General features: G+C 49.3%; 60 protein-coding genes, 1 other RNA gene and 3 other annotated features (2 of these 64 cut by a window edge). Of the genes, 57 read left to right on the top strand and 4 right to left on the bottom strand.

The features are described 5' to 3' along the window. The 12 genes from mreC to pheA all read left to right on the top strand — a co-directional run. A protein-coding gene (gene mreC, locus Q0785_RS12995) for a rod shape-determining protein MreC (RefSeq protein WP_223638216.1) crosses the window boundary here: on the top strand, nt 1–260 show its 3' portion. 625 nt of this gene lie to the left of the window's left edge; only the last 260 of its 885 coding nucleotides appear in the window; the start codon falls outside the window, past its left edge; its stop codon occupies nt 258–260. Beyond that, entirely contained in the window at nt 257–787 is a 531-nt protein-coding gene (mreD, locus tag Q0785_RS12990) for a rod shape-determining protein MreD (protein WP_223638214.1), read from the top strand. The genes mreC and mreD overlap by 4 nt, the downstream gene beginning before the upstream one ends. Further along, a complete protein-coding gene (gene minC / locus Q0785_RS12985) occupies nt 787–1,476 on the top strand; it encodes a septum site-determining protein MinC (RefSeq protein ID WP_223638200.1) in 690 nt (229 codons plus the stop codon). Before mreD ends, minC begins: the two co-directional genes overlap by 1 nt. A gap of 1 nt (nt 1,477) precedes the next feature. Then, entirely contained in the window at nt 1,478–2,278 is an 801-nt protein-coding gene (gene minD, locus Q0785_RS12980; protein WP_223638198.1) for a septum site-determining protein MinD, read from the top strand. 59 nt (nt 2,279–2,337) lie between these two features. After that, nucleotides 2,338–3,276, top strand: a complete 939-nt coding sequence (locus Q0785_RS12975; RefSeq protein ID WP_298830391.1) for a nuclease-related domain-containing protein — start codon at nt 2,338–2,340, stop codon at nt 3,274–3,276. Between the two features lie 220 nt (nt 3,277–3,496). Continuing rightward, nucleotides 3,497–3,578 (top strand) — a sequence feature (ribosomal protein L21 leader region). Between the two features lie 14 nt (nt 3,579–3,592). Next, nucleotides 3,593–3,901, top strand: a complete 309-nt coding sequence (rplU, locus tag Q0785_RS12970; RefSeq protein ID WP_223638192.1) for a 50S ribosomal protein L21 — start codon at nt 3,593–3,595, stop codon at nt 3,899–3,901. Nucleotides 3,902–3,903: 2 nt separating this feature from the next. Beyond that, the gene (locus Q0785_RS12965; protein WP_146557531.1) at nt 3,904–4,233 is read left to right on the top strand and encodes a ribosomal-processing cysteine protease Prp; all 330 of its coding nucleotides are present in this window, start codon (nt 3,904–3,906) and stop codon (nt 4,231–4,233) included. A 13-nt stretch (nt 4,234–4,246) separates the two neighbouring features. Then, the gene (rpmA, locus tag Q0785_RS12960) at nt 4,247–4,537 is read left to right on the top strand and encodes a 50S ribosomal protein L27 (RefSeq protein WP_006828764.1); all 291 of its coding nucleotides are present in this window, start codon (nt 4,247–4,249) and stop codon (nt 4,535–4,537) included. A gap of 146 nt (nt 4,538–4,683) precedes the next feature. Beyond that, nucleotides 4,684–5,199: a Spo0B domain-containing protein gene (locus tag Q0785_RS12955; RefSeq protein ID WP_298830385.1), complete on the top strand. Its 516-nt coding sequence runs from the start codon at nt 4,684–4,686 to the stop codon at nt 5,197–5,199. A gap of 1 nt (nt 5,200) precedes the next feature. Continuing rightward, the gene (obgE, locus tag Q0785_RS12950) at nt 5,201–6,490 is read left to right on the top strand and encodes a GTPase ObgE (protein ID WP_223638186.1); all 1,290 of its coding nucleotides are present in this window, start codon (nt 5,201–5,203) and stop codon (nt 6,488–6,490) included. A 16-nt stretch (nt 6,491–6,506) separates the two neighbouring features. Further along, on the top strand, nt 6,507–6,959 hold the full coding sequence (locus Q0785_RS12945) for an ACT domain-containing protein (protein ID WP_263298639.1): 453 nt from the start codon (nt 6,507–6,509) through the stop codon (nt 6,957–6,959). Nucleotides 6,960–6,974: 15 nt separating this feature from the next. Continuing rightward, nucleotides 6,975–7,838, top strand: coding sequence for a prephenate dehydratase (gene pheA, locus Q0785_RS12940; protein WP_298830382.1), 864 nt, complete (start codon nt 6,975–6,977; stop codon nt 7,836–7,838). Between the two features lie 375 nt (nt 7,839–8,213). On the opposite strand, the gene Q0785_RS12935 is transcribed toward pheA, so the two are convergent. Beyond that, nucleotides 8,214–8,747, bottom strand: a complete 534-nt coding sequence (locus Q0785_RS12935) for a transcription repressor NadR (protein ID WP_298830380.1) — start codon at nt 8,745–8,747, stop codon at nt 8,214–8,216. Between the two features lie 125 nt (nt 8,748–8,872). On the opposite strand from Q0785_RS12935, the gene ruvA reads away from it, so the two are divergent. The 14 genes from ruvA (at nt 8,873) to dtd (ending at nt 24,495) form a co-directional block, all read left to right on the top strand. Continuing rightward, a complete protein-coding gene (gene ruvA, locus Q0785_RS12930; protein WP_223638177.1) occupies nt 8,873–9,469 on the top strand; it encodes a Holliday junction branch migration protein RuvA in 597 nt (198 codons plus the stop codon). An 18-nt stretch (nt 9,470–9,487) separates the two neighbouring features. Next, complete coding sequence (gene ruvB / locus Q0785_RS12925; protein ID WP_298830376.1) at nt 9,488–10,486, top strand: Holliday junction branch migration DNA helicase RuvB; 999 nt, start codon at nt 9,488–9,490, stop codon at nt 10,484–10,486. Beyond that, nucleotides 10,483–11,565 carry a tRNA preQ1(34) S-adenosylmethionine ribosyltransferase-isomerase QueA gene (gene queA, locus Q0785_RS12920; RefSeq protein ID WP_298830374.1) on the top strand — a complete coding sequence of 361 codons (1,083 nt, stop codon included), beginning with the start codon at nt 10,483–10,485 and terminating at the stop codon, nt 11,563–11,565. The genes ruvB and queA overlap by 4 nt, the downstream gene beginning before the upstream one ends. Further along, on the top strand, nt 11,562–12,704 hold the full coding sequence (gene tgt / locus Q0785_RS12915) for a tRNA guanosine(34) transglycosylase Tgt (protein ID WP_223638168.1): 1,143 nt from the start codon (nt 11,562–11,564) through the stop codon (nt 12,702–12,704). The genes queA and tgt overlap by 4 nt, the downstream gene beginning before the upstream one ends. Nucleotides 12,705–12,746: 42 nt before the next feature. Continuing rightward, nucleotides 12,747–13,022, top strand: coding sequence for a preprotein translocase subunit YajC (gene yajC / locus Q0785_RS12910; protein WP_223638151.1), 276 nt, complete (start codon nt 12,747–12,749; stop codon nt 13,020–13,022). 119 nt (nt 13,023–13,141) lie between these two features. Beyond that, nucleotides 13,142–13,453, top strand: a complete 312-nt coding sequence (locus Q0785_RS12905; protein ID WP_298830372.1) for a post-transcriptional regulator — start codon at nt 13,142–13,144, stop codon at nt 13,451–13,453. Between the two features lie 492 nt (nt 13,454–13,945). Continuing rightward, nucleotides 13,946–16,219, top strand: a complete 2,274-nt coding sequence (gene secDF, locus Q0785_RS12900) for a protein translocase subunit SecDF (protein WP_298830370.1) — start codon at nt 13,946–13,948, stop codon at nt 16,217–16,219. Between the two features lie 79 nt (nt 16,220–16,298). Beyond that, nucleotides 16,299–16,652, top strand: a complete 354-nt coding sequence (locus Q0785_RS12895) for a lipopolysaccharide assembly protein LapA domain-containing protein (protein WP_223638145.1) — start codon at nt 16,299–16,301, stop codon at nt 16,650–16,652. Between the two features lie 83 nt (nt 16,653–16,735). After that, a complete protein-coding gene (gene recJ / locus Q0785_RS12890; protein WP_298830368.1) occupies nt 16,736–19,078 on the top strand; it encodes a single-stranded-DNA-specific exonuclease RecJ in 2,343 nt (780 codons plus the stop codon). Continuing rightward, nucleotides 19,069–19,581, top strand: coding sequence for an adenine phosphoribosyltransferase (locus Q0785_RS12885; RefSeq protein ID WP_223638143.1), 513 nt, complete (start codon nt 19,069–19,071; stop codon nt 19,579–19,581). The genes recJ and Q0785_RS12885 overlap by 10 nt, the downstream gene beginning before the upstream one ends. 91 nt (nt 19,582–19,672) lie before the next feature. Next, nucleotides 19,673–21,226, top strand: coding sequence for a glycosyl hydrolase family 28-related protein (locus tag Q0785_RS12880; RefSeq protein WP_298830365.1), 1,554 nt, complete (start codon nt 19,673–19,675; stop codon nt 21,224–21,226). Nucleotides 21,227–21,247: 21 nt separating this feature from the next. Further along, entirely contained in the window at nt 21,248–21,772 is a 525-nt protein-coding gene (locus Q0785_RS12875) for a type 1 glutamine amidotransferase domain-containing protein (RefSeq protein WP_298830363.1), read from the top strand. 80 nt (nt 21,773–21,852) lie between these two features. Then, nucleotides 21,853–24,045, top strand: coding sequence for a bifunctional (p)ppGpp synthetase/guanosine-3',5'-bis(diphosphate) 3'-pyrophosphohydrolase (locus Q0785_RS12870; protein ID WP_298830361.1), 2,193 nt, complete (start codon nt 21,853–21,855; stop codon nt 24,043–24,045). A 9-nt stretch (nt 24,046–24,054) separates the two neighbouring features. After that, nucleotides 24,055–24,495: a D-aminoacyl-tRNA deacylase gene (dtd, locus tag Q0785_RS12865; protein WP_298830359.1), complete on the top strand. Its 441-nt coding sequence runs from the start codon at nt 24,055–24,057 to the stop codon at nt 24,493–24,495. A 214-nt stretch (nt 24,496–24,709) separates the two neighbouring features. On the opposite strand, the gene Q0785_RS12860 is transcribed toward dtd, so the two are convergent. After that, complete coding sequence (locus Q0785_RS12860; protein ID WP_298830357.1) at nt 24,710–26,281, bottom strand: SH3 domain-containing protein; 1,572 nt, start codon at nt 26,279–26,281, stop codon at nt 24,710–24,712. A gap of 240 nt (nt 26,282–26,521) precedes the next feature. Next, nucleotides 26,522–26,761, top strand: a binding site (T-box leader). 52 nt (nt 26,762–26,813) lie between these two features. Here Q0785_RS12860 and hisS point away from each other — a divergent pair. From hisS to Q0785_RS12840, 4 genes are all read left to right on the top strand, one after another. Further along, nucleotides 26,814–28,097: a histidine--tRNA ligase gene (gene hisS / locus Q0785_RS12855; protein WP_298830355.1), complete on the top strand. Its 1,284-nt coding sequence runs from the start codon at nt 26,814–26,816 to the stop codon at nt 28,095–28,097. A gap of 2 nt (nt 28,098–28,099) precedes the next feature. Further along, a complete protein-coding gene (gene aspS, locus Q0785_RS12850; protein ID WP_298830353.1) occupies nt 28,100–29,884 on the top strand; it encodes an aspartate--tRNA ligase in 1,785 nt (594 codons plus the stop codon). A 44-nt stretch (nt 29,885–29,928) separates the two neighbouring features. Beyond that, nucleotides 29,929–30,111: non-coding RNA, 6S RNA (gene ssrS / locus Q0785_RS12845), on the top strand. Nucleotides 30,112–30,212: 101 nt separating this feature from the next. Continuing rightward, a complete protein-coding gene (locus Q0785_RS12840) occupies nt 30,213–30,977 on the top strand; it encodes a tRNA threonylcarbamoyladenosine dehydratase (protein WP_223638130.1) in 765 nt (254 codons plus the stop codon). Between the two features lie 581 nt (nt 30,978–31,558). Here the strand turns inward: Q0785_RS12840 and Q0785_RS12835 are convergent. Next, a complete protein-coding gene (locus Q0785_RS12835; RefSeq protein WP_298830350.1) occupies nt 31,559–32,848 on the bottom strand; it encodes a replication-associated recombination protein A in 1,290 nt (429 codons plus the stop codon). A gap of 385 nt (nt 32,849–33,233) precedes the next feature. Between Q0785_RS12835 and Q0785_RS12830 the strand changes: the two genes are divergently transcribed. The 15 genes from Q0785_RS12830 (at nt 33,234) to mtnN (ending at nt 48,149) form a co-directional block, all read left to right on the top strand. Then, nucleotides 33,234–33,650, top strand: coding sequence for an Rrf2 family transcriptional regulator (locus Q0785_RS12830; protein ID WP_223638501.1), 417 nt, complete (start codon nt 33,234–33,236; stop codon nt 33,648–33,650). 15 nt (nt 33,651–33,665) lie between these two features. Continuing rightward, nucleotides 33,666–34,799, top strand: coding sequence for a cysteine desulfurase family protein (locus tag Q0785_RS12825; protein WP_298830346.1), 1,134 nt, complete (start codon nt 33,666–33,668; stop codon nt 34,797–34,799). Nucleotides 34,800–34,813: 14 nt separating this feature from the next. Then, complete coding sequence (gene mnmA / locus Q0785_RS12820; RefSeq protein ID WP_298830344.1) at nt 34,814–35,932, top strand: tRNA 2-thiouridine(34) synthase MnmA; 1,119 nt, start codon at nt 34,814–34,816, stop codon at nt 35,930–35,932. A 14-nt stretch (nt 35,933–35,946) separates the two neighbouring features. Further along, nucleotides 35,947–36,606: a tetratricopeptide repeat protein gene (locus Q0785_RS12815; protein WP_298830342.1), complete on the top strand. Its 660-nt coding sequence runs from the start codon at nt 35,947–35,949 to the stop codon at nt 36,604–36,606. A 24-nt stretch (nt 36,607–36,630) separates the two neighbouring features. Next, nucleotides 36,631–39,048, top strand: coding sequence for an ATP-dependent RecD-like DNA helicase (locus Q0785_RS12810; RefSeq protein WP_298830340.1), 2,418 nt, complete (start codon nt 36,631–36,633; stop codon nt 39,046–39,048). 304 nt (nt 39,049–39,352) lie between these two features. After that, nucleotides 39,353–39,562, top strand: a binding site (T-box leader). Nucleotides 39,563–39,603: 41 nt separating this feature from the next. Beyond that, a complete protein-coding gene (alaS, locus tag Q0785_RS12805) occupies nt 39,604–42,228 on the top strand; it encodes an alanine--tRNA ligase (protein WP_298830338.1) in 2,625 nt (874 codons plus the stop codon). Nucleotides 42,229–42,317: 89 nt separating this feature from the next. Continuing rightward, nucleotides 42,318–42,584 carry an IreB family regulatory phosphoprotein gene (locus tag Q0785_RS12800; protein WP_223638110.1) on the top strand — a complete coding sequence of 89 codons (267 nt, stop codon included), beginning with the start codon at nt 42,318–42,320 and terminating at the stop codon, nt 42,582–42,584. A gap of 7 nt (nt 42,585–42,591) precedes the next feature. Next, nucleotides 42,592–43,008: a Holliday junction resolvase RuvX gene (ruvX, locus tag Q0785_RS12795; RefSeq protein WP_298830552.1), complete on the top strand. Its 417-nt coding sequence runs from the start codon at nt 42,592–42,594 to the stop codon at nt 43,006–43,008. Nucleotides 43,009–43,021: 13 nt separating this feature from the next. Next, the gene (locus tag Q0785_RS12790) at nt 43,022–43,330 is read left to right on the top strand and encodes a DUF1292 domain-containing protein (RefSeq protein ID WP_223638108.1); all 309 of its coding nucleotides are present in this window, start codon (nt 43,022–43,024) and stop codon (nt 43,328–43,330) included. A gap of 124 nt (nt 43,331–43,454) precedes the next feature. Then, nucleotides 43,455–44,579: an endolytic transglycosylase MltG gene (gene mltG / locus Q0785_RS12785; protein ID WP_298830333.1), complete on the top strand. Its 1,125-nt coding sequence runs from the start codon at nt 43,455–43,457 to the stop codon at nt 44,577–44,579. A gap of 91 nt (nt 44,580–44,670) precedes the next feature. After that, on the top strand, nt 44,671–45,276 hold the full coding sequence (locus tag Q0785_RS12780; RefSeq protein WP_298830331.1) for an O-methyltransferase: 606 nt from the start codon (nt 44,671–44,673) through the stop codon (nt 45,274–45,276). Nucleotides 45,277–45,291: 15 nt separating this feature from the next. Then, nucleotides 45,292–45,936, top strand: a complete 645-nt coding sequence (gene udk / locus Q0785_RS12775) for a uridine kinase (RefSeq protein ID WP_298830550.1) — start codon at nt 45,292–45,294, stop codon at nt 45,934–45,936. 80 nt (nt 45,937–46,016) lie between these two features. Further along, nucleotides 46,017–46,493 carry a transcription elongation factor GreA gene (greA, locus tag Q0785_RS12770; RefSeq protein WP_215098774.1) on the top strand — a complete coding sequence of 159 codons (477 nt, stop codon included), beginning with the start codon at nt 46,017–46,019 and terminating at the stop codon, nt 46,491–46,493. A 132-nt stretch (nt 46,494–46,625) separates the two neighbouring features. Then, a complete protein-coding gene (locus Q0785_RS12765; protein ID WP_298830327.1) occupies nt 46,626–47,366 on the top strand; it encodes a DUF1510 family protein in 741 nt (246 codons plus the stop codon). A 78-nt stretch (nt 47,367–47,444) separates the two neighbouring features. Next, entirely contained in the window at nt 47,445–48,149 is a 705-nt protein-coding gene (gene mtnN, locus Q0785_RS12760; protein WP_298830325.1) for a 5'-methylthioadenosine/S-adenosylhomocysteine nucleosidase, read from the top strand. A gap of 65 nt (nt 48,150–48,214) precedes the next feature. On the opposite strand, the gene pssA is transcribed toward mtnN, so the two are convergent. After that, nucleotides 48,215–48,754: a CDP-diacylglycerol--serine O-phosphatidyltransferase gene (pssA, locus tag Q0785_RS12755; RefSeq protein WP_223638090.1), complete on the bottom strand. Its 540-nt coding sequence runs from the start codon at nt 48,752–48,754 to the stop codon at nt 48,215–48,217. Between the two features lie 95 nt (nt 48,755–48,849). Between pssA and Q0785_RS12750 the strand changes: the two genes are divergently transcribed. The 12 genes from Q0785_RS12750 to Q0785_RS12695 form a co-directional block, all read left to right on the top strand. Then, the gene (locus Q0785_RS12750; protein WP_298830322.1) at nt 48,850–49,623 is read left to right on the top strand and encodes a phosphatidylserine decarboxylase; all 774 of its coding nucleotides are present in this window, start codon (nt 48,850–48,852) and stop codon (nt 49,621–49,623) included. A 38-nt stretch (nt 49,624–49,661) separates the two neighbouring features. Next, nucleotides 49,662–50,183 carry a YqeG family HAD IIIA-type phosphatase gene (locus Q0785_RS12745; RefSeq protein WP_223638075.1) on the top strand — a complete coding sequence of 174 codons (522 nt, stop codon included), beginning with the start codon at nt 49,662–49,664 and terminating at the stop codon, nt 50,181–50,183. Continuing rightward, a complete protein-coding gene (gene yqeH / locus Q0785_RS12740) occupies nt 50,180–51,283 on the top strand; it encodes a ribosome biogenesis GTPase YqeH (RefSeq protein ID WP_223638073.1) in 1,104 nt (367 codons plus the stop codon). The genes Q0785_RS12745 and yqeH overlap by 4 nt, the downstream gene beginning before the upstream one ends. An 11-nt stretch (nt 51,284–51,294) precedes the next feature. Next, a complete protein-coding gene (gene aroE / locus Q0785_RS12735; RefSeq protein ID WP_298830318.1) occupies nt 51,295–52,122 on the top strand; it encodes a shikimate dehydrogenase in 828 nt (275 codons plus the stop codon). Continuing rightward, entirely contained in the window at nt 52,109–52,408 is a 300-nt protein-coding gene (gene yhbY / locus Q0785_RS12730; protein WP_298830316.1) for a ribosome assembly RNA-binding protein YhbY, read from the top strand. The genes aroE and yhbY overlap by 14 nt, the downstream gene beginning before the upstream one ends. Continuing rightward, nucleotides 52,405–52,992, top strand: coding sequence for a nicotinate-nucleotide adenylyltransferase (locus Q0785_RS12725; RefSeq protein WP_298830314.1), 588 nt, complete (start codon nt 52,405–52,407; stop codon nt 52,990–52,992). The genes yhbY and Q0785_RS12725 overlap by 4 nt, the downstream gene beginning before the upstream one ends. Then, complete coding sequence (yqeK, locus tag Q0785_RS12720; protein ID WP_298830312.1) at nt 52,961–53,536, top strand: bis(5'-nucleosyl)-tetraphosphatase (symmetrical) YqeK; 576 nt, start codon at nt 52,961–52,963, stop codon at nt 53,534–53,536. Before Q0785_RS12725 ends, yqeK begins: the two co-directional genes overlap by 32 nt. Then, the gene (rsfS, locus tag Q0785_RS12715; protein WP_223638063.1) at nt 53,533–53,871 is read left to right on the top strand and encodes a ribosome silencing factor; all 339 of its coding nucleotides are present in this window, start codon (nt 53,533–53,535) and stop codon (nt 53,869–53,871) included. Before yqeK ends, rsfS begins: the two co-directional genes overlap by 4 nt. Then, nucleotides 53,868–54,590, top strand: coding sequence for a class I SAM-dependent methyltransferase (locus Q0785_RS12710; protein ID WP_298830310.1), 723 nt, complete (start codon nt 53,868–53,870; stop codon nt 54,588–54,590). The genes rsfS and Q0785_RS12710 overlap by 4 nt, the downstream gene beginning before the upstream one ends. Nucleotides 54,591–54,765: 175 nt before the next feature. Further along, nucleotides 54,766–55,356 carry a helix-hairpin-helix domain-containing protein gene (locus tag Q0785_RS12705; protein ID WP_298830308.1) on the top strand — a complete coding sequence of 197 codons (591 nt, stop codon included), beginning with the start codon at nt 54,766–54,768 and terminating at the stop codon, nt 55,354–55,356. 81 nt (nt 55,357–55,437) lie between these two features. Beyond that, nucleotides 55,438–56,010, top strand: a complete 573-nt coding sequence (locus tag Q0785_RS12700) for a ComE operon protein 2 (RefSeq protein ID WP_223638053.1) — start codon at nt 55,438–55,440, stop codon at nt 56,008–56,010. 104 nt (nt 56,011–56,114) lie between these two features. Beyond that, nucleotides 56,115–57,671: the 5' portion of a DNA internalization-related competence protein ComEC/Rec2 gene (locus Q0785_RS12695; protein ID WP_298830306.1), read on the top strand. 612 nt of this gene lie beyond the right edge of the window; the window shows 1,557 of its 2,169 coding nt (coding positions 1–1,557); its start codon is at nt 56,115–56,117; its stop codon lies beyond the right edge, outside the window.

Here is a 57,671-nt window from a genome sequence, read left to right as displayed (position 1 = left end):
TTTTGAAACGGATTGACGCCGATATCGAGCTGAAAGAAGGCGAACAGGTCATCTCCAGCGGACTGGGCGGCATTTTCCCGAAAGGCATCCTGATCGGCACCATCACCGAAATCACCATCGATGAATTCGGTCTGACGAAGCTTGCCTATGTCAAACCGGCAGCTGACTTTTCCTTGTTGGACCACGTCATCATCGCAGACCGGGTCATGCCGGAAGTGGACGGTGAAGACAATGGCGTGACAGGAGACGATGAATCATGATCCGTTTCCTCATCCCGTTGATCTGTCTCGTCCTGTTTTTCATGGAACCAGTTTTCGGCCTTTTTTCACCGCTCAATATAGGTGGCGAACTGAATTACATCGTGCCGCGTTTCCTCATTATGTTCCTGATTTTCCTGACGCTTTATTATGACCTGAAGCATGCCATGTTCTATGGATTATTTTTCGGGCTCTTGTATGATGTCTTTTACATTGATATTATTGGATTATATTCTTTCTTGTATCCAGCCATTTGTCTGGCGGCAGCATTCGTCTTCAAACGGATTCCCCGGAATCTGTTGACGTCGACGCTGCTGACACTCGCATTATTGGCGATATTCGAATTTGTGCTTTACCAGTTTTTCCTGCTTATTTCATTGACGGGAATGCCGCTCGGCACATTTTTATCGACGCGGCTTTGGCCGACGATGGTCGCCAATTCCATTTTTCTGGTGATGCTTGGCTGGGTGTTCAAGTCGGTGATGGTCACGCAATTATCGGAGCGTGACAATAAGATAGGGTTATATTAATGAAAGCGCAGGTGACACATTTTTTGAAGAATCTCGTTACGATTAAAGGGAAAAATAAAGGGCTTGTGCTGTATCTCGATGACCAATGTGCCTACACGGATCTATTGGCCGAGTTGAAGGCGAAGGTGTCGGATCCTGCGCTGGACAGTGATACCGAAGTGACGGTGCATCTGAATAATCGCTATTGCACCGACAGCCAGATCCAGGAGTTGAGCGAAGTCGTCGGCACCAATCCTCATCTGAAAGTGGTCGCGACGACGAGCGACATCCTGACAGTCGAAAAAAGCGATCAGCTGATCCGCGAAAGCCAGTCGGAAACGTATGTCGGCATCGTGCGCTCCGGACAGGTCATCAAAGCTGAAGGCGACTTGGTCGTCATCGGCGACGTCAACCCGAACGGCCGCGTGGAAGCAGGCGGCAGCGTTTACGTGCTGGGCCGGCTGAAAGGTGCGGCGCATGCCGGAACCAAAGGCAACCGCGACGCAGTCATCGCAGCATCCTGGCTGGAAGCGACGCAATTGAAGATCGACAACGAATTGGAAACCATGACAGACGAATTGTCCAGTCTTTCGGAACAGCCGGAAATGGAATGTGCTTATTTACATACAAACGGCACCATCATCATTGACCGTTTGCAGGAATTGCGGTTTATCCGTCCGCAAATTTCAACGTTTAAAGGAGGAAGCTAGTGTGGGAGAAGCTATCGTAATTACATCAGGCAAGGGAGGCGTCGGTAAAACGACGACAACCGCCAACCTCGGCACTGCATTGGCTCTTCAAGGGAAAAAAGTATGCTTGATCGACACCGATATCGGATTGCGCAACCTCGACGTCATCCTGGGGTTGGAGAACCGCATCATCTATGATTTGATCGACGTATTGGAAGGCCGCTGCAAAGTGCATCAGGCACTCGTCAAAGACAAGCGCTTTGAAGACATGCTGTACCTTTTGCCGGCTGCACAAACGGCCGATAAAAACGACGTCAATCCGGAACAGATGAAGGAACTCGTGACGGAACTGAAGAAAGACTATGATTTCGTCATCATCGACTGCCCGGCCGGAATTGAGCAGGGCTACAAAAATGCCGTCGCTGGAGCAGATCATGCGATCGTCGTGACGACACCGGAAATTTCGGCTGTCCGTGACGCGGACCGCATCATCGGTTTGCTTGAATTGGAAGAGAACATCGACGCCCCGCGTTTGATCATCAACCGAATCCGTCCGCATTTGATGAAAGCGGGAGAAGCGCTGGACATCAATGAAATCACGACCCACTTGTCGATCGATCTGCTGGGCATCATCGCAGACGACGAACGTGTCATCTCGAGCTCGAACAAAGGCGAACCGATCGTCATGGATCCATCCAACACCGCTGCACTGGGCTACCGCAATATCGCGCGCCGCCTGCTTGGTGAATCGGTTCCACTGATGAGCATGGAAAAAGCACCGCCAAGTTTGTTCACTAAAATCAAAGCTGTTTTCACGAAATAAGAATTTTTAGCCTCCGCTGTCGAAGCGGGGGCTTTTTTAAAACTTTGGGGAGGTGTTGTATGAACGATTTCTTATTGGCAGGGATGATTGCAGCGGAACGCTTGCCGGCAGCACATGAAGCGAAGTCAGCCGTTTTATCGGAATTAAAGAATTCACTGGCGGGTGCCAGCGGCGAGCAGCGCACGGCCGCTTTATTGAAACGGGAATTGGATTTGCCGGGGGACACGGCATTTTTGCATGATGTACATATCCCGTATAAAGATGGAACAGCGCAAATCGATCTGCTGCTGGTTCATGCGGAAGTTGTCTGCGTGCTGGAAGTGAAGAATATGGTCGGGGAGTTTTATTTCGACTCGGTGAATTTCCAGTTTCACCGAATCGTCGACGGCCGCAGGGAAGGGATGCGCAATCCGGAAGCGCAGCTGCACCGGGCAGTTCGTGCGGTCAGCGGCTTTCTCGGCGTCCCGGTGCATGGCGTCATCGTCCTCGCGAGCCGCTCCGGAAAAGTGGTGGAAGCGCCCAAGCAGTATCCGGTCCTCTCACTCGACTACTTGCCGTTTCATCTTGAGCAGTTGGCGAAGGGCTCGAAACTTTTCGAATCGGCGGTGCTCGCTGCCAAACTAGAAAACTTGCCGGCGCGCAATTCGAGCCGCCACTGGCTCGAGCGCCATAACATCACCTTCGATTCATTGCGCCACGGTGTGAGCTGTCCAACTTGCCGCTGCTGTCCGTTGGTGTGGCAGGAGCGCAAATGGAATTGCGGCGTCTGCGGATTTACTTCGCGGGATGCGCATGAAGTCGCGCTCCAGGAATATGCCGTGCTGTTCGGTTGCGAACTCGACACAAAGCTTGCTTACCGTTTGCTCGGGGTGGAAGATAAATACATCCTGTACCGGTTGTTGGAGAAGACGGCTCCGCGGAGCGAAAAGCGCGGAAAGCGCCGGATTGTCGAGAACCGGGAGCTGCTGCATGCGTATTTCGGCCGCGTTTATCGCTGACCGCACCTCAAATGGGCTTAACCGCACCTCGCGAGTCGATAACCGCACCTCAAACACGAAAGACCGCACCTCGCACCACGAGTACCGCACCTCACGAGCCAAACACCGCACCTCACAATAAATCCATCAGCTGCCAGCAAGCAATTTCCCGAAACCTTACATTTTCTATTGACGCCACGGGTTCTCCCGTGGTATTATTCTAATGTTATGTTTGTAGCGTACCGTGCTGCAACCGCTCGAATCAGGTTGCTTTAAGAATTCGCTCCGGCGAGTCACCTGAATAGGCGAGTCTTAATCTAAGAGGAGGTGCAAGGATATGTACGCGATTATTGAAACTGGTGGAAAACAAATCAAAGTTGAAGCAGGCCAAGAGATCTACGTTGAGAAATTGAACGGAGAAGCTGGGGATGTCATCACATTTGACAAAGTTCTATTTGTAGGTGGAGAAAATACTAAAGTGGGTGTTCCTTTTGTTGAAGGAGCTACTGTTACGGCTAAAGTTGTAAAAAACGGCAAACAGAAAAAAATCACAGTATTCACATACAAAGCTAAAAAGAACTATCACAAAAAACAAGGTCACCGTCAGCCATACACTAAATTGACTGTCGATGCGATCAACCTGTAAGAATGATACGAGTAACTGTAAAAGAAACCTCAAAACGCATTTCGTCATTTGAAATGTCAGGCCATGCGGATTATGCTGAACACGGGCAAGACCTCGTATGTGCTGGAGCGTCCGCTGTCTCATTTGGAGCGGTGAACGCCATCATGGAGCTGACGGGAATCGAACCTGACATTCAGCAGGCAAACAGTGGCTTTTTAAAAGTCGGTTTTCCGGAGAACCTGGATGAGAAGACGGACGAGCAGGTTCAACTGCTTGTGCGCGCAATGATTGTTTCATTGAAAACGATTGAACAAGACTATGAAGAATATATTAAAATAACCTTCACAGCTTAGGAGGTGGGACAGAATGTTAAGATTAGATCTTCAGTTTTTTGCATCCAAAAAAGGTGTAGGTTCAACGAGAAACGGACGTGACTCTGAATCTAAACGCCTTGGCGCAAAACGTGCAGACGGCCAAGAAGTTACTGGTGGTTCAATTTTATACCGTCAACGCGGGACTAAAATTTATCCAGGTGAGAACGTTGGACGCGGCGGAGACGATACACTTTTCTCTAAAATCGACGGAGTTGTACGTTTCGAACGTTACGGACGCGATAAGAAAAAAGTTAGCGTATATCCAGTTGCACAAGAAGCTTAATACAAAACGAAAAGGGCTGCTTTCGCAGTCCTTTTTCTTTTGAAATTTATAAGCGCGGATCCGAGAACAGGCTCTACGCATTATTTTAGGAATTTACTCCAAACTCTTGGTATACTGGAATAAGAAGCTGAACCGGGACGTGACTTATGGAAAAGACAATTACAGTGGCACAATCGCTTCGGCATGCGCGCCATGATTTTTTAAATGAATTGCAATTGATCAAAATGAATTTGGACCTTGGCCGTCTCCAGGAGGCACAGGCAATTATTCGTTCGCATGCCGAAGCGGCTATGCATGCCAGCCGGCTGGCTGATATCGGGCTGCCGCTGACAGAAGAATGGCTGTTGACTGCAAATTGGCGCTTTCCCGGATTTAATTTTCGAGTGGAGTGCCCGGCGTTGAAAGCACCTGTGCATTTGGATGCAGACTTTCGGCGTTTTCTGGAGGCTTTCGTTGAATCCGCCAAAGAACGCCTGTCACCATATCAGGCTTTTTACGGCGTGATTTCATTGACATCCAGTGCGGCATCTTTTGAAATGGAAATTAGTTGTCCGGGAAATTGGCTGGATTTGGACGTTTTGGAAACACCGGGATTTATGGTACGAAAAGAGTGCAGCGAAGACAGCACAATGATAGCTGTTCGTGCACAGATGGAGGGATAATATGTTTGTCGATCACGTAAAAGTTTATGTTAGAGGTGGCGACGGCGGGGATGGCATGGTTGCATTCCGCCGCGAAAAATATGTACCGGACGGCGGACCTGCCGGCGGTGACGGCGGTAAAGGCGGAAATATCATCTTTATCGTTGAAGAAGGATTACGGACGCTGATGGATTTCCGCTACAAGCGGATCTTTAAAGCAGAACGCGGAACACACGGAATGAGCGCCAATAAACACGGTGCCAAAGCTGAAGATACATTCATCAAAGTTCCACCGGGCACAGTCGTAAAAGACGTCGAAACTGGCGAAACGATTGCCGATTTGGTGGAGCATGGCCAAACAGCGATCATCGCTAAAGGCGGACGCGGAGGCCGAGGAAACTCACGTTTTGCGACGCCTGCAAACCCGGCACCGGAGCTGTCTGAAAAAGGCGAACCGGGCTTTGAACGCAATGTCATTTTAGAATTGAAAGTGTTGGCGGATGCCGGACTTGTCGGATTCCCAAGTGTCGGAAAATCGACATTGTTATCAGTCGTTTCCGCTGCTAAACCAAAAATCGCTGAATACCATTTCACGACGATCGTTCCGAATCTTGGGATGGTTGAAACGGAAGATGACCGCAGCTTCGTCATGGCCGATCTTCCAGGATTGATCCAAGGCGCCCACGAAGGGATCGGCCTTGGCCATCAATTCCTACGCCATATCGAACGGACGCGTGTCATCATCCACGTCATCGATATGTCAGGTCTTGAAGGACGCGACCCTTACGAGGATTATGTCACCATCAATGAAGAGTTGAAGCAATACAATATGCGGTTGACGGAACGTCCGCAATTGATCGTTGCAAACAAAATGGATATGCCGGATTCTGAAGAGAATCTAGCGAAATTCCGTGAGAAGTTGCCGGAAGATGCCCGCATTTTCCCGATCTCGGCATTATCACGCAAAGGCCTGAGCAATCTGTTGTTCGCCATTGCCGATGTGATTGAAGTGACGCCGGAATTCCCATTGATCGACGAGGCCGAAGAAGATTCAGAAAGCACGGTTCTCTACAAACACGAATCCGATGCAGATGGCTTCAACATTACGCGTGAGTCTGACGGCGCATTCGTATTGTCCGGTTATGCGATTGAACGGATGTTCAAGATGACCGACTTCTCGCGTGAAGATTCGATTCGCCGATTTGCCCGCCAGATGCGCGGTATGGGAATCGACGATGCGCTTCGTGAACGCGGAGCGGAAAATGGCGACACGGTTCGCCTGCTCGAATTCGAATTTGAATTTATGGATTGATGCGGAGGTAGCTTGAATGAAGGATATTTCGGAACAACGGTATTATTTAGTGCGTGAAGACGTTTTGACGGAAGCGATGCAAAAAACGCTCGAAGTGAAAAAAATGCTGCAGAATGACCGCATTTCCATTATGGACGCGGTCAACAAGACAGGTCTTTCGCGCTCTGCGTTTTATAAATATCGGGACGCTGTATTTCCGTTCCATTCGATTGTCAAAGAACGGATCCTGACGGTTTTCCTGCAATTGGAGGACCGTTCAGGGACGCTCGCGACACTTCTGCAGACAGTCGCTGAAAACGGCTGCAATATTTTGACCATCCACCAGACCATTCCGATCCAGGGGCGGGCGAATGTCACCTTGTCACTGGACGTAACGGCGATGGAAGGGGATTTGGACCTGTTTTTACAGCAGCTGAAAAAGCTCGATTTTGTCGAGTCGGCTGATGTGGTATCAAGTGGATCATCTTAATGGAGGAATGTTTAAATGACTGGACAATCTGTTGATAAACGAATCTCATATTTAGGGCCGGAAGCATCATTTACACACCTTGCGGCAAAAAAAGTTTTCCCTGAAGGTACCCTGGTGCCATTTACAACCATTCCCGAATGCATAGAAGCAGTGGCAGAGGGCAGCGTAGATTATGCTGTCGTGCCGCTGGAAAATGCGTTGGAAGGATCCGTTCCACTGACAGTGGATTATTTATTCCATGAAGCGCAATTGTATGTGACGGCTGAAGTCTTATCGCCGATCGAACAGCATTTGCTGGTGCACCCTGAAAACCGCAATGCGGAAGCATTCGAGGCGATCTATTCGCATCCACATGCATTGGCGCAATGCCATAAATACCTTTTTTATACATATAAGAATACGCCTTTGGAACAATACAGTTCGACAGCTGCTGCGGCTAAAATGGTTTCTGAATTGCCGGAACGCAATATTGCGGCAATCGGCAATGAGTTCTCCGCCCATAAATACGGGTTGGACATTCTGCAGCGTGATATCCACGATTTCCATTTTAACCACACACGCTTTTTCGTGCTGTCGAAATCGGACCATAAGCTGACAGATCCGGCGCATGACAATCAAGTCAAAACGACGTTGATGATCACGCCGCCGGACGACGACCGCTCGGGTGTCCTGCACCAGATCTTGTCCGTCTTCGCCTGGAGACGCCTGAACTTGAGTAAAATCGAGTCGCGTCCTTTGAAGACCGGCCTCGGCGATTATTTCTTCATCGCAGATGTGCTGGCAGACGAAGGGGACGCCATGATGCGCGGCGCCTTCGAAGAGCTCTCAGCACTTGGCTGTACAGTAAAAACTTTAGGTTCGTATTATACGTATAAATAAAACATGGAAGCCCTGCAGCGAAAACGCTGTGGGGCTTTAAGTTTGTAGAAGGAAAAGTGAGTTATAGACTCTATAGCGAATCCTGCTCTCCAGGCAGAAGCTTTCCACCGGCTTGCTTCACTTCTCTTATGATTGCAGTGGGTAAATATAATCTTGCTGTGAATTCACTAAGTAATTTAGCGCCGGCGCGTCCACGGGCTAAGCGAAGCAAGAAGACAGGCGTTCTTCCTGGCTTCTTGCGGGAGCTATGCCCGAAGCGACCGAAGCGTTGTGAAAAAGCTAACTCCTCCGTTCAACTTGCCTTAACTACACGTAAACATTCAAAACAAAAACCCACAACCCCGCAAAATGCGGAATCATGGGTTCAATCAAATCCTATTCAGTTTCCACCAGCAAAAATCCGTTATCCCGCATCACGCTGACCGCTTTTTCAAGCGTTGCGTAATCTGGTGCGGTGATGGTGTGGAGGTGTGTGCCGTCTGTCAGTTCCAGCAGATAGCTGGCTCCGGTATCGTGGACGCGTTTCATAAAGGATTCGACTTCCTGGGCGCTCGAGACATGGATGCCGGCTGTCAGTTCGCCGTAGACCGGATGCTCGATCGAGACATCTTTGACCGTGACGCCTGACTCGACCAGCAGCTTCAGTTCGCGTTCGGTGTCTTCGGGCTGGTGGCGGCAGGCGATGCGCCGGCTGGCTTCTTGGGTGGTACGCTCAGCGAGATACAGATACCCCTGGCTGGTGGCGATGATCGGCTCGCCTTTTGCCTTCAGCAGGGTCATATCGCCGACGATGACCTGGCGCGACACGCTCGTAAGCGCAGCAAGTTCGCTGCCGGTCATCGGTTGTGCCGAAGCTCTGATTTTTTCCAGCAGGAATTGGCGCCGCTGTTCGCCGAATAATTTTTTCATGTGGATCCCTCGCTTATCGACTCGTTATCTTTATCTTAACATGTGCCGAATAGCAACGGGTTTATTTCGTCTAAAGCAGCCGAATATGGTATAATCGTTAAGTTGAATTAAAGGAGAGACTGTCCATGTACGATTACATAAAAGGCAAGGTTACACGCATAACGCCTGAATATTTAGTGATAGAACAGCAGGGCATCGGCTGGCAGATTTTTGCGCCGAATCCGTATTCGTTCGGCTCGGACGAACTGCAGGTATTCCTGCATCATCATGTCCGGGAAGATGCGCAGCTATTGTTCGGATTTCCGACACTCGAGCAGCGGGAATTGTTCCGCAAGCTGATTTCGGTATCAGGCATCGGCCCAAAAGGCGCGCTGGCGATCCTGGCAAGCGGACAGCCGCAGCATGTCATTGAAGCGATCGAACGGGAAGATGAATCCTATTTGGTGAAATTCCCGGGCGTCGGCAAGAAGACGGCCCGCCAGATGATTTTGGATTTGAAAGGCAAGCTGACCGAGTTTTTCGGCGATCCTTTCGATCCGGAAGAAACGAACACGCTCTTGTCGAATGACCAGGGAGAACTGGAAGAAGCGATGCTGGCACTGGGGGCACTGGGCTATTCGGAACGCGAAATCACCAAAGTCAAACCGCAGTTGCGGGATTTGGATCTGGATACAGAAGGCTTCATGAAAAAAGCGTTGCAACTGTTGCTTAAACAAAACTGATGAAAGGAGGCGAACGGCATGGAAGAACGCATCATAGACAGTGAGGCAACGGAGTTCGATGAACGCTTTGAGCAATCGCTCCGCCCTCAATTGCTGGGCCAGTATATCGGCCAGCATTCAGTAAAACACAATCTGCAGATCTTCATCGAAGCCGCGAAAATGCGCCAGGAAAGTTTGGACCATGTGCTGTTGTACGGGCCTCCTGGACTCGGGAAAACCACTTTGGCAGCCGTTATCGCCAACGAAATGGAAGTCAACATCAAAATGACCAGTGGACCGGCCATCGAACGTCCGGGTGATCTGGCGGCGATCGTGTCGTCACTTGAGCCTGGAGACGTGCTGTTCATCGATGAAATCCATCGCTTGAACCGTTCGATCGAAGAAGTGCTGTATCCGGCGATGGAGGATTTCTGTCTGGACATCGTCGTCGGCAAAGGGCCGACTGCGCGCTCTGTCCGGCTGGATCTGCCGCCGTTCACTTTGATCGGGGCGACGACGCGTGCAGGCGCTTTATCTGCACCGCTGCGCGATCGTTTCGGCGTTTTGTCCCGCCTCGAGTATTACGACACGGAAGCATTGACGGATATCGTCGTCCGCAGCTCAAAATTATTTGAAGCGGATATCCATCCGAATGCCGCTGTCGAAATCGCCCGCCGTTCGCGCGGGACCCCGCGTATCGCCAACCGTTTACTCAAGCGTGTACGCGATTATGCACAGGTGCGCGGCACCGGCTCCATCACCATGGATATGGCGGAGCAGGCACTGGAAATGTTGCAGGTCGATCCGCTTGGATTGGACCATATTGACCATAAATTATTGACGGGCATGATCGAGCGCTTCCGCGGCGGTCCGGTTGGCCTGGATACCATTGCTGCGAGCATCGGGGAAGAGTCGACGACGATCGAAGACGTCTACGAACCGTATTTGCTGCAGATCGGATTTATCCAGCGCACACCGAGAGGCCGCACCGTAACGCAACTTGCCTACGAACACTTTAAAATGGAGATGCCTGAATGACTAAATTGAACACACCACCCACAACCTTAAATGTACAGGATTTTGATTTTGAACTGCCGGAGGAATTGATTGCCCAAACGCCGTTGCTTGACCGTACGTCGAGCCGGCTGTTGGTTATGGATAAAACCACCGGTGACATTGAACACCGCCATTTCCGTGATATCACGGAACATCTGCATGAAGGCGACACATTGATCCTCAATGATACACGCGTGCTTCCCGCCCGCTTGATGGGCGTCAAGGAAGATACAGGCGCCAACATCGAACTATTGCTGTTGAAGCAGATCGAAGACGACGTCTGGGAGACCTTGGTCAAACCGGCGAAGAAAGTGAAAGTCGGTACGGTCGTTTCCTTTGGGGAAGGCTTGCTGCGTGCAGAATGCACCGGCATCCTGGACCACGGCGGCCGGCATTTCAAAATGATCTACGATGGTATTTTCTACGAGATTCTGGACCAATTGGGCGAAATGCCCCTGCCGCCTTATATCCGTGAAAAACTGGAAGATCAGGATCGTTACCAGACTGTTTTCGCAAAAGAGCGGGGAAGTGCTGCAGCGCCGACAGCCGGACTTCATTTCACCGATGAGCTGTTGGAGGAGATCCGTGCCAAAGGCGTCAATATCGCATTTATCACGCTTCACGTCGGTCTTGGGACATTCCGTCCGGTGTCGGTCGATTCGATCGAAGACCACGAAATGCATTCGGAGTTTTACCGCATCACCCAGGAAACAGCCGATTTGATCAATCAAACCAGAAAACAGGGAGGCCGCATCGTATCCGTCGGGACGACATCCACGCGCACCTTGGAATCAGTTGCCCAGAAGTTCGGTGGGGAGCTGCAGGAAGACAGCGGCTGGACCGATATCTTCATTTTCCCGGGTTACGAATTCAAAGCTATCGACGGCTTGATCACCAATTTCCATTTGCCGAAATCGACTTTAGTCATGCTGGTCAGCGCTCTTTCGAACCGTGACCACATTTTGAACGCCTATCAACAAGCCGTTGATGAACGCTACCGTTTCTTCAGTTTCGGGGATGCGATGTTCATCGAACCACAGAAAAAGGAGAATCACCAATGACAGCAGCAGTAACGTATGAACACATCAAGACCTGTAAACAAACCGGCGCGCGCCTGGGTATCGTCCATACGCCGCACGGTTCGTTCGAAACGCCGGCATTCATGCCCGTAGGGACGCAAGCGACGGTCAAGACCATGTCACCTGAAGAATTGAAAGCCATGAACGCCGGCATCATCCTCAGCAACACTTACCATTTATGGCTGCGCCCCGGCAACGACATCATCAAAGAAGCGGGCGGCCTGCATAAATTCATGAACTGGGATCGTCCGATCCTTACCGATTCCGGTGGATTCCAAGTGTTTTCGTTGAGTGAATTCCGTAACATCAAAGAAGAAGGCGTCCATTTCCGCAACCATATGAACGGCGATAAGCTGTTTTTAAGCCCGGAAAAAGCGATGCAGATCCAGAACGACCTGGGCTCTGACATCATGATGGCCTTTGACGAATGCCCGCCATTCCCGGCGACGCATGAATACATGAAATCCAGCGTTGAGCGGACTTCGCGCTGGGCGGAACGCTGCCTGGAAGCGCATGAACGCAAATCAGACCAAGCCTTGTTCGGCATCATCCAAGGCGGCGAGTTCGAAGACCTGCGCAAGCAAAGCGCCCAGGACCTCGTTTCGCTCGATTTTCCCGGTTATGCAATCGGCGGTCTGTCCGTCGGCGAACCGAAAGACGTCATGAACCGTGCACTTGAATACACGACGCCGTTGATGCCTGCCGACAAACCGCGTTACCTGATGGGCGTCGGTTCACCCGATTCCTTGATCGACGGCGCGATCCGCGGCATCGACATGTTCGATTGTGTCCTGCCGACCCGTATTGCCCGCAATGGCACATTGATGACGAGCACAGGCCGATTGAACATCAAGAATGCTGCTTTCAAGCGTGATTTCGGCCCGATCGACGACAAATGCGATTGCTATACATGCAAAAATTATTCGCGTGCTTATGTCCATCACTTGATTCGTGCAGATGAAACGTTCGGAATTAGGCTTACTAGTTATCATAACCTTCAATTTCTGTTAAACTTAATGGAACAGGTGCGTCAAGCGATTCGCGAAGACCGTCTGGGAGATTTCCGCGAAGAATTTTTTGAAGCTTACGGTTTCAATAAACCCAATGCTAAAAATTTCTGAGTCTGTACGAGAATAGAGAAAGTGAAAGGGGGAAAATGAATAATGGAAACTTTAATTGCGTTATCACCTTTACTATTAATGTTCTTGCTAATGTGGTTTTTCATCATCCGTCCTGCCCAAAAACGTCAGAAGGCAACAGCAAACATGCAGTCTGAATTGAGACGCGGCGACCGCGTTGTAACAATCGGCGGATTGCACGGCCTTGTTGATGCAGTGGACGATGCAACTGTCTACATCACTGTAGCTGATGGCACACGCTTGCAGTTCGAGCGTCAAGCAATCGCTAAAGTAGTAGAATCAGCAAAATCGATGATCTAAAATGTAAAAGCTCGCCTTCGAATCTGAAGGCGTTTTTTTTAACTAAAAATAATGTCCTTATTCTAAATTTTCCAGTTACAGGGTACAATGGATACAGTACAAGGGAAAGGAGAACACGCATGACGAGTTATCCAGATCATTTTGAACTCGTATTGCCGGCGCTTCAAAGCAAATGCAGCGAATTTCATTATTTTCAATATGATACTTTCACCGAAGAAGACCTATGGGATTTTTGTATCAAGAAAAAATGGCGAAAAAAAGATATAAGCAATATGCACTTATATGAAATGATCAACGACATCATGGACATGACCGCTTCCGACTTTCTGGCCTACCACCAAGTCGAAGCGTTGAAGAAGGCGCGCTGGAACGACGACAGCACACTCGAAAACATCGAGCACCTCCTGCGTCCATCTCCGAAAAAACCGTAGTAGGTTGAATGTGTGCATTTAGGAGTTTAGCTTTTACCCGCCGCTTCGGACGCTTAGGGCAGAGCTCACACCAGGAGCCGGGAAGAACACCCGTCTCCTGGCTCCGCACAGCCCGTGGACGCGCCGGCGCTAAGATATTTAGTGGATTTGAAACGAGCCTTTTTGTTTGGGGTAGTCGTCCGATAATATGCTCTAAGTTCTTACCAAATAATTGATTTGTAACGCAATGATCTCTGGAAGAAAGAGTGGAAGGCGGCACATGCTCCAGTAAAGCGAGTTGCGATAACACTGCTCCTGCATCGCTGCGCTAGCTTCGTCGCAAAGGCATTGTCCGAACTGCCTTCGCCCAATGCCTTGTCCGCCTGGAACGAATTCTTCATACAATGAAAACTGTTTTTTTATTCAACTCACCAAGTTCAATTTGACAGCAATCAGCGGCTGTTTCATAATGATAGTGCTTATGTTTTACACACCCGAGGAGGAAGTTTACATATGAAAGCAAGAGGTCGCATCATTGCCTTTTTCTTACTGGTTATTGTACTGATAGGAATCATTGGCACCACGAGTTTACCCATCGCAAAAGACATACGGTTAGGGCTTGACCTGCAAGGCGGCTTTGAAGTGCTCTACGAGGTGGAAACCTTAGATGGCAAGGAAGTTACAGAAAGTGTGCTGACGGATACGACGGACGCGTTGATGAACCGGATCAACGTTCTCGGCGTCAGTGAACCGGTCATCCAGATTGAGGGGGAAGACCGGATCCGGGTCCAGTTGGCGGGAGTCGAGGACCAGTCGTCGGCGCGTGAATTGCTGTCGACGGAAGCGAATCTGACTTTCCGTGACGCGGAAGACAATCTGCTGCTTTCCGGAAATGATTTGAAGCAAGGCGGCGCAACCGGAACTTTCGACCAGAACGGCAATCCGATTGTCACGCTGGAATTGAATGATCCCGGCAAATTCGCCGAAGTGACAGAAGAAGTTTCCCAGATGCCGGCACCGGACAATGTTTTGGTCATCTGGCTGGATTTTGAGGAAGGTGTGGATTCCTTCGCGGAAGAACGCATGAAGGCGGATCCGAAATTCGTCTCGGCACCGAGTGTCCAGCAGCGGATTTCGTCACCATCCGTTGAAATCTCGGGATCGTTCTCTGTAGAAGAAACACAGAATCTGGCAGGCATCCTGAATGCCGGTGCTTTGCCGGTAAGTCTGGAAGAAATCTATTCGACTTCTGTCGGCGCCCAGTTCGGTGAACAGGCGCTTGATCAGACCATGGTCGCTGCAGCTGTCGGTATCGCATTAGTGCTGGTGTTCATGCTGGTTTATTACCGCTTGCCGGGTATGGTCGCAGTCGTTACATTATCGGCGTATGTGTACCTGATCCTGCTGGTGTTCGAGTGGATCGGCGGCGTTCTGACGCTTCCGGGAATCGCGGCGATTATGCTGGGTGTCGGGATGGCAGTAGATGCCAACATCATCACCTATGAGCGGATCCGTGAAGAAATGCGAGTCGGGAAATCGGTTCAAGAAGCGTTTAAAGTCGGCGCACGTTCTTCTTTCTCCGCAATCATCGATGCCAATATCACGACATTGCTTGCGGCCGTCGTGCTGTTCTATTACGGGACAAGCTCGGTTAAAGGATTTGCGACATTATTGATCATCTCCATTTTGGCCAGCTTCCTGACAGCTGTTTGGGGATCTCGCCTGTTGCTTGGCCTGTGGGTCCACAGCGGTGTGCTGGACAATAGATTCGGGTTGTTCGGTTTGAAGAAATCGGCCATCCATGCAAGAGAAGAAGAGTTGGAAATCACGGATCTTTCAACCCGCTTTGACCGTTTTGATTTTGCGGGCAACCGCAATAAATTCTTTTTGGCTTCGATCGTCCTGATTGTGGCGGGGATGGCTGTTATTGGCGTGTTCCGCTTGAATCTGGGCATTGACTTCTCGAGTGGTACCCGTGTAGAAATCACTTCAGAAGCGGCATTGACGAAGGAAGAAGTACAAAGCTTCCTGGACGGCGCCGGCTTTGAAACGGATGACATCGTCATTTCGGGTGATGCATCCAATATCGGGGTAGCCCGTTATAACGAGGAATTTAGCCAGGAAGACATCAACAGCCTGAAATCGGTAGCGACAGAAGAGTTCGGTGCAGAGCCGAACGTTTCGACTGTGTCGCCGACAGTCGGCCAGGAGCTCGCGAAAAACGCGTTGTATGCCTTGTCGATTGCGGCAATCGGCATCATCATCTATGTAGCCTTCCGTTTTGAATGGCGTATGGGTGTGGCTTCCGTCGTCGCATTGATCCATGATGCATTCTTCATCGTTGCCATCTTCAGCCTTCTGCGTCTGGAAGTGGACATCACCTTCATCGCGGCTGTCCTGACGATTGTCGGGTATTCGATCAATGACACCATCGTAACATTTGACCGAATCCGTGAAAACATGAAGCGCATGAAGAAAATCGATTCTGTCGAACAGTTGGAGAAAGTGGTCAATGTATCGCTCCGCCAAACACTCGGCCGTTCCGTTAACACGGTATTGACCGTGCTGCTGGTGGTCATCGCATTGTTGATCTTCGGTGCACCATCGATCACCAACTTCTCCATCGCGTTGCTTATCGGGTTGATTGCCGGTACGTATTCTTCGATCTTCATCGCTGCCCAGTTATGGCTGGTTTTGAAGAAAGGCGAGCTGAAGAAAAAAGGGCCGATCGACATCGAGAAGAAAGAGCAGGAAAGCAAATGGGGTTCTGACGAGCCTGTCGTATAAGTTTAGGTTGGAATTGGAACAGGGTATAGTTATTATGACCTTGTTCCATTTTTTTATTAGTTTGAAAGGAGACTATACGATGAAATTACAATGGCTTATTTTAATCGGACTTGTTTTTGCAGTCATCATTGCGGTGTTTGCCGTTGTCAATGTGGATGAAGTGCCTGTCAACTATGTATTCGGCGAAGCTGAATGGCCGTTGATCCTGGTGATTCTGGCTTCAGCGCTTCTCGGGTTTCTGCTCAGCGGTGTGCTGGCGATCCTTCGCAACTACCAGATGCAGCGCAAAATAAAATCGCTGCAGAAAGAGATGGCGGTCAAAGAAAACCTGATCGCGACCCAACAGAACGAAATCGGCGAATACCAGAAAGCTGGTGTGGTGCCGGACGCTCAAGTCGTCACCAGCGAAGAGCGGACAAAAGAGGAAATCTGAAAAATGAACCTTTCGGTGCAGTTGCCGAAAGGTTTTTGTCTGCGATTTTTTACTGTATAATGAACCGGTGAGGAAGTGATACGATGATTGAATCCAAAAAAAGATGGCGTTTGACGACGCCGGACGAACAGGCAGTACAGGAAATCCAAAAGGAATTGAAGATTTCATCCGTATTGGCCAAGATTTTGGTGACACGCGGTTTGGATACTGTGGAAGCAGCCCGCGTGTTTATGGAAATGGACGTCAGCGGCATACATAATCCCTATTTGATGAAGGATATGGATGTGGCAGTGGAACGCATTCGCGCAGCCATCGACCGCCAGGAGAAAATTGTAGTTTATGGCGATTATGATGCAGATGGTGTGACAAGCACCACGGTCATGATGACTGTTTTGCAGGATTTAGGGGCAGATGTGTCCTTTATGATACCGAACCGCTTTAAGCATGGGTACGGACCGAACACGGAATTGTTTCAACAAGCTTTCGATAATGGCACAAAATTGATCGTCACGGTGGATAACGGCATTTCAGGCATCGAACAGGTCGATTTCGCCAATGGGTTGGGGATGGATGTCATCATCAGCGACCACCACGACATCGGAGAAACCTTGCCGAATGCTTTGGCGGTTGTCCATCCGCGCCATCCTGAAGGGAATTATCCGTTCGGGGAACTGGCCGGAGTCGGTGTAGCTTTTAAAATGGCACATGCCCTTTATGAAGAAATGCCGGATCACCTGATCGAACTGACGGCAATCGGCACCGTTGCCGATCTGGTTCCGCTTCACGGCGAAAACCGTTTATTTGTCAAAGAAGGACTGGCGGCGCTGATCGATTCGCCGAGCCCGGCGATTGCGGCGCTATGCGAAGTGGCCGGCGTCAAGCAGCAGGACATTACGGAAGAGACGATCGGCTTCATGTTCGGTCCGCGCATCAATGCAATCGGACGGCTTCAGGACGCTGATCCCGCGGTTCAGATGTTCTTGACGGAAGACCCGGCGGAAGCGCGTTCACTGGCTTCCGGACTGGACGTATTGAACAAAGAACGCCAGGCCATCGTCAAGCAGATTGCAGAAGAAGCGATGCAGCAGGTGGAACAGCGTTATCCGGATGGTTCTCCGCGCGTAATCGTGGTCGCTCAGGAAGGCTGGAATCCGGGAGTTGTCGGCATTGTCGCGTCGAAACTGACTGAGAAATTCTACCGCCCGTCGATCGTCCTGTCGCTGAACCCGGAGACCAGAAAAGCGAAAGGCTCTGCCCGCAGCATTGAGGGCTTCCATCTGTATAACGAACTGGCTAAGAACCGGGACATCCTTCCGCATTTCGGCGGACACCCGATGGCAGCCGGCATGACGCTCGAAGCATCTGACGTCGATGATCTGCGTGACCGTCTCAACAAACAGGCGGAAACCAGTTTAACGGAAGAAGACCTCTTGCCGGTCGTGGAAATCGACATCCCGCTCCGCCTGGATGAAATCGACATCACGGCCATTGAATCAATGCGTCTTCTGGCCCCTTTCGGCATGGGCTTTGCCAAGCCGAAGTTCTATCTGGAAGGCGTCAAAGTGGCGTCGATCCGTAAAATCGGTGCAGCGCAGAACCATTTGAAGATGGAGCTGACGCAGCATGCAGCTTCGCTGGACGCTGTCGGTTTCGGCATCGGACCAGTCGGTGACGAGCTGACGCCGGACGTCAAAATAGATGTAATCGGCGATCTGCAGATCAATGAGTGGAATGGCCGCAAAAAGCCCCAGCTGATGGTGGAGGATGTCCGCACGGATCAATGGCAATTATTTGATATCCGCGGCATTCGCCAAGTATCGCGCTGGTCCAAGCTCATTCCTCAGGAAAACCAGGTATATCTGGCTTTCAAAGAAGAGACGCCTTCTATCTTCCAGTCGTTTCTGTCACAGCCGATCTGCATGGCTGACAAATTGGATTCACTGGCAGGCAACAAGCATCACTTGGTGCTGTTGGACCTTCCGGAATCGGAAGAGCAGTTGGCCTCGGTTCTCGCGACAATGAAACCGCAGCGGATCTATGCGCATTTCCATGCCAAGGATTCGCAGTATTTTGAGCAGATCCCGACGCGTGAACAGTTTAAATGGCTGTTCGCTTTCCTGAAGAAACGCGGTACTTTTGATTTCAATAAACATTGCGACGAGCTGGCAAAACATAAAGGCTGGACGCGTGAATCATTATTTTTCATGCTGCAGGTGTTTTTTGAACTCGGTTTTGTTACACTTAACAATGGCATTACCGAGATTGCACAATCGCCGAGCAAAAAGGATTTGTCGGAAGCGCCGATCTACAAGAAGCGCGAGCAGCAGATTGCACTGGAGCAGAAGCTTTTGTATGCATCTTATAAAGATTTAAAAGAGTGGTTCGATGCGAAAGTGTCTGCCAAGGAGGAAGAAATATGGATTTGAAGAAGTACATCACTATTGTTGAAGATTGGCCGAAACCAGGCATCCAGTTTAAGGACATCACTTCGTTGATGGACGACGGAACTGCCTATAAGTATGCGACGGATCAAATCGTTGAATACGCAAAAACAGTGAATGCTGAAATTATCGTAGGACCGGAAGCACGCGGTTTCATCATCGGGTGTCCGGTTGCCTATGCGCTTGAACTTGGCTTTGCCCCAGTCCGTAAAGAAGGGAAATTGCCGCGCGAAGTAATCCGTGCCCAATATGGCCTTGAATATGGAACAGACGTATTGACGATGCACAAAGACGCCATCAAACCGGGTCAGCGCGTTTTGATCACCGATGACTTGCTTGCTACAGGCGGCACGATCGGTGCGACCATCAATTTGGTTGAGCAAATGGGCGGCATTGTAGTCGGCTGTGCATTTTTGATCGAATTGACTTATTTGGACGGCCGCAAGAATTTGGACGGCTATGATGTAACGACATTAATGCAGTATTAATAGTGAATCTCTTCGCCTTTTCGGGTGGAGGGATTTTTTTCTTGGATCAAGGGTATGGACACAGTAAAGACGAATAGGAGGTGGCCGGAAGATGAAGTTGGAAAAAGAGCACAACCCCCGATTAAATGCTGCATGGATTGACCACTACCTGGATAATCGTACACCTCTAGAGAAAATCACCCGCGAGACCGAACAATACTTCAACGCCATCAAAAAAGATTTTGCCGTCAGCAAACATGCCCGTCGGAAATCCAGCCTCACCGAGAAACTTTGGTCTTTATTCGCAGAAGAATTCAAGCCTGCAGATGAACACAATTTCGAAACCCGTGTGTCCGGGCAGCAGCTTTACCCTGAATGGAAAGAAAGGCTGGACAGTGAATACCGCAAACTGGATTCAACCATCCAGCGCCGCGTCAACGTCCGGGATTATGGCGCTTTGGGCGACGGGGAAACAGACTGCACCGAAGCTTTTAAAAAAGCTTTCGGAAAAGGTGCGGTCGAAGTGAAGGTGCCGGCAGGCGTTTATGTGGTGGAAGGTCTTCGTCTGCCGTCGTGGACCCGCCTGGTCGGAGCAGGAAAAGGCCGTACCACCATAAAGCTGCATCCGAAAGCGCCGCGGAAGGCCCGGCTTTTGACCAATAGCCATCACCTGTCGGGCAACCGCAATATTTCCGTGGAAAAGCTAACGCTTGACTGGCATATCGAACGTCTCGGTGAAATCGAAAAAACCAGTGCAGGCGGCAATCATTCAAGCTGCCTGACTTATGCGCACGTCACCTATGGCTGGGTCAAGGATGTGGAAGCGCTCAATCCGGGTCTGCATTGCTTCGATATCACAGCACCTCTGTATAATTACGCCGGAGACGGGCTGCGGGGCAAGGGCGGCAGCCGGTTTGTCTGGCTCGACGGCGTCACCGGCTCCGGTTTTGGCGATGATGGTTTGACGACGCATCACAGCGATTATATCTTCGTCTCCAATTCGCATTTCAGCGACCCGAGCGGCCGGGCGCACAACCGGGGCTTTTCCAACTCCAATGGCTTTGAAGTGGATGATGGCTCCCGACACGTTTGGCTAGTCGACAATTCCAGCACCCGCTGTTTCGGAGGCATCGAGATCAAAGCCCACGCCAATTCCTCGGCAGCATCAGGGGTCTATATTTCGGGGCATCTATCAGTCCACGACAACCGGTCGTTCAATTTCCGCCATATCGGCCATCATAAAAAAGACGATCCGGAATCGCGGTCGGCGTTCAATATAAAAGCGCAGCGGCTGGTATCCATCGAACCGGTTGAAACATCCCTTTACGAAGGGTCGCCGCCGCGAAGTCTGGTGGTGTCCGGCTATCGGAATGTCGCCATCAACCGCTTTTTGTTTGTGGGAGATCCCGATACTGATTATAAAAAGCAGCCTGCTGCCGCCATTCAATACCGTGCCGCATGCGTGTCCTTGACCAACGGCGTCATCCGGGATTTCACGACGGCAAGCGCTGACGTGTCGATTGCCGGCGGTGAACAAAGCGCCCGGAGTGTACGGGTGGAGAACTTGATCTGCCTGGGTTCTGCCGAACAGGCGGTGGCTGTCGGAAAAGGCAGTGAATTGGTCCGTCTGGAGAGTGTCAGAAAACGCAGCAGCCATTTACTTTAAACTATACGAGGAGGCAACAATATGAGATTGACTGGAAAGAAAGTGTTGAGTTTCGTTCACCATGAATTCGAGGATCTGGAACTTTGGTATCCGATTTTAAGATTGCGTGAAGAAGGGGCGGAAGTGGACATCGCAGGAGAAGAGGCAGGCATCGATTATTTCGGCAAATACGGCGTTCCGGCAAAATCGGATATGACCTATGGCGAAGCGCTCACCAAGGAATACGATGCGATTCTTGTTCCAGGCGGCTGGGCACCCGACAAAATCCGCCGTTTTCCGGAAGTTTTGGAGATGGTCTGCCATATGGATGACCAGAAAAAGCCGATCGGGCAAATTTGCCACGCCGGGTGGGTGCTTATTTCCGCCAATATTTTAAATGGCCGGAAAGTCACCAGTACGCCGGGCATAAAAGATGATATGGTCAACGCCGGCGCGGAGTGGCTGGATGAAGCCGTGGTGGTGGATGGGCACTTGGTGTCAAGCCGGCGGCCGCCGGATCTGCCGGATTATCTCCGTGAATTCATTAAAGTGATGGAGAAGGGCTAACAAAGCTTTACATTTAACCACTTTGTTTTTTATAATAGAAAGATATACTTTTGGAAAAATTTAAAGCAAGGTGGGCAATTATGGCGAAGGATCAAGTGAGAACAGCTGAAGATGTATTCGAGATGGTTGCGTCTTATATGAATGCCGATCATGTGAAAACGATTGAGAAGGCGTATCAAGTTGCGTACGATGCCCACATGGGACAGTTCCGGAAATCCGGAGAACCATATATTGTGCATCCGGTGCAGGTGGCCGGGATCCTGGCAGAGCTGCAGATGGATCCAGCCACTGTGGCAGCGGGCTTTTTGCATGATGTCGTGGAGGACACGGAAGTCAGCCGTGAAGACATCGTCCGTGATTTCGATGAAGAAGTGGCGATGCTGGTCGACGGCGTGACCAAGTTGAGCAAGATCAAGTATTTGTCCAAGGAAGAGCAGCAGGCGGAAAACCACCGCAAGATGTTTGTGGCGATGGCACAGGACATCCGTGTCATCCTCATCAAACTGGCTGACCGTCTGCACAATCTCCGGACCCTGAAATACCAGTCTGTTGAAAAGCAGCGCATCAAAGCCAATGAAACCTTGGAAATCTTTGCCCCGATTGCGCACCGGCTTGGGATCAATACCATCAAGTGGGAACTGGAAGATACCGCGTTGCGCTATTTGAATCCGCAGCAGTATTACCGGATCGTCAATTTGATGAAAAAGAAACGGACCGAACGGGAAGAATATTTAAATAAAGTTATGGGTGAGATCCGCACGCAGCTCGACGAAGTCGACATCAAGGCGGATCTTTTCGGCCGGCCGAAACACATCTACAGCATTTACCGGAAGATGGCCATCCAAAATAAACAGTTCAACGAAATCTATGATTTATTGGCAGTCCGCATCACAGTGGAAAGCATCAAGGACTGCTACGCGGTACTGGGCATCATCCATTCCACATGGAAGCCGATGCCGGGCCGCTTCAAGGATTACATCGCGATGCCGAAACAGAACCTGTACCAGTCGCTGCACACGACCGTAATCGGTCCGCAAGGCGATCCGCTGGAAGTGCAGATCCGCACCGAAGAAATGCACCGCATCGCTGAATATGGGGTAGCTGCGCACTGGGCCTATAAAGAAGGCAAAACCATCGACAAGCCGAAAAGCTCAGTCGATTCACGCCTGTCGTGGTTCCGTGAAATCCTGGATTTCCAGAACGAATCCGACAACGCGGAAGAATTCATGGAATCGTTGAAATACGACCTGTTTTCTGACATGGTCTACGTCTTCTCGCCAAAAGGCGACGTCATCGAAATGCCGGCAGGCTCCTGCCCAATCGATTTCGCCTACCGTGTCCACTCGGAAATCGGCAATAAAACCATCGGCGCCAAAATAAACGGCAAGATGGCACCGCTCGATACGGAGTTGCATACGGGAGACATCGTGGAAATTTTGACCTCCAAGCAATCTTTCGGCCCCAGCCGCGACTGGCTGAAGATCGCCAAATCAACGCAGACCAAAAACAAAATCAAGCAATTCTTCAAAAAGCAATTGCGTGAAGACAATGTCCAAAAAGGCCGTGACATGATCGAAAAAGAGATCAAATCCCAGGAGTTCCCGATCAAAGAAGTGCTGACGAACGAAAATATCAAACGTGTCTGTGATAAATTCAATTTTGCGGGCGAAGACGATATGTACGCAGCGGTCGGCTTTACCGGAATTACTGCTCAGCAGGTCGTCAACCGCCTGGCAGAAAAAATGCGCAAAAAGCGTGAGCAGGAAGAAGCACTTGAAAAAATCACTGTTGAAATGAAATCCAATGTACCGAAAAAGCAGACGGAATCAGGCGTCATCGTCCGAGGCATCGACAACATGATGATCCGCCTGTCGAAATGCTGCAACCCGGTGCCGGGCGACGACATCATCGGCTTTATCACTAAAGGCCGAGGCGTTTCCGTCCACCGCACCGATTGTCCGAACATCCACTCCGAAGAAAACGACCGCCTGATACCGGTCGAATGGGAGAATGAGGGGTCACCGGATAACAAATCGTACCAGATCGACATCGAAGTGCAGGCATATGACCGCACCGGTTTGATCAATGAAGTCATGCACATGGTCAGCGAAACGAAGACGACTATCACCGCAGTGAGCGGCCGTGCGGATAAAGACAAAATCGCGACGATCAACCTGTCGATCATGATTCCGCATATCTCGCACCTGAACCGCGTCGTCGAACGGATTAAATCGATTCCCGATGTCTACTCGGTCCAGCGTGTGACGAATTAAGGAGGCAGCATGAGAGTAGTTCTGCAACGATCCAAAGGAGCATCGGTGACGGTCGAAGGCGACATAACCGGAGCCATCAGCTCCGGCTATGTGCTGCTTGTCGGCATCACCCATGAAGATACAGAGAAGGATGCCGATTATCTGGCCGGCAAGATTGCCCAGCTTCGCCTGTTCGAAGACGAAGAAGGCAAGATGAACCGGTCGATTCTCGACAACGGCGGCGAGATCCTGTCGATCTCCCAGTTTACGCTTTACGGCGATGTCAAGAAAGGGCGCCGGCCAAGCTTCATCTCGGCGGCGCGGCCGGAAACGGCAGAACCGCTTTGGCAGGCCTTTAACGAGGCGCTGCGAAGTCATGGCCTCGTTGTCGAAACCGGCATCTTCGGCGCCATGATGGACGTCCAGCTGGTCAATGACGGCCCCGTGACGATCCTGGTGGAATCTAAATAGGGATTTATCGAGAAGTACAGGCGAGTTTGCCTGTGCTTCTTTTTTTGCTTGTATGCGGACGCTTCCTGTGCGATACGCACGTTCGCGGCCAGATACGCACGCTTTTTTCAAAATACGCGCGCTCAGCAGATATTGCGCACGTTCGGAAAGAAATATGCACGAAACACAAAAATCCACACAAAAAAGCACGGAGAATATTTTCTCCGTGCTTTTTTTATTCACCCAGCTGCGCATCAAAGTAGTTGATGATGCCGGTATAGAGGCCGAGCGCCGCCTGTTCGCGGAATTGTTTGGTGGTCAGGACGCGTTCTTCGTTGAAGTTGCTGAGGAAGCCAAGTTCGACGAGCACGGCCGGCTGCTGATTTTCACGGAGCACGAGGTAATTGCCGTGCTGGACGCCGCGGTCGTGCAGGGTCAGTTTGTCACCGAGTCCCGAGTTCAGGTATTCGGCCAGTTCTTTTTGGTAATCGTGCTGGTAATAGGATGTGAATCCGGACACGCTGCTGTCGTCGGTGGCATCGTAATGGATGCTGACAAAGGCGTCGGCTCCAGCCTGTTGGCTGCTGGCAACGCGCTTGCGCAGGTCGACATAGGTGTCGGACTGGCGGGTCATGACGACTTCGGCTCCAGCTGCGTTCAAATGATGGGACAGGATCTCTGCCGTCTTCAAGGTCAATTCTTTTTCTTCTGTTTTGCGGACGCCGACGGTACCGCCGTCATTGCCGCCATGGCCCGGATCGAGCACGATGGTTATGCCGTTCAAGGTGCCTTTCTTGCGGTCAGGCATTTCTGTCTGTTCATCCTCTGCAATCGTGTCTTCAGAAGACACGACCCATTCGGCAACGAAGGCTGCCTGGCCATCCGGCAATGAAACCTGATACCATTCGCCTTGCTTATCGATGACCGGCAAGTTATCGCCGGCATCTGCGCGGCTGGCAACTTCAGATGCAGTTGTCGCTTCGGTCCGCAGGTTTGTACCGTCGGTCAGGATGGTGACGGACTCTTGTGTATCGTTTGAGCGCGTTTCGGCTGTCTCGTCGGATAATTGGCCGTGGAATGCATATGCCCAGCCGTTTTTGTCTTCAGCCAATTGGATTTCCACCCAATTTCCTTCCATGGACACGACAGGGAAGACCTGTCCTTGGTTGACTGTCTGTTGGATTTTCGAGCTGAGATCAGGTTTTGAGCGGACATTCAATGCGCTGACGGCAATTTCGAAAGAAGAGACTTTGGAAAGCGCCTCTTTCTTTTCCTCTGTTTTCTCGGCGTCAGCCGCCTGATCTGTTTCGGGTGCTCCATCAGCCACGCTTATGTATTGCTTGGAGACAAATCCCCGGGTATTGCGGAAATTGATTTCCAGCCAGTCTCCTGCTGCGCTGATCACTTCAGCCTCGTCTCCGGCTTTCATCTTCGTCAGTACGGCTGCTGAGAGATCGGGTTGTGCACGGACGTTCAGGCCGTTGACCGATGATACGGCTGTTTGGCCGGATGCCGTTTGTTCTTCATCCTTGGATGTTGTCAGCCAGGAAGCGATCCAGCCTTCCTTGTCATCGACCCGGACTTCCAGCCAGTCGCCTTCTTTGGAAATGACGGAAGCTGTCTGTCCCTGCTCCAAATCGCCGGTTACGCTGTATGACAATCCAGGGCCGCTTCTGACATTGACCGTGGTGCCGGAAATTTGGACGGTGCCGGTATCGGCTGATGCATGATCTTTATCGAGCAGCGGCAAGCTGCCGGCTGTGAATAAAAAGAATAAAATAAGTACGATGAACCATCTGCGTTTCATGCCATTCCCCCTAAAGAAACTTCTCTCCCATAGTATCAAAAAACGGGCGCCTTGTGTCAAAAAGGTTGACAAGCAATCGGGGAGTTATTAAGATTGATTTATCCCGCTTTAACGGGCAGTAGGACTCCCGCTTATAAAAGAGGGAGCTCCACTGCCCGTAAAAGTCCGATTGGGTCAACTAACACTCAGTGGGGGATAAAGAATCCCCACTGAGTGAAGTTTCTCTTTATTATACTTATATATTTGCTGACGACGAAGAAAGTAATTGCATGATTTGGCTGAAAAGAGAAGGAAAGTCTTGGGCTGTAAACTTTCCTGCAGACAACTGTGATGAAAAACACTTTCGAGGCTTTTTTCTGAAAAGCGCATGCCGCTTATTAGGGAAAAACGGAACCGGCCGTTACCCGGAATGAGAGGATGCATCGTTTTGCATCAACTAGGGTGGAACCGCGGAAGCTAATACAGGCTCTCGTCCCTTGCGTAAAGCAAGGGGCGGGAGCTTTTTTGTATGGAAAAACAGAGGAGTGAAAACATGGCTAATATTCAAGCACCACGCGGCACGTATGATGTGCTGCCCGACCAATCCGCCAAATGGCAGGAAGTAGAACAAAAAATCAATGATTTGTGCAGGCTCTACCAATACAAGGAAATCCGCACGCCTATTTTCGAGCACACGGAATTATTCCAGCGCAGTGTCGGTGACACGACGGATATTGTCCAAAAGGAAATGTATACATTCCAGGACCGCGGCGACCGTTCGCTGACGCTGCGTCCGGAAGGCACAGCGTCCGTTGTCCGATCTTATGTGGAAAATAAATTATTCGGTATTCCGGATCAGCCGGTGAAATTATTCTATACCGGCCCGATGTTCCGCTATGAACGTCCGCAGGCAGGCCGCATGCGCCAGTTTGTGCAGTTCGGTGTCGAAGCGATCGGCTCCAAGGATCCGGCGATCGACGCGGAAGTGATTTCACTTGCTATGGACCTTTACCGTTCTGTCGGCCTCAAGCAATTGCGACTGGTCATCAACTCACTGGGCGACACGGAAAGCCGTGTGGCGCATAAAGAAGCGTTGATCAAACATTTCGAGCCGAGCATCGATGAATTCTGCAGCGACTGCCAGACACGGCTCAAGAAAAATCCGTTGCGCATCCTCGATTGCAAAGTGGACCGTAACCACCCATTGATGGCTACTGCACCGTCACTTGCTGATTATTTGAACGAAGAATCACAGGTTTATTTTGATGAAGTGCAAGCGTACCTTTCGAGCATGGACATCGACTTCGTAGTCGATCCCAACTTGGTGCGCGGCCTGGATTACTATAACCACACCGCCTTTGAAATCATGAGCGATGCAGAAGGTTTTGGCGCCATTACGACTTTGGCGGGCGGGGGACGCTATAACGGCCTTGTCGAAGATCTTGGCGGACCGGAATCTCCGGGGATCGGTTTTGCGATGAGCATCGAGCGCTTATTGTTGGCGCTTGAAATGGAAAAAGTGGAAATCGGCCAATCGAACAACCTGGAAGTTTACGTGGTGGCGATGGACGAGTCGAGCAAGAAAAAAGCATTTTCGGTCGTACGCGATCTGCGTTTGAACGGCATTTCAGCGGATATGGATTTCAACGGCCGTAAAGTAAAAGCGCAGATGAAATCCGCTGACCGCAAAGGCGCCGGCTTCGTCATCGTCATCGGCGAAACGGAATTGGCAAGCGGAAAAGTGGCATTGAAGGAAATGGCGACGGGTGAGCAGCAGGAAATGGCATTCGAAGAAATCGCCCAAACCATATTGAAAAAGAAATCACTGGAGGAATAATTATGTCTAGAACGCATTATTGTGGGGAAGTCAACGAAACTGCCATTGGGCAGCGTGTTACATTAAAAGGCTGGGTACAAAAACGCCGGGACCTTGGCGGCTTGATCTTTGTCGATGTCCGTGACCGTTCAGGAATTGTCCAAGTGGTCTTCAATCCGGAAATTTCAACAGAAGCCGCCGCGATCGGCGAGTCGCTGCGCAATGAATTCGTGGTTCATATCGATGGTCTGGTTGTAGAACGGACTGAAGGACAAGTAAATGCGGCTATGAAAACCGGAAAAATCGAAGTGCAGGTGGATCATGCATCCATCATCAATGCAGCAAAAAATCCGCCATTCGCGATCGAAGACAATACCGATGTCAATGAAGACCTGCGGCTGAAATACCGTTACCTGGACCTGCGCCGTCCGGCGATGTACGAAACATTCAAAATGCGTTCAGACGTCACTAAATCCATCCGCCGCTTTTTGGATGAAGAAGGCTTCATTGAAGTGGAAACACCGATTTTGACAAAATCAACTCCTGAAGGCGCACGTGATTATTTGGTGCCAAGCCGTGTCCATGACGGTGAATTCTACGCCTTGCCGCAGTCTCCGCAGCTCTTTAAGCAGATGCTGATGGTGTCCGGCTTCGATAAATATTACCAGATTGCCCGCTGCTTCCGTGATGAAGACCTCCGTGCAGACCGCCAGCCGGAATTCACGCAAATCGATATGGAAATGAGCTTCCAAACAATGGAAGACATTATCGGGATGAATGAACGTTTGATGGTCCAAATGATGAAGGACGTGAAGAAAATCGACATCGAGCCGACGTTCCAGCGCATGAGCTATACAGAAGCGATGGACCGTTTCGGTTCGGATAAACCGGATGTGCGCTTCGGCCTGGAATTGGTCGACGTATCAGACCTTGTGAAAGATTCAGCATTCAAAGTCTTCACCGGCGCCATCGAAAACGGCGGACAAGTCAAACTGATCAACGTCAAAGGCCAGGCTGCCAATTATTCACGCAAGGACATTGACGCACTTGGTGCTTTCGCTGCCGTTTACGGCGCAAAAGGACTTGCATGGCTGAAAGTCGAAGAAGAAGGCGTCAAAGGACCGATCGCCAAATTCTTTGAAGGCGAAGCGGCAACTGCTTTGACCGATCGTGCAGAAGCGGAAGCTGGAGATTTACTGTTGTTCGTGGCAGATAAGCGTACAGTAGTAGCAGATGCACTTGGCGCACTTCGGTTGAAGTTCGGCAAAGAGCTTGGCTTGATCGACAACTCGATCTATAAATTCCTGTGGATCACCGACTGGCCGCTGCTTGAGTATGATGACAAGGACGGACGCTACTACGCTGCCCATCATCCTTTCACTATGCCGTTTGAAGAAGACCTGGACAAATTGGCGACAGAACCGCAGAACGTCCGTGCACAAGCTTATGACCTTGTCTTGAACGGCTATGAGCTGGGTGGGGGATCTTCCCGCATCTACCGCCGCGAAATCCAGGAGCAGATGTTTGAAGTGCTGGGCTTCAGCAAAGAAGAAGCCAACGAGCAATTCGGTTTCCTGATGGAAGCATTCGAATACGGAACGCCTCCGCACGGCGGAATCGCTTTCGGTTTGGACCGTCTGGTGATGCTGCTGGCAGGGCGCACGAATCTGCGCGACACCATCGCATTCCCGAAAACGGCAAGTGCCAGCGATCTGCTGACAGATGCGCCGAGCCCGGTTTCCGGTGCGCAGCTTGAAGAATTAAGCCTATCGCTGAACATTCAGAATAATAAAAAAGTATCAGAGTAAAAAGCTTGTCTAAATAAAAAAGGTATGCTAACATACGGGTATAGAGAATCCTGATGTGTTCGTTTTAAGCAATTCGATTTTGACCCAACATTATGTCGTCGGGAGATCGAATTTCACCATGGCTAACATGCCTTAACGGGAAGTTATAAGTGGTGAAGAGGTCACCCACCTGCTTTCAGCGGGTTCAAACGATGCGCACCAACAAAGACGGCACGATTGGGATTCCTAATAAAAAATCATTTTTATCCCTTCGACAATTATTTGTCGGAGGGATTTTTAATGTGTATAATCCCTATTATGCGTATCAATATTGAAAGGCAGTGGCTTAATGTTACACCAATTCTCGAGAAATGAATTAGCAGTAGGTAAAGAAGGAATCGATTTATTGAAGAATGCAACGGTTGCCATCCTGGGCATCGGAGGCGTGGGATCATTTGCGGCGGAAGCTTGTGCCAGAAGCGGAGTCGGCACCATCATTTTGGTGGATAAAGACAATGTCGACATCACCAATATCAACCGCCAGCTGGTCGCCAATCTGTCGACAGTGGGGCAGTCCAAAGCAGGCGTCATGAAAGACCGCATCGCTGACATCAATACTGAATGCAAGGTGATTTCCCTGCATATGTTCTATACGGAAGAAACGTACGAAGAATTCTTCAGCTATAATCCGGATTATGTCATCGATGCTTCCGACACCATGATCTACAAAGTCCATTTGATGGAGGAGTGCTATAAGCGCGGGACGAAGATCATCGCGAGCATGGGAGCGGCCAACAAAACCGATCCCACCCGCTTTAAGATTGCGGATATCTCCAAAACACATACCGATCCACTGGCGAAAATCATCCGCAAGAAATTGCGCCAGGCCGGAATCTACAAAGGCATCCCTGTCGTCTTTTCAGACGAAAGCCCGATCATCGTCCGTGAAGACGTGGTCGGAAATGTCGGCAAGCCCGATGCAACCATCCGCAAAGCACAGATGCCGCCGTCTTCGAATGCCTTCGTGCCTTCTTCAGTCGGCTTGATCGCTGCCAGCTGGGTGGTCAATGACATCACCAAGTCCATTCCGATTACACGCGTCCGTATGAATTAAACGAAAGCCGGCTCTTTTCATGAGCCGGCTTTTCTGTGGGTTTTAAGACGGATAAATTAAGTTGTACTAAAGAAATGGTTTTTGGAAATTGTCAAAAAGGAGCAGGTCTGAAGAATTCGCTCCAGGCGGACGCTTTCCTGCGGGCGAGCGCCAAGCCTCCTCAGTCGCTTCGCTCCTTGCGGGGTCTCGGCTGTCTCGCTATCCCGCTGGAAAGACATTTGTCGAAGCTTGCGAGACTAACGTCTTTGCGACGAAGCTAGCGCAGCGATGCAGGAGCATATCTTTGCCCTTCGCCATCTCCCACTCTTTCTTCCTGATTTTGCTGATTAAAGGATTATAGGTTATGGAGTAAAGCATTGAAGATTTTCAAAATAGTGCAGTGACATCGTAAGAATTTCATTCGGGCAATTGGGGAGTGTCATATTGGCTCAACTGCATGAGCCGCCTCCTGCGGCACTAAGATTGAAACTGGTTTGCGAAAATCCAATGTAGGCAGAGGCCATTGTAAAGAAGTAGTTCACCTTATATAGGTATGAAAAAAGCCACCTCCGTTTAAGGAAATGGCGTTGCTTAGAACATATTTATTTTTTATTTTTCCGGAAGCTCTTCAGCTTTTCGTAGATTCCGGCGAATTTCTTCTCTTCGCCGGCGACAACCGGTTTGTAGAACTCGGTCGATTTCACTTCTTTCGGCAGATAATCCTGATCAGCCCAGCCGCCGAATGATCCGATCGGCGTGTCATGCGGGTAGCGGTAGCCCCCGTGGCCAAGGTCGGCGCTGCCGGCATAATGAGTATCCCGCAAATGCATCGGGATATCGCCGACGTCGCCTTTGTTGATGGAAGCGATGGCTGCGTCGATGGCTTTATAAGCCGAATTGGATTTTTCGGACAGGCACATTTCTGCGACAGCCTGAGCAAGCGGAATGCGTGCTTCCGGCAAGCCGAGGCGGTCCGCTGCCTGGCAGGCCGCCAGTACATGGCCGCCGACAGCCGGGTTGGCCAGTCCGATGTCCTCATAGGCCATCACCAGCAAGCGGCGCGTCACTGCGGTCAAGTCGCCATTTTCCAGCAAGTGCGCCAAATAATACATAGCGGCGTTGACATCGCTGCCGCGCACCGATTTTTGCAGTGCCGACAGCAGATTGAAGAAATGGGACCCTTTTTTGTCACCGAAGACACCGACGCGCTTGATCATCTGTTCAACCATCTGATCTTCGACGATAAATTTGCCGTCGCGTTCGTCAGAGGCGATGACTATCGACTCGAGCATCGTCAACGCTTTACGGGCGTCGCCGTTGGTGCCTTCCGCGATGCGTTCGACCTGTTTTTCGGAAATATCGATCTGCTCGCTGCCGAGACCGCGTTTTGGATCGGTCAAAGCTGACTTCAACAGCTGGACGATATCTTCATGTGAAAGGCGCTTCAATTGTTTGATTTCACCGCAGCGCGAGCGGATCGCCGGATTGACATCATGGAACGGATTTTCCGTCGTCGCGCCGATGAGGACGATCGAACCGCTTTCGACATGCGGCAGCAAAGCATCCTGCTGGAGTTTATTGAAGCGGTGGATTTCGTCGAGGAACAACAGGACTTTTCCGGTCATGCGTGATTCCGTCACGACTTCTTCGACATCTTTCTTGCCGGAAGTGGTGGCGTTCAACGCGATGAACGGCAAATTGGACGTGCCGGCGATGGCGTGGGCGATGGACGTCTTGCCGATTCCCGGCTCGCCGTAGAGCAGCATGGACGGCACGTGGCCGTTGCTGATCATTTTATATAGAGCCGTATGCGGACCGATGACATCTTTTTGTCCGACGACTTCATCGATCGTCCGTGGCCGCATACGGAAAGCTAAAGGTTCGTTATGCATAAGAAAACTCCTTCCGTACATTCGTTCTATCAGTATAGCGTTTGAAGTTTCAAAAGTCATTGCAAGTCCATTCGGCTCAAATTATGCTATACTGTTTTGAAGAATATTGGTATTTATATAGGTGATTTATAGAAGACGTATGTGAATGAAACTGAATCGTTATTCTGATCATACAATTTTGTAAGAAATTATTTTGTATTAATTTTCAATTTAAAGATATGGAGCAAACCAGCGGAGACTCCCGCGGGATAGCGACGTGCCGAAATCCACTCGGGCAAAAGCCCGAGTTAGTTCGGCGCAAGCCCGTAGGAAAGCGGAGCTGGTTTGCGGAATATCCAACAGCCAAGAAATATTCGTTCAATTTATCAAACTTAGAGGTGTAATGATGAAAATATCAACCAAAGGCCGTTACGGTCTGACCATAATGATCGAATTAGGAAAACTATACGGGGAAGGCCCGGTGCCGCTGCGGAAGATTGCAGCGGAAAATGAGTTGTCCGAAGCGTACCTGGAGCAGCTTGTGGGACCGCTCCGCAACTCCGGGCTTGTTAAAAGTGTCCGCGGGGCATACGGCGGCTATATGCTGACGCGCCATCCGAAAGAGATTTCCGCTGGAGACGTCATCCGCGTTTTGGAAGGGCCGATCCAGCCGGTTGAAGGCATCGAAGATGAAAAACAGCCTCAGCGCGAGTTGTGGGTGCGCATCCGTGATGCTGTGAAGAATGTTCTCGACACAACCACAATCGAAGATTTGGCGAATGCCAATAACGGTGAAACTGAAAATTATATGTATTATATATAAGGGAGTTAACAGATCATGAATCGAATTTATTTAGACCATGCGGCGACTTCGCCGATGCATCCGGAAGTTGTCACGACTTTTTCAGAAGCACTCGGAACGGTCTACGGCAACCCGTCAAGTATCCATGGGACCGGAAGAGCTGCACGTAAGGCACTGGACGATGCGCGTAAATTACTGGCTGAAAGCATCCACGCTGAGGACAATGAAATCATTTTCACCAGCGGCGGAACGGAAGCGGATAATTTCGCGATCTTCGGAACGGCCGCTAAAAAGAGCGGCAAACATATCATCACGACAGCAATTGAACACCATGCCGTTTTGCATGCCTGCGAGAAGCTGGAGCGGGAAGGTTATGACGTGACGTATTTGCCGGTTGGTGAAAATGGGCGTGTGCGAGCAGAAGACGTGAAAAATGCGCTGCGTGACGATACAATTCTAGTATCGGTCATGCTGGGCAACAATGAAGTCGGCACCCTGCAGCCCATCGCTGAAATCGGCGAATTGCTGAAAGGGACGGAGGTCACTTTCCACACGGATGCTGTCCAGGCATACGGGGTGTTGCCGATCGATGTCGATAGCCTGAATGTCGATTTATTGTCTGTGTCCGCACATAAGCTCAATGGCCCGAAAGGCGTCGGTTTCCTGTACCAGCGCAAAGGAACGGCATTGACGCCGCTCCTCTACGGCGGAGAGCAGGAACGCAAACGCCGCGCGGGCACGGAAAACGTGCCGGCGATTACGGCATTTGCCAAAGCTGTAGAGGTTTCTTTGGCGACAATGGAAGAAAAAACAGCGGCTTACGAGCAATATAAAACCATCTTCAGATCTGCTTTGGATCAGCAAGGCATCGACTATAAAGAAAACGGCAGCAACCAAATGCCGCATATTTTAAATCTCAGCATTCCGGGCATTGAAATCGAGTCGTTTCTGGTCAATCTGGATTTAGCGGGAATTTCTGCCTCCAGCGGGTCAGCCTGCACGGCGGGATCGATCGATCCTTCCCATGTGCTGGTTGCGATGTACGGGGAACAGGCGGCAGAGAGCCGCAATTCCATCCGCTTCAGTTTCGGTATCGGTTTGACGCCTCGGGATATTGAACAAGCTGCCGAAAAGACAGCTCAAATCAGCCAGCGTTTGGCGTTAAAATGAAAAGGTGAGAAAAAATGACTGCAAAAGCACCACAAGATACACGCGTTGTTGTCGGCATGTCCGGAGGGGTGGACTCTTCGGTTGCCGCTTATTTATTGAAAGAACAAGGTTATGATGTCATCGGCATCTTCATGAAAAACTGGGATGATACGGACGAGAACGGTTTCTGTACGGCAACTGAGGATTACGAAGACGTGATCCGGGTCTGCAATCAGATCGGCATTCCGTATTATGCCGTCAATTTCGAAAAACAGTATTGGGATAAAGTCTTCACCTATTTCCTGGAAGAATACAAAGCGGGACGCACTCCGAACCCGGATGTCATGTGCAATAAGGAAATCAAATTCAAAGCTTTCCTTGAGCACGCGTTAAGCCTGGGCGCGGATTATTTGGCGACCGGCCATTACGCACAAGTCGAGCACGCAGAAAACGGCGAAACGAAGATGCTGCGCGGCAAAGACAATAATAAGGATCAGACCTATTTCCTGAACCAGTTGGATCAAGGCCAATTATCTAAGGTGATGTTCCCGATCGGCCATATGGAAAAGAAAAAAGTCCGTGAAATCGCATTGGAAGCTGGCCTTGCCACAGCGACTAAAAAAGATTCGACCGGCATCTGCTTTATCGGCGAACGCAATTTCAAGGAATTCCTCGGGCAATATTTGCCGGCACAGCCTGGCACAATGGAGACATTGGAAGGCGTTAAAATGGGCAGCCATGACGGCTTGATGTACTACACGATCGGCCAACGCCAGGGACTTGGCATCGGCGGCGCCGGTGACCCTTGGTTCGTCATCGGCAAAGACCTGAAAAAGAATGTTTTATACGTCGGGCAAAATATCCATCACGATGCTCTTTTCTCGGATAGCCTGACTGCGGTAAACTTAAGCTTCACGTCAAATACAGCACCAACCGGAACGTTGGAGTGCACAGCGAAATTCCGCTACCGCCAACAGGACGTCGGCGTGAGCGTGGAATTCAAAGACGGAGAAGCCATTGTGACATTTGCAGAACCGGTCCGTGCCATTACGCCAGGCCAGGCAGTCGTTTTCTATGACGGTGAAGAATGCCTCGGCGGCGGAACCATCGACCGCGTCTTTAAAAATGGCGCACGTTTGGAATATGTAGGCTAATGGGAGAGACAGCGATGAATTACAACGAAATCGGCATACAGGCATTACAGGAAGGCAATACGGAAGAAGCGATCAAAGCCTTTACACAAGCGATCGAAGAGCAGCCGGACAATCCGCTTGGCTATATCAATTTTGGCCATGTGCTGACTTCCATGGACGAAATCGACCGCGCAGAGCGGTTTTTTCAAAAAGCGATCGTACTGGATGAAACATCGGCGACGGCTTATTACGGCCTCGCCAATCTTTATTTCAACTCGGAACGCTATGAGGAAGCTTTAAAATTATACGAAAAAGCTCTCCAATACGAACTGGAAGGCGCGGATGCGCATTTCATGATCGGCAAATGCTTCGAAAAACTGGATCAGCCAAAATTGGCGCTGCCTTATCTGCAGCGCGCAGTGGAGCTGGATGAAACCGATGTCCAGTCCCGCTTGAGCTTCGGCATCACTTTGGCATCATTGGAATTGTTCGAACTGGCAGAGCCGCAATTTCTGCAGGTGCTCGAACAGGATCCGAACCATTCGGACGCCCATTACAATTTGGGTGTTCTTTATGCGGTTTCCACAAACCGCAAAGAAGATGCCATGCACCACCTGAAACAAGCCTATACGCTTGATGAACGAAACGAAATGGCGCGCTACGCCTACGATATGATAGCAACGACACTGGAATAGCCACGTGAAAGGGAGACGACAGAAATGACCGGACAAATCGATTTATTTCAAGAAGAAAAACAATTTGTATTAGGGCGTCCTGTCGTCTCGATATTTCACAATCCCCAAAATTTATTCTCCATTGCGAAAGTGAAGATCCAGGAAACCAACACCCCGTATACCGAAAAGGAAATCATCGTGTCGGGCTATTTCCCGATGCTGTCGCTTGAAGAGCAATACCGTTTTACCGGCGTGGTGAAAAACCATCCGCGCTACGGCGTTCAGTTCCAGGTGGAAACCTTCACCAAGGAAGTTCCGGAAACCGAACAAGGGATCATCCATTATTTGTCAAGCGATATGTTCAACGGCATCGGCCGGAAAACAGCGGAAACGATCGTCAAAAAGCTCGGCAAGGATGCCATCAAAAAGATTTTGGAAGACCCGGATGCACTGGACAAAGTCCCGCGTCTGTCCGATGAAAAAAAGGATACGATCCGCGCAACGCTGCAGATGAATCTCGGCCTTGAGCGCGTCATGATCCAGCTCAACGACTGGGGCTTTGGTCCACAGGTCGGCATGCGTATCTACCAGGCCTACCGCGAGGAAACCATCGACATCCTGACGAAAAACCCGTTTCAGCTGATTGAGGAAATCGAAGGAATCGGTTTCCAGCGCGCTGATGAACTGGGGATGAAGCTCGGCATCACAGGCAGCCACCCGGACCGCATCAAAGCATCGATCCTGCATATCCTCAACCAGGCCTCGCTGTCTGAAGGCCACGTCTATGTGGATGCCAAGGCTTTGATCCCCATGGTCAAAGAGATGCTGGAATCACGCCAGCAGGAAGAGATTCCGATCGATGCAATTTCCAAAGCGGCGATCGAACTGAATGAAGAAGGCAAGGTCGCTGGAGAAGAAACGCGGCTTTATTTGCCATCGCTGTATTATTCGGAAGTCGGCATTGCGACAAAATTGGAAACGCTGCTTGCAGAACAGGAGACACGTACGAAGTTTCCGAGTTCTGAAGTGCGCAAGGCACTCGGAGAAGCGGAAGAGCGGCTGGGTGTCAGCTATGCGGAAACGCAGGTCGATGCGATTGAAAACAGCATCAACTCGTCCGTCATGATCTTGACAGGCGGTCCCGGTACCGGCAAAACCACAGTCGTCCGCGGACTGGTTGAAATCTATGCAGAGCTGCACGGCTTGTCGCTGGACCCAAAAGAGTACGCCAAGAAAAAAGAGCCGTTTCCGATCATCCTCGCTGCCCCGACAGGACGAGCAGCCAAACGATTAAGTGAATCGACTGATTTGCCGGCCATGACCATCCACCGTCTGCTCGGCTTTAACGGGCAGGAAAAAGACGAAGAAACCGAAAAGGAAATCGAAGGCAAATTGATCATCATCGATGAAATGTCGATGGTCGATACGTGGCTTGCGCACCAGCTCCTAAAAGCGGTGCCTGAAGATGCCCAATTGATTTTCGTCGGAGACCAGGACCAATTGCCGCCGGTCGGGCCGGGACAGGTGCTGCGGGATCTGCTCGAATCAAAACGGATTCCCACTGTGGAGTTGACCGAAATCTACCGGCAGTCTTCAGGTTCATCAATCATCGAACTTGCCCACCAAATGAAAAAAGGCCAATTGCCGGATGACATCACCGCGAAAACGGCAGACCGTTCATTCATCAAAGCGGGCATCGACCAGATTCCATCTGTCGTTGAAAAAGTCGTCAAGAGCGCTTTGTCAAAAGGCCACTCGATCAAGGATATCCAGGTGCTGGCACCGATGTACAAAGGACCAGCAGGAATCGATGCCTTAAACCGCATGATCCAGGAGATGGTCAACCCGAATCCGGACGGCAAACGCAAAGAACTGGTATTCGGCGACATCACCTACCGCATCGGCGACAAGATTCTGCAGCTTGTCAATCAGCCGGAAAGCAATGTCTTCAACGGCGATATGGGTGAAGTCGTGGCAATCCTCAAAGCGAAAGAGACTGTCGAAAAGCAGGACATGCTGGTGGCGTCGTTCGACGGGATTGAAGTGACCTATGAACGCAGCGACTTGAATCAATTGACGCTGGCCTATTGCTGCTCGATCCATAAATCACAGGGTTCCGAGTTCCCGACGGTCATCATGCCTGTAGTCCGCGGCTATATGAAGATGCTGCGGCGAAATTTGCTCTACACCGGCATCACCCGAAGCAAAGATTTCCTCATCCTGTGCGGCGATCCGAGCGTTTTCCGCTACGGCGTAGAACGCACAGACGATGCACAGCGGATGACGACTCTAAAGAATCGCTTGGCAGTCGCAGCGGAAGAACCGAAAACCGAACAGCAAACACAGCAAAAAGCTGAAGCCAAACAAAGCGGACCTGTCAGCCTAACCAATGAAAACGTCCACGCCATCCACCCGATGATCGGCATGGAAGGCATCACGCCACAGAAATTTATGGAAGCTTGATGTGAAGAGTTGAAAAGGTAGATCGGCTTTGATATTCCACAAAACAGCTTTGCTTTTCCCTATAACGGTTGCTTGGAGTGCAGGTGCTCGACTCCTGCGGAATAGTGAGACGACCGAGACCCCGCAGGGAGCATAGCGACTGAGGAGCTTGGGCGCGAACCCGTGGAAAGCGAGCACCGGAGCGGAAAGCAGCCATTTCAATGAAAAGATGCTTGATTAATGTTAAGAAGCGCCTGTAGCGATTTCTTAACCCATCTATTGACATCACCCAAAGCTTTTTCTATAATTCAAATTAGACTGATAGACAAACACATTGATGGAGACAGTATAAAATCGCATCCGGACAGAAACGGGACCCAAGGCTGAAAGGCCCCGACGAGATCTGATTTTAGAAAGCTACTCCGGAGTGCAGCTAATCCCTGCCGTTGAACCGCGTTAAGGTGTTCGAGAGACACGGAGCTTCATAGTCCGTGTAACTAGGGTGGTACCGCGAAATAAAGCCTTCGTCCCTTTTTTGGGATGGGGGCTTTTTATTATGCTGAGGAGGAAAAACAGATGAAAAATTTGAAAGCTGAAGACATCAGACAATTGTATCTCGACTTCTTTAAAGAGAAAGGCCATGACCAGGAGCCGAGCGCACCGCTTGTGCCTTTTGAAGATCCTTCCCTGCTGTGGATCAACAGCGGCGTGGCGACCTTGAAGAAATATTTTGATGGTCGTGTCATTCCTGAAAACCCGCGGATCGTCAATGCACAAAAATCGATCCGTACGAATGATATTGAAAATGTCGGCAAAACGGCGCGCCACCATACGTTCTTTGAAATGCTCGGCAACTTCTCGATCGGTGAATACTTCAAGACCGAAGCAATCCACTGGGCTTGGGAATTCCTGACGGACGAAAAATGGATCGGTTTCGATGCTGATAAATTATCGGTGACGATCCATCCGGAAGACGAAGAGGCTTATGGCATCTGGTTGAACGAAGTCGGCATTCCGGCTGAGCGCATCATCCGTCTGGAAGGCAACTTCTGGGATATCGGAGAAGGCCCGAGTGGACCAAACTCTGAAATCTTCTATGACCGCGGCGAAAGCTACGGCAATGACATGAATGACCCTGAATTGTACCCGGGCGGCGAAAACGACCGTTACCTGGAAATCTGGAACCTGGTCTTTTCACAGTTCAACCACAACCCGGACCATACCTATACACCGCTTCCTAAGCAGAATATCGATACAGGCATGGGCTTGGAGCGCATGGCTTCTGTTGTACAGGACGTACCGACCAACTTCGATACGGATCTGTTCATCCCGATCATCCGGAAAACCGAAGAGATATCGGGCAAGAAATACGGCGAAGATGCTGATATGGACATGGCTTTCAAAGTGATCGCCGACCATATCCGTACCGTGGCATTTGCGATCGGTGACGGCGCGCTTCCATCGAATGAAGGCCGCGGTTACGTATTGCGCCGGCTGTTGCGCCGGGCTGTCCGTTATGCGAAGAAACTGGGCGTCGAGAAACCGTTCCTGTTTGAATTGGTACCGGTTGTCGGCGACATCATGAAAAACTTCTACCCGGAAGTGAACGACAAGCAAGACTTTATCATCCGTGTCATGAAACTCGAAGAAGAACGTTTCCACGAAACGCTTCACGATGGTTTGGCAATTTTGTCGTCAGTAGTAGAAAAAGAAAAAGCTGCTGGACTTACGGAAGTCCCGGGCGAAGATGCATTCCGCCTGTATGATACGTACGGCTTCCCGGTGGAGTTGACAGAAGAATACGCAGAAGAAGAAGGCATGACGATTGACCACAAAGGCTTTGAAGCAGCGATGCAGGCTCAACGTGACCGTGCGAGAAATGCACGCCAGAATGTCAATTCGATGCAGACGCAATCCGAAGTGCTGGGCGATATTAAAGAAGCGAGCGAATTTATCGGCTATAACCAGACGGTATCCGATGCCAATGTTCTGTTCATCATCAAAGACGGTGAACTGGCAGACAGCGCGCACGAAGGTGAAGAAGTTCAGGTCATCCTGGATGAGACGCCATTCTACGCTGAAAGCGGTGGACAGATTGCGGATCACGGGACATTGCGCAACGACTTTGCAAGCGTAGCTGTGCTCGATGTCAAAAAAGCGCCGAATGGCCAGAACCTGCATTCCGTGCGCGTAGAAACCGGTGAATTGACGAAATCGGCTGTGCATGCGCAAGTAGATGCATCCGAGCGCCGCCATACGGTGAAAAACCACACGGCGACACACCTATTGCACCAGGCGCTAAAAGATGTTCTAGGCACACACGTCAACCAGGCAGGTTCTTATGTAGGACCGGACCGTCTGCGTTTCGATTTCTCGCATTTCGGCCAGGTGACGAAAGAAGAATTGGAGACAATTGAGCAAATCGTCAATGAAAAGGTTTGGGAAGGCATTGCGGTTCAAACCGGCTACCATAACCTGCAGGAAGCGAAAGAAATGGGTGCTATGGCTTTGTTCGGAGAGAAGTACGGTGATGTTGTCCGTGTCGTTGAAATCGGCGGCTATTCACTGGAGCTTTGCGGCGGTGTCCATGTGGTCAATACGTCTGAAATCGGGTTGTTCAAAATCGTTTCAGAAGGCGGCATTGGAGCTGGCATCCGCAGAATTGAAGCGGTAACCGGTAAAGGGGCATACGAAAGCCTGAAAGACAGCGAACAGATTTTGGAGCAGGCGGCAGGACTTCTGAAGGCCAATCCAAAAGACATGGTCCAAAAAGTACAGTCTGTCCAAGCCGAAATCAAATCACTGCAGCGTGAAAACGAATCCCTGCTTGCGAAGGTATCAAATGCACAATCTGCCGGCATCTTGGATCGCGCGCAAAAAGTCGGCGATATCACTGTGTTGTCAGTCAAAGTAGAGGCCAAAGACAACAACCAATTGCGCCAGATGCTGGATGATTTGAAAACGAAAATTGACAAAGCAGTCATCGTTTTAGGTGCAACAGATGGAGACAAAGTCATGCTGGCTGCAGGTGTTACGAAAGATTTGGCTGGCGGCGATTATCATGCTGGACAAATCGTCAAACACGTGGCAGAGCAATGCGGAGGAAAAGGCGGCGGCCGTCCGGATATGGCGATGGCGGGTGCGAAAGATGCCGGAAAACTGGAAGCGGCACTCGAATCCGTTTACAGCTTAGTGAAATAGGTTTAATAAATGTACGCTATCGGTTATAATGATAATCAGACAGCAGGAGCAATTATTCCTATTCAAAATCCGAAAGCGAGGTGCTTGTCGTGAGTTCATTTGATCGAACTATGAAATTCGATTCTTCTGATGAGTCGATGGAGCAGGAAGTGAAGCAAGTGATGCTTCAGGTCCATTCTGCACTTGAAGAAAAAGGCTATAACCCGATCAATCAGATTGTCGGATATTTGTTATCAGGTGATCCGGCTTATATTCCTCGCCATCAGGATGCGCGAAATATGATTCGCAAACTGGAACGGGATGAAATTCTGGAAGAGCTTGTAAAGTTCTATATTAAGAAGAATAACGGGGAATAATGAAATGATGCGTATAATGGGACTTGATGTTGGTTCGAAAACGATCGGAGTCGCAATCAGCGATCCGATGGGCTGGACAGCCCAAGGGATCGAAACCGTCAAAATAAATGAAGCGATCGAAGAATTTGGAATGGACCGCCTCGGCGAACTGATCCAGCAATATGAAGTGACCGAAGCGGTTGTGGGCTACCCGAAAAACATGAATAATTCAATCGGGCCGCGTGCTGAAGCATCCGAAAGATTTGCAGCTTTGCTGAAAGAAGCGTATAGTATACCGGTGGTCCTATGGGATGAACGGCTTACGACGTCGGCAGCAGAGAAGATGTTGATCTCCGCAGATGTCAGCCGCAAAAACCGCAAAAAAGTGATCGACAAGATGGCGGCAGTCATGATTTTGCAAGGCTATCTTGATTTTAAAAAATAATGAGGTGACACAAATGGAACACGGACAAGAGCACATTACAGTCGTTGATGAAAACGGCAACGAACAATTATTTGAAGTATTGTTTACATTTGAATCAGCAGACTTCGGAAAATCATACGTTTTGTATTTCCCGGTAGGCGCTGAAGAAGATGAAGAAGGCGAAATCGAAATTCATGCATCTTCCTTCACTGAAAACCCTGACTCGGACGAAACTGTAGGCGGCGGAGAACTTCGCCCAGTTGAAACTGATGCTGAATGGGACATGATCGAAGAAATGTTGAATACCTTCCTTGACGAAGAAGAAGAAAACGAAGAGCTTTAAAAATGGAGGACGGAATTGATTGCTGATTCCGTCTTTTTCTTTTGTGCGTTTTTCTTGTATACTTAAAGAAGTTGAACAGCTAAGGTCCAACTTTTGCAGAAGAGAAAAGCTGGGGGGGGAACCCGTGGAGAAACAGTCAAAAAAAGACATCATGTTTGAACGCATGAAAGAAAAAAAGAAGGAAGTGAGAGTCGTCCGACGCATCGTATTAATAGTCGCGCTGATCCTATTGGTCATCATCGGGATCGCAGGCTTTCAAGCCTATAATTACATCAGCAGCGCACTGGCGCCGGTAGATCCAGATTCAGAGGAAGTGGTGACCGTTGAAGTCCCGATCGGTTCAAGTCTGGACAGCATTGCAGCTTTGCTTGAAGAAAACGGAGTCATTGAAGACGCACGCATCTACAAATACTATGTGAAATTCAATAATGAATCCGAGTTCCAAGCTGGAACTTATGATTTGCTGCCGTCCATGACATTGGATGAAATTACGGAAAGCCTGAAAAGCGGTAAAGTATATCATGAGCCGCTGTTTACGATCAATGTACCGGAAGGCTTGACGGTGGAAGAGATTGCCGAAAACGTCATCGCGGAGAAAACTTCGCATACGGCTGAGGAATTCTTGGCGAAAATCGAAGATCCGGCTTATATTGAAGAGCTGATGATCAAGTATCCGGAGTTATTGACAGATGAGATATTGGGCGAAAATATCCGCTATGCACTTGAAGGCTACCTTTTCCCGGCCACTTATCCGATTTACGAAGAAGACCCTTCATTGACATTGCTCATTGAACAGATGCTTGATACAACACAGGCTAATGTCCTGCAATATCAGGCCGTTTTGGAAGAAAACGACAGATCGCCGCATTGGCTGTTGACCTTCGCTTCCCTGTTGGAAGAAGAAGCGACAGCACAGTCTGATCGCCAAACCATTGCCAGTGTCTTCTATAATCGTTTGGATGACGATATGCCGCTCCAGACGGATCCGACTGTCATCTACGCAATGGGTGAGCATAAAGACCGCTTGTTCAATACGGATTACGAATTTGAACATCCGTACAGCACCTATCAGAACAAAGGGTTGCCGCCGGGTCCGATTGCGAATGCCGGAGGATCTTCAATCGAAGCAGTGCTCGATCCTGCTGATACCGACTTCTTCTATTTCCTGGCTGATTCGGAAGGTACGAATCATTTTGCCAAAACTTATGAAGAGCATTTGGCGAACCGCGATGAATATATCGGAAATTAAAACCTTCGAGAAGGAAGCGTCCTCGCTTTCCTTCTCTTTTTATGGTAATATTTGAAGTAATTTTTGCTTAGTCGAAAAGGAGCTTTCCAGTATGGTGAACAATCAATTAGCTACGACGCTTGGAGAGATGCGAACATATGCAGCTACGCATCATGTGCCGATCATGGAAGATCAGGGGATCCGTGTCCTGCTGGATCTGCTGAAACAGCAGCAGCCCGAACGGATTTTGGAAATCGGTTCAGCTATCGGCTTTTCGGCGATAAAAATGGCAGAGGCCTTGCCCGCATGCACAGTGGACACCGTTGAACGTGACGATTCGCGTTATCGGAAAGCAGTCGAGTTTATTGCACAATCAGGTTTAGGGAACCAGATTCGAATATTCCATGCAGATGCATTAGAGCTCGAACTGGCAAGTCTGAAACCGCAATATGATGCTATTTTCATCGATGCAGCAAAAGGGCAATATGAGCGCTTTTTCGACAAGTATGAAGCTTTATTGCCGAAAGGCGGAATCATATATTGCGATAACATGGCCATGCATGGACTTTCAGATATCCCTTTATCTGAAGTGCCGAGAAGAAAGCGGACGATGATCCGCAATCTGGCGGCCTTTAAAGAACATATGCTCAGCCACTCCGGTTACGACACGGAATTATTGTCTTCAGGAGACGGCATTATGATCTGCAGAAAAAGATGAATACACTAAAAAGAGATTTGCAAGGAGCTAAACAACATGTCGAAGAAACGGCCGGTCGTTATTGGGATCGCAGGGGGTTCGGGCTCGGGGAAAACGAGTGTCACGAACTCCATCTATGAAGTATTTAAAGAAAACTCGGTGGTGGTGATCGAGCAGGACTATTATTACAAAGATCAAAGCCATTTGGCCTTTGAAGAACGCCTGGAAACGAATTATGACCATCCATTGGCATTTGATACAGATCTGCTGATCGAGCATATCAACGAATTGCTGGAGCGCCGGCCAATCGAAAAACCGGTATATAATTATGCGTTACATACACGTGCTGAAGAAACGGTCGTAATCGAACCGAAAGACGTCATCATCCTGGAAGGGATTCTGGTGCTGGAAGATGTCCGGTTGCGTGAATTGATGGACATCAAATTATTCGTCGACACAGACGGCGACTTGCGCATCATCCGCCGTTTGCTGCGGGACATCAACGAACGTGGCCGGACCATCGACTCGGTCATCGAACAATACTTGACCGTCGTACGTCCGATGCATAACCAATTTATCGAACCGACCAAACGTTATGCAGACGTGATTATTCCAGAAGGCGGACAAAACGAAGTGGCGATTGATTTAATGGTCACAAAAATCAAAACTATTCTTGAATAGATTGTCAATCTATAATATGATGAGACCAGACTGACGGTTGCACACGTGCATCCAGGTCAGCAGTTGAAGGAGTGGAAACAATGGCTAACGAAAAACAATTTCCAATGACAGCTGCAGGGAAGCAGAAGTTGGAAGATGAACTGGACTTTCTAAAAACGATTAAACGCAAAGAAGTGGTTGAACGAATTAAGATCGCGCGTGATTTCGGTGATTTATCCGAGAATGCCGAGTATGATTCTGCGAAAGAAGATCAGGCATTTGTAGAGGGCCGTATCTCAACACTCGAATCGATGATCCGCAATGCGGTTATCATAAATGAAAATGAATCGAACAAAGACATCGTCCGCTTAGGGACGACCGTTACATTTATAGAAGTTCCAGACGGCGATAAAGAATCCTACACGATCGTCGGATCAGCTGAAGCAGATCCTTTGGAAGGCCGTATTTCAAACGATTCTCCAATTGCGAAAAGCATGATCGGCCGCACAATCGGTGAAAATGTCAAAGTACTGACACCGGGCGGAGAAATGGAAATCAAGATTCTTTCAATCACGTAATGGAGACGGCCGTTCTGTAAAAGGGATGGCCGTTTCTCATTATTTTGACTTTTACTGAAACGAAATTATCGCTGAAACGTCAAATTTGTCATACTGGATTTATGGTAAACTATTGAGAAAGGGGGACATCCAATGACTAACGAAGAAAAACCTTATCCCTCTCGTTTGAAGAAAAAGAAAAACCGGTCAAATTCCATTTTGAATATAATGATTGGCTTGGTATTTGCATTGATTCTTATAATCGGGGTTTCCATGCTGTTTAGTGGAGGGGACGATCAGGCTCAAGATTCTGAAGCGGTAACGATTTCACCTGAAACCGAAGACCAAACGAGTGGCGCTGGAGACGGCGAAGAGGGAAGCGCAGGCACCGATGAAGATGCTGAAGCCTCTGAAGAAGAAAAAGAAGCAGCAAAAAAGGCTGAAGAAGAAAAAGCCAAAGAAGAAGCAGAAGCTAAAAAAGCTGAAGAAGAAAAAGCCAAAGAAGAAAAAGCCAAAGAAGAAGAAGGATCTGTCACAAAAGGCGGAACCATCACACGGGAAGATTCCAGTGACCCGATAGTGGAAGAAACAGTCATCAATACAAGCTGGGAGCCGGTTGGCACTAAGCAAAAAGGTGATCATGTCTCTGTCTACCAGAAGGATTCAGTGGATTGGAAGGAAAAGGTCAATGCGGTAGCTTATGCGACTGGCCTTGATGCCAATAATATGTATGTCATGATGATTAAAAACGGCGGCGGTCCTCAGAAGTCGATTGCGACTGTTCAGTCCAAAGACGAATCTGAAAAATATCGTGTCCATATGGAATGGGTAGACGGCGAAGGCTGGAAACCGGTGAAAATGGACGTGCTGAAAACATTGGAAGGCGCCTATTGATAAAGGCGTCTTTTTCTTTGGTATAATTGGGTATTGAAACTAGGAAGATAAATTGACGCTGGAATGGGGAATAGCAAAATGAAAATCGGTGTAATTGGTGCGATGGAAGAAGAAGTTCAATTATTGAGAAGCGGTCTGGAAGATTCCCGGACGGAAGAAATCGCAAAATGTGAATTTACTTTGGGTACATACGAAGGACAGGAAATCGTCTTGCTGAAAAGCGGCATCGGCAAGGTCAATGCCGCCATGTCAACGACAATCCTTCTGCAGCAGTACCAGCCGGATATTGTCATCAATATCGGTTCGGCAGGCGGCTTTGATGAAGAACTCGAAGTTGGCGCGGTAGTCATCTCTGACGAAGTCCGTCACCACGATGTGGATGTTACCGTCTTCGGCTATGAAATGGGGCAGGTGCCTCAAATGCCGGCAGCATTCACTTCCAACGAAGAATTGATTGAACTGGCAATCAAAGCAGTCAAGGAAATGGGACAGCATGATTACGCAGTCGGTTTGATTGCGACAGGCGATTCCTTCATGAATGATCCCGAACGTGTGGCAAAAGTCCGTGAATATTTTCCGACGATGAAAGCAGCTGAAATGGAAGCGGCTGCGGTTGCACAGGTCTGCTATCAGTTCGACGTGGCATTCGTAGTCATCCGGGCGCTGTCTGATATCGCAGGAAAAGAATCTTCAGTATCATTTGATGAATTTCTGCCCATGGCAGCCAAGCATTCGACGGAAATCGTCTTCAATGTAATCAGTCGATTGGCAGCACGCATCTAGCCTTGATCTATGGAAATGCCCAAAATAAAAAGCTGAGGACGTTTTCTCAACGTCACTCAGCTTTTTTACACTTTTCTTAAAGAGAAGGTACTGACCATCAATAAGGAACAAAGGATGAACAGGAACATATAGGCGACTGGCGAAACCATCGTCAGCCCAAAATAGGATAATGTAATGACCGTACCGGCCGCTGTAATCGGCAAACCGGTGAAATAACCGGTGGCATCCGAAATATTGAAACGCGCCAAACGAAAACCACCACATGAAATATAGATGACTGTAAAAACCATTCCGATAAAACCGAAGTCCGACAAGACAAGCTGGTACATTAAAATTGCAGGGGCAACACCAAAGGATAATATGTCGCTCATCGAATCGAGCTGCTTACCGAGTTCGGATTCCTGATTGAACTTTCTTGCCACCATACCGTCAAAGCGGTCCAAAAAAGCCGCAATAAATATAAATAGCACGCTATAGCTATAAGATCCATTTAAAGTGGCCATAAGTGAGGCACCGCCAAACAGCATATTGCCGATTGTGATGGTGTTAGCGGTCTGTGACCTCAGCTTTTTTATGGTGTGATCCATTCTTTCTGTAATTAACAATGGAAAACACTCCTTCTTTTTTGTAAACTTGTTCACTCTATTATACTGTGAAAGGTAAAAAAATGGTAGACTATTTTAGCAACGGAGGTATCTCTATGAAAAAATATCTATACCAGCGCTCCATTGAACTTACAAACGGAGCTTTTACTTCTAATTTGATCCGTCAATTCTCTCAATCCAAAAACAGCCGAAGATTTATTCCTGGCTATATCAAAACCTATCAAATCTTAGTGGAGGATGTCGAAGAGCCTTTGGATTCCTTTCCGACGCTCCATGATTTCTTTGTCCGTAAACTGACGGCGTCGAGCCGTCCGATCGCCAGTGCTCCAGTGGTATCGCCGGTTGATGGGAAAATTGAAATTGCCGGAGACATGAAGGAAGGCATCGTGTTCCTGGTGAAAGGCCAGCAGTATTCTTTGGCTGATCTACTCGGGGAAAACGCCTTGGCTGACCGCTATCAGAACGGAAAATATGCAGTGCTGTATTTATCGCCTGCCGACTATCACCGGATCCACAGTCCGGCAGACGGCAAAGTGGCGAAGCAATACGTGCTCGGAAAAAAATCATACCCAGTAAATGCAGCTGGATTGCAATACGGCAAAGCGCCGATCAGCGGCAACTACCGCATGATCACCGAGCTGGAAACGGCGTTCGGCAGGATGCTGGTTGTCAAAGTCGGCGCCATGTTCGTCAATTCCATCAAGTTGACCGAAACCGGCAGTGAATGGCAAAAAGGCAGTGAAGTGGGCTATTTCAGTTTCGGATCCACAGTTGTGCTGTTCTTTGAGGAGAATTCCATCAAATTTGTCGAAGATATGTCGGATGGACAACGGATCAAGGTGGGAGAAGCGCTCGGAAATATGGTATAATCAATAGCATTAAGTTCGGAAAACAGGAGTGGGTTGCAGTGTATCAGAATTTTGTACCAAGCCAATACGTAAAAGACGTATTTGACATCAAGCCGGAAACATTGATTGAAAAGAATATTAAAGGCATCATTACGGATTTGGACAATACGCTTGTGGAATGGGATCGACCGGATGCGACGCCGAAATTGATCGAGTGGCTGAAATCCATGAAGGACGCCGGCATTCAGGTAGTCATCGTTTCCAACAACAAGGAATTGCGCGTCAAGTCATTTGCGGATCCTTTAGGGATTCCGTTTATTTACCAGGCACGCAAACCGATGGGCCGCGCCTTCCGCAAAGCGCTCCGGATCATGGAAGCGAAGCGCGACCAGGTGGTGGTGATCGGAGATCAGATGCTGACGGATATCTTCGGCGGCAACTTGAATAAGATGCATACGATCCTGGTATTGCCAGTGGCTCAGTCCGATGGCTTTTTTACGCGTTTCAACCGGAGAGTCGAACGCAGAATCATGAAGAGATTGAAAGATAAAGGACAATTGATGTGGGAGGAAGAAAATTGAGTGAAATGCCAACTTGCATCGGATGCGGTGTACAGATTCAAACAGAAAACAAAGAAGAGGTAGGATATGCTCCACCGTCTTCATTGGAAAAAGAAGAAATTATTTGCCAGCGTTGTTTCCGCCTGAAGAATTACAATGAACTTCAACCGGTTTCTTTGACGGATGATGATTTTCTGCGTATTTTAAATGGCTTAGGGGAACGTGATGGCCTGATTGTGAAGATTGTCGACATTTTCGACTTTAATGGCAGCTGGCTTCCGGGCCTTCACCGCTTTGTCGGAAATAACGATATCTTGTTGATTGCCAATAAAGCGGACTTGCTGCCGAAATCAGTCAAACAGCATAAACTGATCCATTGGATGAAACAGGAGGCCCGCAAGCTGGGCTTGCAGCCGATCGATGTTTTGACTGTCAGTGCCCATAGAGGGACTGGAGTTCCGGAAGCGATGGAAGCCATCGAAAAATACCGCAAAGGCAAAGATGTCTATGTGGTGGGCTGTACGAATGTCGGGAAATCGACGTTCATCAATCGCGTCATCAAACAGGCGACAGGACAAGCTGATGTCATTACAACTTCCCACTTCCCGGGAACCACGTTGGATATGATTGAAATCCCATTGGATGACAAACGTTCACTGTTCGATACGCCAGGCATCATCAACCATCATCAATTGGCGCACCATCTCCAAACGGCAGATCTTAAGCAGATCATGCCTAAAAAAGAGATTAAGCCGCGCGTCTTCCAATTGAATGCGGAACAGACGCTATTCGTTGGCGGATTGGCCCGTTTCGACTTTATCCAAGGCGAACGCTCATCTTTCACTGTCCATATCGCAAATGACCTGCCGATTCACCGGACCAAACTGGAAAACGCAGATGCTTTATATGAACAGCATTTAGGTGATATGCTGGCACCGCCTTCAGCCGAATACAAAGATGATTTTCCGGAATTGGTGCGCCATGAGTTCAGCGTCAAGGAAGCGAAGACCGATATCGTCTTTTCGGGGCTTGGCTGGATCACCATTCAACACGGCAATGCTGTCATTGCCGCCCATGCACCTAAAGGTGTAGAAGTTCTATTGCGCCCATCGTTGATCTAGGAGGTTTTTAGATGAAGAAATGGTACGCGGTGATCGGTGATCCGATCTCCCATTCCTTATCCCCGTTCATGCACGATACCTGGTTTAGTGAACATGGCATTGATGCAGCCTATATTCCGATCCATGTGGAACCGTCACAGCTGGAAAAATCATTTGAAGCCATGAAAATGCTGGGGGTGAGCGGTTTTAATATCACTCTTCCGCATAAACAGTCGATCGTTCCGTTTCTGGGCAAACTGGAAGAAAGTGCCATGCAGATGAATGCCGTGAATACGGTGAATTTTGATGGGAAACAGTATATCGGTTCCAATACGGATGGTGATGGCTTTGTCCAATCCATGCTTGTTCATCCTGTCGATAAAGCATCTAAAGTCTTGCTGATCGGAGCGGGTGGTGCAGCAAGAGGGATCGCTTTCGCGTTGAAGCGCGCCGGTTTCAGTGACGTCACGATCACCAACCGGACTTTCCGCCGGGCGGAGGAGCTGGCTGCTGAAACTGGCGGTTCCGCTATAACGCTTAAGGAATCCGAGGAACAATTGGCGGAATTTGCGATTCTGATCCAAACCACATCTGTCGGTTTGGCGACGGGCGAAGCTTTGCCGATCTCCCTGGAGCAGGTCAAGGCGGGAACTTTGGTGGCGGATATCATCTATGTTCCACTAGAGACACCTTTTTTAAAGAAAGCCGAAGAAAAAAATTGCGTTATATTGAATGGTGTCGGCATGTTCGTCTATCAGGGTGCAATTGCATTCGAAAAATGGACAGGCGTACAGCCGGATACTGAAAAAATGATCAAATTGATCACAGAAAAATTAGGAGGCACTTATGTTAACAACTAAACAAAAAAGCTTTTTGAGAAGCGAAGCACATCATCTTGATCCGATTTTCCAGGTAGGCAAAGGCGGAGTCAACGAAGCCATGCTCGTTCAAATCAAAGAGGCATTGGAAAAGCGTGAATTGGTGAAAATCAGCATTCTTCAAAACAATGAAGATGGCAAAGAAGAAGTGGCGAAAGCTCTTGCCAAAGGCACAAAATCACAATTGGTTCAATTGATCGGCCACACAGTGGTTCTTTATAAACAATCGGTCAACAACAAAAAGATCGAGCTGCCGGTTAAAAGATGAAAAAAGTCGGGATTCTGGGCGGAACGTTCAATCCACCTCATCTCGGCCATCTGATTATGGCCAATGAAGCGTACCATTCAGCCGGTTTGGACGAAGTGCGTTTTATGCCGAATTTTATTGCCCCCCACAAGGATGTGGCGGGAGCCAGTGCGCACCAGCGTTTGGAGATGACGGAACTGGCGATTTCAGGTCGTCCGCAATTCCGGCTGGAAGCTTTTGAAATCGACAGCGGCGGGGTTTCCTATTCGTTTGATACACTGACGCGGCTGACTGAAAAAGAACCTGATACGGAGTTCTACTTCATCATCGGAGGCGATATGGTGGAAGGTTTGCCTTCCTGGTATCGCATCGACGAATTGGTGAAGTTGATTCGCTTTATCGGAGTCAAGCGTCCGGGGTATAATACAGAAACACCTTATCCTGTCATGATGATTGATTCACCCGAATTGCTGCTGTCATCCACGATGTTGAGGGAGCGCGCCGCTAAAGGTGGGCCACTCACTTTTTTGGTGCCTGATAAAGTAGAAGCGTATATCCGAGAGGAGGGCTTATATGGATTCCAACGAAATGCTGCAGAAAGTTAAGGGACGGCTGCCTGAAAAACGCTTTACGCATGTGCTTGGTGTGGTGAAAACAGCAATAGAACTCGCCAAGGAATTTGATGTATCCGAGTCTAAGGCGGAAACTGCCGCGATTCTGCATGACGCAGCAAAATTTTCAGATCGGGAGTGGATGAAGTCCATCATCGTCTCTGAGAAGCTGGATCCCCTATTGCTCGATTATCATGCGGAACTTTGGCATGCACCTGTAGGCGCGTATATGGCAAAAACTGAATTTGGCGTGGAAGATGAAGATGTCCTGAATGCTATCCGTTACCATACAACCGGACGCGCTGAGATGTCTGATTTGGAAAAAGTCGTCTATATTGCCGATCTGATCGAACCGAACCGCAAATTTTCAGGTGTTGAAGAATTGCGACAATTAAAAGAGCAGGGATTGGATGTTATGATGGAAGCCTCGGTCAAACATTCCATCGAATTTTTAGTATCGAAAAATCAACCGGTATTTCCGGATTCACTGAAGTGCTACAACTACTTCGTGCAACAGAAAGGGAAAGTGAAAGAATGACTAAAGAAACTTTACTACAAGTAGCTTATAATGCTGCAGAAGATAAAAAAGCGGAAGACATCGTTGTCTTGAATATGGAGGGGATTTCGCTTTTGGCTGATTTCTTCGTCATCTGCACAGGGAATTCCGATCGCCAGGTACAATCGATTGCCAGAGAAATCATGGATAAAGCGCATGAAGAAGGCCATGAAGTGAAAAGCATCGAAGGATTTGATTCTGCACGCTGGATCCTTGTCGATCTTGGCGATGTCGTGGCACATGTCTTCCACAAAGACGAACGTTCATACTATAATTTAGAACGCCTGTGGAGAGAAGCTCCGCAAATGGAAATATGAAATACGGAAAATTTGCCGCAGTCTATGATGGGCTGATGGAAGATATTCCTTATGAAAAGTATGTGGAGTGGGTCGTTTCCCACGCCCCGTCCGGCAAATTGCTGGATGTGGCGTGCGGAACCGGCACATTGTCACAGCTTTTTGCTGAAATGGGTTATGACGTGACTGCAAGCGACTTGTCGGAAGATATGCTGACGGTCGCCAACCAACGTTTCCAGAATGCGAACCAGTCGATTCCGGTACTTCAATTGTCCATGGACAACCTGGAGGGCCTGGGCGGCTTTGATATTGTCACGATTGCGATCGATTCCCTGAATTATCTGCAGACGGAACAACAGGTCCAGCAGACGTTCAAGGAAATTTATGCTTCGTTGAATCCGGGCGGCCATTTTTTCTTTGATGTGCATTCCATCTTTAAAGTGGATGCGGTCTACATGGACAGCCCATTTGTCTACGACGCGGAGGAAATCGCTTATATCTGGCATACAGAGCCTGGTGAAGCAGAACATAGCGTGGTTCACGATATGACATTTTTTGTCCGCCAGGATGGGTTGTTCGAGCGTTTTGAAGAAACGCATGAGCAGCGGACCTTTTCCGTTGATGTGTACACAAAATGGCTGGAAGCGGCAGGATTTACTGTAGAGTCGGTCACTGCCGATTTTTCAGATCAGGCTCCGGACGAAGAAAGTGAACGCATTTTCTTTCGTGCCAAAAAATAAAAAAGAGCAACTCAGCCATCTGCATTTTGCAGGTGGTTTTTTGCTTTTCCGAAAAGGATGGACAGCAGCTGATGAATTAATATATAATTCAAACAGCTTCCATTTAATTGCCTTCTGAAGAAACGAGGAATGCCAGCTGAAACCTTCCCAGCTTCAGAAAAAACCCGCATGGCTGTTGATCCCCGCTGCTGCCATTGCGTTATTGATGATCTACTTCTTCTTTCCACAAGAAAAGGCGGAAACAACACCCGCTGCTTCTCTCGAATTGATCAGCGCTGAATCCCCTCAGCAGACAGAACCCCCTGAAAACGAAAATCCCGTAATCGAATCCAAACTGATGATTGATATGAAAGGCCAGGTGGTCAGTCCTGGCGTTTATGAGCTTCCCGCAGGATCGCGGATGCAGGATGCCGTAGATGCTGCCGGAGGATTTACGCCCGAAGCCGACAGCCGCGCCATTAATCTGGCATTGATCGTTGTTGATGAAACCAGTCTGTATGTTCCGGCGGCTGGTGAAGAAATCGTCTTGCCGACGGCGGCGCAGCAGACAGCCTCAGGCAGTGGTGGGAGCACCCTCATCAACATCAATCTGGCAACAGAAACTGAATTGATGGAACTGCCGGGAATCGGTCCTTCCAAGGCCGCTGCTATACTAGCCTATCGGGAGGAAGCCGGTAGCTTCAAAACACCGGAAGAATTGACGGAAGTCACCGGTATCGGCGATAAAACCTTTGAACAATTAAAAGATTTCATCGTCGTTAAATAATCGCCATGTGCAACAAAGGCGGTTGACGAAACCGTCGCCTCTGCTACACTTATTTTAACTACACAAGCAGGAGGCAATTAAATGAAGCGAATAACTTGGGACCAATTTTTCATGGCGCAAAGCCATTTGCTCGCACTCAGAAGCACTTGTACACGACTGGCTGTCGGCGCCACCATTGTGCGCGACCGCAGAATCATGGCTGGGGGCTACAATGGATCGATTTCCGGCGGCGACCATTGCATCGATAAAGGATGTTATGTCGTCGATGGACATTGTGTCCGGACCATCCATGCAGAAATGAATGCATTGCTGCAATGCGCGAAGTATGGCGTCAGCGTCAATGGAGCCGATATGTATGTCAGCCATTTCCCTTGTCTGCAATGCACCAAGTCGATTATCCAGTCCGGCATCTCCCGTTTGTATTATGCCACCGACTACAAGAATCATGAATACGCCATCGAACTATTGGAACAGGCTGGCGTTGAAGTGGTACAAGTAGTATTCGATGAGCGGAAAATCGATTTTTTAAGTGTTGAAAAATCAGCTCTTTATATTGAACTTCTGGAGAAATTGCGTGAAAAAGGCGGAAGCGAAGAAGAATTGGCCCATTACAGTGAACGGGTGAATCAATTATTCGGAGAAGTCGAAGTCTAAACTCTACGATCTTTCTTTATCTGGCAGCAGCGACAGCTCTTGCCACATATGCAGCGCATGAAACAGCGGTTCAGCTCGTGTTCATGGCGCTGCTTTTTTGCTGGATGGCTTGGAAACAAGAAAGTTTGGCCGTCATCACAAGTATCCTGTTGTTTGCCTATGCCGTTTACCTGGTACAGGATTTTCGCAGCCAGGATACGTTCGACTATTCTGGGGGATATTCTGGAGAATTGGTATTCAAGCCGGGAGCAGTCATCGATGGCGACAGCCTCAGAGGGTTTGCGTTGATAAGAGAGGATGCCGTCGTTTATGCTCGGTACCGTGTGGACTCAGAAGAAGAAAAGCATCTTATGGAGAAGTTGGTGGATGGATCGGTATTTCAGGTGACCGGCGTTTTAGAAGCAGCTTCAGCGCCGTCGCACCGCTATTCGTTCAATATGGCCGATTACTTGAAACACAATGGAGCCGCATCTCTCTTGACGATCCAGTCGATGGACGGGGCTCAGGCGAATGCTACATGGGTCAATCGCTTATTGGGCAGAAGAGATGCCTTAAAAGTTCATATCCGTGCGCATTTCCCGGAAAGTTTGGCTGCGGAAGCGGAAGCGCTATTGATCGGTGAACGTGAAAACATGGATCCTGACGATCAGAGGGTGCATCAAACACTCGGCATTTCTCATTTATTCGCCATTTCTGGACTGCATGTGGGGATTGCATCTGGACTTTTGTATATGTTTTTGGTGCGTCTGCATGTCCGAAAAGAGACGGCTTTCCTGATATTGCTGATTGTCCTGCCACTGTATGCGGTGATAGCGGGGGGCGCTCCTTCGGTTTGGCGAGCGGTGAGCATGGTGTCGGTGGTGCTGGCTGGAAAGTTGTTGGGATTTAAAGTTCCTATTGCAAGTATTATGTTAACAAGCATGGTGCTCTTCCTGCTGTGGAACCCATATGCTCTGTATAAAATCGGTTTTCAACTTTCTTATGGAGCGACGTTCGGCATCATCTATTCATTGAAGTTTTTGGGTGGAATCCAATCATCCATGAAAAAGGGGTTTGTCATCACGTTCATCTCGCAGATGACCCTCTATCCCTTGCTGCTATTCCACTTTTATGAACTATCGCTATCGGCATTTGTGGTCAATACCCTGTTTGTTCCGCTGTTCACCTTGCTTATCCTGCCGGCCAATTTTCTGCTGCTCCTTCTGACGGGGGTATTCCAGCCGGCTGCTGATTTTGTTTTTTACTTTTATGAGCCGCTGCGCAGTGAAATCGATGCTTTTATGGTTTGGCTGGCGGATTTGCCTTATCAGCTGTGGAATCCCGGGAAACCTGGAGTTTTTACTGTATTTTTGCTGATGGGCAGTGTCTACTTCTTTTATTGTGCGGCTGAGCGGAAATTCCACTTTCGGCAATTACTGATCTTATTGGTGCCGGCTATTCTGTTCACGGCCTTGCCTTATCTCGATCCGCGCTTGAAGGTGACTTTTCTCGATGTTGGACAAGGAGACAGTGCGCTGGTCGAACTGCCTTACCGGCAGGCTGTCTATTTGATTGATAGCGGCGGGCTGCTGCGTTTTGATACAGAAGCTTTCAAAAAGAAAAAAAGGCCATATGAAATCGGAAGGCAAGTAGTGGCGCCCTTTCTGAAAGGGAGTGGGATT

Source organism: uncultured Planococcus sp. (genome assembly GCF_947501725.1).
GTDB lineage: Bacteria > Bacillota > Bacilli > Bacillales_A > Planococcaceae > Planococcus > Planococcus donghaensis_C.
Note: the sequence above shows the minus strand (reverse complement) of the source record. Positions and strands in the feature narration are given on the sequence as shown.

Bases quoted from the DNA above. Each gene is read 5' to 3' on its own strand.
- yhbY (WP_298830316.1), top strand. From the start codon at position 52,109: ATGTTAACAACTAAACAAAAAAGCTTTTTGAGAAGCGAAGCACATCAT.
- secDF (WP_298830370.1), top strand. From the start codon at position 13,946: ATGAAAGCAAGAGGTCGCATCATTGCCTTTTTCTTACTGGTTATTGTA.
- ruvB (WP_298830376.1), top strand. From the start codon at position 9,488: ATGGAAGAACGCATCATAGACAGTGAGGCAACGGAGTTCGATGAACGC.
- mtnN (WP_298830325.1), top strand. From the start codon at position 47,445: ATGAAAATCGGTGTAATTGGTGCGATGGAAGAAGAAGTTCAATTATTG.
- yqeK (WP_298830312.1), top strand. From the start codon at position 52,961: ATGGATTCCAACGAAATGCTGCAGAAAGTTAAGGGACGGCTGCCTGAA.
- Q0785_RS12750 (WP_298830322.1), top strand. From the start codon at position 48,850: ATGAAAAAATATCTATACCAGCGCTCCATTGAACTTACAAACGGAGCT.
- Q0785_RS12860 (WP_298830357.1), bottom strand. From the start codon at position 26,281: ATGAAACGCAGATGGTTCATCGTACTTATTTTATTCTTTTTATTCACA.
- rsfS (WP_223638063.1), top strand. From the start codon at position 53,533: ATGACTAAAGAAACTTTACTACAAGTAGCTTATAATGCTGCAGAAGAT.
- Q0785_RS12780 (WP_298830331.1), top strand. From the start codon at position 44,671: ATGGTGAACAATCAATTAGCTACGACGCTTGGAGAGATGCGAACATAT.
- Q0785_RS12895 (WP_223638145.1), top strand. From the start codon at position 16,299: ATGAAATTACAATGGCTTATTTTAATCGGACTTGTTTTTGCAGTCATC.
- rpmA (WP_006828764.1), top strand. From the start codon at position 4,247: ATGTTAAGATTAGATCTTCAGTTTTTTGCATCCAAAAAAGGTGTAGGT.
- Q0785_RS12880 (WP_298830365.1), top strand. From the start codon at position 19,673: ATGAAGTTGGAAAAAGAGCACAACCCCCGATTAAATGCTGCATGGATT.
- rplU (WP_223638192.1), top strand. From the start codon at position 3,593: ATGTACGCGATTATTGAAACTGGTGGAAAACAAATCAAAGTTGAAGCA.
- Q0785_RS12935 (WP_298830380.1), bottom strand. From the start codon at position 8,747: ATGAAAAAATTATTCGGCGAACAGCGGCGCCAATTCCTGCTGGAAAAA.
- obgE (WP_223638186.1), top strand. From the start codon at position 5,201: ATGTTTGTCGATCACGTAAAAGTTTATGTTAGAGGTGGCGACGGCGGG.
- Q0785_RS12840 (WP_223638130.1), top strand. From the start codon at position 30,213: ATGTTACACCAATTCTCGAGAAATGAATTAGCAGTAGGTAAAGAAGGA.
- Q0785_RS12710 (WP_298830310.1), top strand. From the start codon at position 53,868: ATGAAATACGGAAAATTTGCCGCAGTCTATGATGGGCTGATGGAAGAT.
- tgt (WP_223638168.1), top strand. From the start codon at position 11,562: ATGACAGCAGCAGTAACGTATGAACACATCAAGACCTGTAAACAAACC.
- dtd (WP_298830359.1), top strand. From the start codon at position 24,055: ATGAGAGTAGTTCTGCAACGATCCAAAGGAGCATCGGTGACGGTCGAA.
- Q0785_RS12810 (WP_298830340.1), top strand. From the start codon at position 36,631: ATGACCGGACAAATCGATTTATTTCAAGAAGAAAAACAATTTGTATTA.
- Q0785_RS12790 (WP_223638108.1), top strand. From the start codon at position 43,022: ATGGAACACGGACAAGAGCACATTACAGTCGTTGATGAAAACGGCAAC.
- alaS (WP_298830338.1), top strand. From the start codon at position 39,604: ATGAAAAATTTGAAAGCTGAAGACATCAGACAATTGTATCTCGACTTC.
- Q0785_RS12765 (WP_298830327.1), top strand. From the start codon at position 46,626: ATGACTAACGAAGAAAAACCTTATCCCTCTCGTTTGAAGAAAAAGAAA.
- Q0785_RS12905 (WP_298830372.1), top strand. From the start codon at position 13,142: ATGACGAGTTATCCAGATCATTTTGAACTCGTATTGCCGGCGCTTCAA.
- recJ (WP_298830368.1), top strand. From the start codon at position 16,736: ATGATTGAATCCAAAAAAAGATGGCGTTTGACGACGCCGGACGAACAG.
- ruvA (WP_223638177.1), top strand. From the start codon at position 8,873: ATGTACGATTACATAAAAGGCAAGGTTACACGCATAACGCCTGAATAT.
- Q0785_RS12825 (WP_298830346.1), top strand. From the start codon at position 33,666: ATGAATCGAATTTATTTAGACCATGCGGCGACTTCGCCGATGCATCCG.
- Q0785_RS12975 (WP_298830391.1), top strand. From the start codon at position 2,338: ATGAACGATTTCTTATTGGCAGGGATGATTGCAGCGGAACGCTTGCCG.
- Q0785_RS12830 (WP_223638501.1), top strand. From the start codon at position 33,234: ATGAAAATATCAACCAAAGGCCGTTACGGTCTGACCATAATGATCGAA.
- aroE (WP_298830318.1), top strand. From the start codon at position 51,295: ATGAAGAAATGGTACGCGGTGATCGGTGATCCGATCTCCCATTCCTTA.
- hisS (WP_298830355.1), top strand. From the start codon at position 26,814: ATGGCTAATATTCAAGCACCACGCGGCACGTATGATGTGCTGCCCGAC.
- Q0785_RS12955 (WP_298830385.1), top strand. From the start codon at position 4,684: ATGGAAAAGACAATTACAGTGGCACAATCGCTTCGGCATGCGCGCCAT.
- pheA (WP_298830382.1), top strand. From the start codon at position 6,975: ATGACTGGACAATCTGTTGATAAACGAATCTCATATTTAGGGCCGGAA.
- Q0785_RS12870 (WP_298830361.1), top strand. From the start codon at position 21,853: ATGGCGAAGGATCAAGTGAGAACAGCTGAAGATGTATTCGAGATGGTT.
- Q0785_RS12835 (WP_298830350.1), bottom strand. From the start codon at position 32,848: ATGCATAACGAACCTTTAGCTTTCCGTATGCGGCCACGGACGATCGAT.
- aspS (WP_298830353.1), top strand. From the start codon at position 28,100: ATGTCTAGAACGCATTATTGTGGGGAAGTCAACGAAACTGCCATTGGG.
- Q0785_RS12885 (WP_223638143.1), top strand. From the start codon at position 19,069: ATGGATTTGAAGAAGTACATCACTATTGTTGAAGATTGGCCGAAACCA.
- mnmA (WP_298830344.1), top strand. From the start codon at position 34,814: ATGACTGCAAAAGCACCACAAGATACACGCGTTGTTGTCGGCATGTCC.
- mreD (WP_223638214.1), top strand. From the start codon at position 257: ATGATCCGTTTCCTCATCCCGTTGATCTGTCTCGTCCTGTTTTTCATG.
- queA (WP_298830374.1), top strand. From the start codon at position 10,483: ATGACTAAATTGAACACACCACCCACAACCTTAAATGTACAGGATTTT.
- yajC (WP_223638151.1), top strand. From the start codon at position 12,747: ATGGAAACTTTAATTGCGTTATCACCTTTACTATTAATGTTCTTGCTA.
- Q0785_RS12945 (WP_263298639.1), top strand. From the start codon at position 6,507: ATGAAGGATATTTCGGAACAACGGTATTATTTAGTGCGTGAAGACGTT.
- Q0785_RS12965 (WP_146557531.1), top strand. From the start codon at position 3,904: ATGATACGAGTAACTGTAAAAGAAACCTCAAAACGCATTTCGTCATTT.
- Q0785_RS12875 (WP_298830363.1), top strand. From the start codon at position 21,248: ATGAGATTGACTGGAAAGAAAGTGTTGAGTTTCGTTCACCATGAATTC.
- greA (WP_215098774.1), top strand. From the start codon at position 46,017: ATGGCTAACGAAAAACAATTTCCAATGACAGCTGCAGGGAAGCAGAAG.
- Q0785_RS12815 (WP_298830342.1), top strand. From the start codon at position 35,947: ATGAATTACAACGAAATCGGCATACAGGCATTACAGGAAGGCAATACG.
- Q0785_RS12700 (WP_223638053.1), top strand. From the start codon at position 55,438: ATGAAGCGAATAACTTGGGACCAATTTTTCATGGCGCAAAGCCATTTG.
- minC (WP_223638200.1), top strand. From the start codon at position 787: ATGAAAGCGCAGGTGACACATTTTTTGAAGAATCTCGTTACGATTAAA.
- ruvX (WP_298830552.1), top strand. From the start codon at position 42,592: ATGCGTATAATGGGACTTGATGTTGGTTCGAAAACGATCGGAGTCGCA.
- Q0785_RS12725 (WP_298830314.1), top strand. From the start codon at position 52,405: ATGAAAAAAGTCGGGATTCTGGGCGGAACGTTCAATCCACCTCATCTC.